Origin of the sequence: Lysinibacillus sp. Ag94, assembly GCF_023242215.1 — a bacterium.
In the GTDB taxonomy this organism is placed as follows: Bacteria; Bacillota; Bacilli; order Bacillales_A; family Planococcaceae; genus Lysinibacillus.
In genome coordinates this window covers 2,642,475-2,700,145 of record NZ_CP096780.1, presented here as the reverse complement: position 1 = coordinate 2,700,145, position 57,671 = coordinate 2,642,475, and the positions used below count along the sequence as shown (strand labels likewise).

Sequence of the window (57,671 nt, the reverse complement as noted above, 5' to 3'; positions counted from 1 at the left end):
TCTAAAGTATGATAATCTTCAATAACACTATAACAATCTAAAGTAAAGGAGGGCATGACGATGTTAATTTTACCAGTATCATATCAAAGTACAACTGCATACATTGTCCATGTCTTCTAACATTTTTATTTTGCGTTGCAAATAAATGGCATGGTAACTCCTTGCCTTTTATGAAGAGACACATGCTCTTTTTTTGGGGGTATGTGTCTTTTTTGTTGCAAAAAAGGGTTGTAGTGATCATAAAAAAGGAGTGCATGTGTATGCGAAACAAAGGACAAAAAATGATTTTCATCAAGAAATTTATGGAGAGTGGGTAGCAAAGTTTTAACAGCACTTGAGAAAGAAGGTTATAACGTATGTTTGATGTTTTAAGTAAATTAAGCTGGTTTTTCAAGAAATACTGGAAGCAATATACAATAGCCGTTACGCTATTAATGATTGCGAGTGGCTTAGAAGTTGTTCCACCATATTTACTAGGGTCAATTATTGATATATTGACTGCTGGTGAAATGACACCAGCTCTTTTAACGAAGTATATTTTGATTTTCCTGTGTATCATTGTTGGGGGTTATGCCCTTAATTTTGTGTGGCAATTCAGATTATTTGAAGGGGCTATTAACTTAGAGAAAATTTTACGCCGCAACCTTATGCAGCATTTTTTGCGTATGACACCAACTTTTTATGAAAAAAATCGTACTGGGGATTTAATGGCCCGTGCGACGAATGATTTAAACGCTGTGTCGCTAACTGCTGGATTCGGGATTATGACATTGATTGATTCCACAATTTACATGGGCTTTATTATTTTCGCCATGGGTTTTATGATTTCGTGGAAACTTACTTTTTTTGCAATGCTGCCAGTACCAATCATGGCTATCCTTATTCAATATTTAGGGAAGATTGTGCATGAACGCTATATGAAGGCGCAGGATGTTTTTGGAGAGCTGAATGATAGTGTTCTAGAGTCGGTGGCAGGAGTGAGAGTTGTACGGGCATACGTACAAGAAAAAAAGGATGAAACAAATTTTGCAGAGATGAGCGAGATTGTGTATGAAAAAAATATGCATACTGCAAAAATTAACGCCTTGTTTGGACCGATTACAAAGGTCGGTACTGGGATTAGTTATGTTATAGCGCTTGGCTACGGTGCTCATTTAGTAGCGACTGAGGCTATGACAGTTGGGCAGCTTGTAACGTTTAATGTTTACTTGGGGCTAGCAGTTTGGCCAATATTTGCAATTGGGGAACTTATCAATGTGATGCAGCAAGGTAACGCTTCACTTGATCGTGTACAGGAAACGTTAAACTACGAGATGGATGTTCAAAATATTGCAAATCCTCAAATGATTTCAACACCAAATGCGATTGGCTTTGATGATTTAACATTCCAATATCCAATGAGCCAGGTGAAAAATCTTCAGCAAATTTCGCTGTCGTTGAAAAAGGGGCAAACACTTGGCATTGTAGGTAAAACAGGAGCGGGTAAAACGACCTTCCTACGACAATTATTACGCGAGTATCCAATCGGTGAAGGACAGCTATCGATTGATGGAGTCGATATTACCGCACAAACGAAGGAGCAGTTACTCGACTGGATTGGTTATGTTCCACAGGATCATGTTCTATTCTCACGTACTATTCGTGAAAATATTTTATTTGGGAAAGAGGATGCTACACAGTCTGAATTGCAGCAGGCGGTTCGTGCAGCATACTTTGAAAGGGATTTAGAAAGTTTACCAATGGGCTTAGAGACCCTTGTTGGTGAAAAGGGTGTATCTCTGTCAGGTGGTCAAAAGCAACGTGTTTCCATTGCGCGTGCTCTTATTAAAGACCCTGAAATTTTAATGCTTGATGACTCGCTTTCTGCTGTAGACGCCAAAACAGAGGCAAAAATTATTGAGAATATACAGCGAGAACGTCAAGACAAAACGACCATTATTACAACACATCGTTTATCAGGAATTCAGCACGCCGATTTAATCATCGTGCTAGATGAAGGTCAAATTGTAGAGCAGGGAACACATGAGCAACTTCTTTCACTACAAGGATGGTATAAAGAGCAATTTGACCGTCAGCAGCTAGAAGGAGGTGCCTCATGAGTACGAGTCAACGTTTAACACGCTATGCCATGTATTTTAAAAAACCGATACTACTTGGATTATTTTTCTTGACAATCGCCGTTTTTACGGAGCTTGTTGGGCCGTTTATTGCGAAGCATATTATTGATAATTATATGACAATTGGCCGTATTGAATTTAAACCAATTACTTGGTTATTAGTTGTCTATTTACTTTTAGCAATAGCTACAGCTGTTTTACGCTATTTTATGTATATCTATTTACAAATGGGTGCTAACCGTGTTGTACAAAAATTACGTAAAGATGTATTTGGGCATATTCAAACATTGCCAATTCAGTACTTCGATAATTTACCAGCAGGGAAAATTGTTGCCCGTGTCACGAATGATACGGAGGCTGTTCGTAATTTATACGTTCAAGTACTTTCAAACTTCGTTACAAGTTTAATTTCTATTGTGGGTGTTTATATCGCACTCTTCATTTTAAATTGGAAAATGGCATTCCTAGCACTGGCTATGGTACCAGTCGTTTATTTATGGATGATTTTATACCGTAAAGTTGCTTCGAAATATAATGATGTTATTAGAACGAAAATTGCCGATATTAACGCAATGATTAATGAGTCTATTCAAGGGATGACGATTATTCAAGCATTCCGTCGTGAGCAGCAAATGACGAAGGAATTTGATGACATGAATAATGAGCATTATGCATATGAGCGCAAGCTGCTTTTCCTCGATTCTGCAACTTCCTTCAACCTTGTTAATACATTAAGACTTCTTATGTTTACAATCTTTATTTTTTACTTTGGTACACAGTCATTTACAGCAACGGAAGTTATTTCTGCGGGGACATTATATGCCTTTGTTGATTATTTAACGCGATTATTTAATCCGATAACGAATATTGTCAATCAATTTTCTCAGCTTGAACGCTCACTTGTTGCAGGAAAGCGTGTCTTTGAGGTGTTAGATATTAACGGGGAACCAGTATCTGAAAAAAGTTTACCTAGATATAAAGGGAATGTGGTGTTCGAAGATGTTTCCTTTGCTTATAAAAATGATGAATACGTATTGAAAAACCTGTCATTTGAAGCACACCAAGGTGAAACCATTGCCTTAGTAGGTCATACAGGATCTGGGAAAAGTTCTATTATGAACTTATTGTTCCGTTTCTATGACCCTTCTAAAGGGAAAATTACGATTGATGGAATTGATATCACTTCGGTTCCTCGCCAAACAATGCGTGAACATATGGGCATTGTTCTACAGGATCCATATTTATTTACAGGCACTATTGCTTCGAACGTTAGCCTGAATAATCCTAAAATTTCACGTGAAAAAATAGAAACGTCATTAAAAGCTGTTGGTGGTGAGCGTGTTTTAGCGAACTTGCCTAATGGCTATGATGAGCCTGTTATTGAGAAGGGGAGCACACTGTCATCTGGACAGCGTCAGTTAATTTCCTTTGCGCGTGCGCTTGCCTTTGACCCGGCTATTTTAATTTTAGATGAGGCTACTTCTAATATAGATACGGAAACAGAGGAGATTATTCAGCATGCGATGGATGTGCTAAAAAAAGGACGTACAACATTCATTATCGCTCACCGACTTTCTACTATTAAAAATGCGGATCGTATTCTTGTCTTAGATCGAGGCAAGATTGTTGAGCGTGGTACACATGATGAATTATTAGCGCAGGGCGGCATTTACGAAAAAATGTATCAAATGCAGGCGAATTCATTGCAATAATTTATGGAATACATGAAGCCCCACTCTATGAAAAATAAAGTGGGGCTTTCTATTTAAGGTTTTACATTTTTAAAGACATTGACAACAAAGAATAGCACTGAAATTGCCACTGCGATACTGCCACCAGATACAAAGAGTTCAAATAACCAGTTTGGTACATCTATATAAACCATCATCATACCGACTAAAAGGAACGGTAATCCGATATTGTAAAACCAAAATTGTGCTTTGGCTAAACCTGTCTCAGCGGCATCTTTATATACAGAATAAATTATGCCGATTAAACCAGTTGTTAGCCAACCTACAACACCAATATGTGCATGTGTCGTCTTCCAGTCGAGTTGATTTGTATAATGCATAAACAGTCCAAAGGCCATAACAATCACTAAATATAAAACTGAAATCTTTATCCATTTAGCACCCATTTAATAAACAACTCCTTTCCCGAAATGATTTAGCTAGCTATTACAGTTTATTCCTGTCGAATTAAAAAGATGACATTTTGTAAAATAAAAAAGTGTTTTATTGTATAATGCTAATTTTTTCCGTAGAATAAAAGCATGAAAAGTAGAAATTTGCCAATTGGAGGGTCTATGAAAAAGAAGATTAATTTTTTAATAATGATTTTATTGGTCTGTTACTCGACCATCATCTTTGTTGAGAAGGCAGGTGCTAGTGAGCAAATGATGACAACAAAAGTGAATAGTATTATAGCGAAGAGTTGGAAGAACAACGAGTACAGCATTACTGTACGAGATATAGAAACAGGTAATGTGCTCTACAATAATAATGGTGAAAAAATGATACGTCCTGCCTCTACGCATAAGCTTTTAGTTAGTGCCGCTGCATTGGATTTATTAGGACCAGATTATCGCTTTGCGACGAAGACGTATATCGATGGATCAATTGAAAATGGTGTACTTTACGGTAATATTTATTTACAGGGCGGGGGAGATCCAACGCTTCTACCTAGTCATTTAGAGTCATTCGCCAATGGTCTGAAAAAAATGGGTATCTCTAAAGTTACGGGTTCTTTAATAGGGGATGATACTTGGTTTGATGCAGATCGCTTACCGAAGGGTATTGTACCTCAAGAGGAGAATCAACCTTATGCTTCACGTATTTCAGCATTAACGATTTCGCCAAATGATCAATATGATATAGCAAATGTGCAGGTGAAAGTGACAGGCTCAAAGGTTGGCACTACAGCTAATGTTCAGCTCGTTCCGTTTGCAAGTACTATCCCGGTCGTTAACAAAACGAAAATTGTTAAAAAGGGCGAGAAAAGTACTGTGAAAATTACAAGAGAATATGGTACAGATCAAATTATTGTAACGGGTAACTTACCAGCAGGTTCACAGAAAAGTACATATGTAACTGTCTTTAATCCAACCCTCTATACACTCGATGTATTTCGGGAAAAATTAGTAGCAAAAGGTATCCAAACAATGCCTCTTGAAACTGGGAAGGTACCTGAAAATGCACAGCAAGTAGGTATTTCGTATTCAAAGCCATTAACTGAGATTAACTTTAAATATTTAAAGTTAAGCATTAATGGCATGGGTGATATGTTGACAAAACAACTTGGACGAGAGTTACTCGGGGAAGGAAGCTGGTCGGCTGGCATCCAAGCAATTCGTACATATGGTAGTAATAACGGGCTTACTATGGATCAATGGTATTTTGTAGACGGTTCAGGTTTAAGTCATCAAAATCGAGTTAATAGTATGCAAGAAAGTCTATTATTATATAAAGTTCGATGTAAATCCTGGTATAACTCATATTTAGATGCATTACCGCATGCAGGAAAAAAGGGCAGCCTTGTTGGTGCGACTTTAGAGAATCGTATGAAGGGCTATAGTGTATCTGCTAAAACAGGCTATATTTCTGGAACATATTCTTTGAGTGGTTATGTAAAAGGAAAAAGTGGTAAGTGGTATATCTTTAGTATTTTGACACAGGCGAATAAAACTTCAGCCATCCCAACTATTGATGAAATTGTTAAACAGATTGCAAATGAAATGTAAGCTTAATGGCTTAAATGAGCTTGCTAATTCGCTTTTGTAATGATGAAAAAAGCTATAAACAAAAAGCTATTTTTAAGCTGAACTAATTTTTGTATTAGTTCAGCTTTTATTTATGATTAAAGCTAAGTTGGAATGCTTAAAATAAGTAGTTCAATATTTATGATTTGCATTGTTCTAGAAAAAGATTAACCATAAATCACACCTCACTCTTTTTTGTTATAATTAACAAAAAAAGGTGGGGTTATATGAAATTAACTATTTTAGTAGATAATAATACTTTAATTGATCGCTATTTTTTAGGGGAACCTGGGCTTTCTTTTTTTATTGAAGAAGATGATAAACGTATCCTTTTTGATACCGGATATTCTGATGTCTTTATAAAGAATGCAGAGAAAATGAGAATTGATGTAAGAAATCTAGATTATGTTGTTTTGTCGCATGGGCATGTGGATCATACATGGGGACTGACGCATTTAATTAGACTACATATGGAAGCAAAAAATGAAGAAATACTATACAATTCGCCTAAGATTATTGGCCACCCATTGGTTTTTAACACTAAACTATTTGACCCTGTAGGAGAGATAGGGAGTATCTTATCTCATGAAAAGTTAAGTAGACACTTTCCGATCCGATTAACGAAAGAACCATTATGGCTAACAGATCGACTAGTATTTCTAGGGGAAATTAAAAGAATATTTGATTTTGAAGGAAAAGATTCTATAGGGCAAGTTGTGACAGATCAAGTGCGTGTTAATGACTTCGTTTTGGATGACACAGCGATCGTTTATAAATCTTCAGAAGGGTTAGTTATTATCGTTGGATGTGCACATGCTGGAATATGTAACATTATCGAATATGCCAAAGAGGTATGTCAGGAAGAGAGAGTAGTTGATATTATTGGCGGATTTCATCTCTTACATCCGACGAAAGAGCAGTTAGATAATACAGTTCATTATATTAAAGAGCTTAAACCTACTAAGCTTCATGCTTGCCATTGTACAGATTTTCACGCTAAAATAGCTCTTTCGACAGTTGCTTATTTAGAAGAAGTTGGAGTAGGATTACAACTTTCATATCTATAAGTTCAATTTTGGACAATTAAAGTAAATATCCTATGGGCCAGCTGGATAGTATTTATTCCTTGATAAACAATCTGCCCCGATTGTTTCAACACTCTTAAACTAAGCTGTTTCATTAGTTGAATTACGGATAAAAAAATAAACCATAGTGGAATCAAATAAAGTTTTTTGTCATAAAGTTAGCTGACACTAAATAAATGAGGGGGTATTTATAAATAAAAAGATTAGGATGTCGTACATTTAGTAAATACTAGTGTACGTCTTTTTTTCGTCCAATATGCATATAATTAGACTATATTAACTTTTTTCCAACTTAAAACGTCAAAAAGAGGGGTAAATTTTTTTGCAAGAGAGGACTTATGTATGGAAAAAAATATGAAACGCTCTAAGGAAAAAAAGAGCAAGAAGAAAATTTGGCTATGGATAGTAGGTAGTTTATTAACAATTTTTTTAATTTTTATAGGTACTGCTTATTATACAATTCAAAAAACGATGAATAAAATAAATACACCATTACTTGAAACGACAGGTGATGAAAATAAAGAACAAAAAATAGTTACGAAAAAAGATCCGTTTTCTGTGTTAATGCTCGGAGTAGATGAACGTAAAAATGATAGCGGTCGTTCTGACACGATGATAGTCATTACCGTGAATCCTGAAAAGCATACGATGAAGATGCTCAGTATACCTCGAGATACTCGTACAGAAATTATTGGACATAATTCCGTCGATAAAATTAACCATGCCTATGCATTTGGAGGCGTTCCAATGGCGATGAAAACGGTGGAGAACTTTTTAGATATACCAATTAATTATTATGTGTTTATTAATATGGAAGGCTTCCTGCAAATTATCGACACGATTGGTGGGGTAACAATTGATAACGACATGGATTTAACTTATAACTCCTACCATTATCCGAAGGGTGAGATCACTTTAGATGGTGATAAGGCACTGATTTTTTCACGTATTCGTTATGAAGATCCCCGTGGTGATTTTGGTCGTCAAATTCGACAACGTCAAATTATTGAAGCAGTTCTGAAAAAAGCCTCTTCGACATCTTCTATTTTATTAAAGGCTACAGATATGCTTGATGTAGTAGGAGACAATGTCCGTATGAATTTTACGATGAAGGACTTAATCCAGTTACAAAGTATTTATAAAAAAATGGATGGTAAAATTGATCAGTTATCATTTAAAGAGGGAAATGGTAAAAGAATTGATAATATATGGTATTTTATGCCTGAAGAGACAGAGCTAGAAAAAATAAAATCGGAATTAAAAGCCAGTTTGCAATAAAACTTAGGTGTGACAATTTGAGTATGATAGCTGTAAATCTATTGACAATGAAGGGAGGGAGACCAATGAATGGAAGGACCCAGGTGCTTAGGTATACAGCTCTAAATAATTGCATGCAAAGCTATGTGCCTAAGCGTAAGGTTCAAAAAAGTCGAGTCAGTTCAGCCATGCGACATTTACAACTATTGTGTTTAAAAATTTTTATGTGAAAAATAAAAAAATCATTCAGGTAGGGTGCATGCCTAGTTGAATGGTTTTTTTATTTTTTTCAGCAGGGTCAAACACGCTAAAAATGAGGAACGACATCGTGTATGCCCACATGTAGGCTAAAGCACAGAGCTGATTTCGGGTGTATTATGCCGCGGCATAAGTGTTTGAACTTGGTGTTTGAAAAATCAGAAAATTGCTGTATAATTTTATTAGAAATGGTTGAGGGAGTGATTGTGTTGATTATAGGCACAATTTTATTAGTAGTTGCAGTACGTGCAGGTATTGGTTTAGCAGTCGACTTAATTAATAGCAGCATCACTCTACTACACAAAGTAACCATTCATACTCGAAAAACAAAAGAATAGGATACACCTAGGCAAAGTTATAAAGTAACTTTGTCTATTTTTGTGGTTCATAATCAATTTAGGGAAGGTATTTGTTAAAACGTAGGAGGCTAGTTTAGGACCGACCGAATTGGTTTTTTGGGGACCTAGATTTTAGGTTGCCTGAATCAGTTTTCTATTTGACCTAAGCGTCATAGATGAGACCCTGGAGCTGAAGAGAAATAGATCTCCCGATGTCCCTGAAAGGCCTCTAGCTGGAACAGAACATCAACCTCATGTTTTGCTGATGAGTCATTTTGGTGAACTTGGAACAATTTATGTGATTAATTCGTCAAAATACTGTAAAAAATGTTATACTATAAATAAAACAGTATCGGGGAATGAGCATGCAAGAAGAGAAATCAAGTTTCAAAAAAGAATTACTATCTTATCTTAAAATTATTGTGATTACAGCTATAGTTGTTTTAGGCTGTAAGCAATTCTTATTTGCACCGATTAAAGTGCAAGGGGCTTCTATGTACCCAACTTATCATGATAAAGATATTATTATGGTAAGTAAAATGAGCAAAATTGAACGCTTTGATCAAATTGTTTTTCAATCACCAACAGAAGATGAACTCTATATTAAACGAGTGATTGGCCTGCCAGGTGATACAGTTGAAATGAAAGACGATGTTTTGTATGTAAATGGCAAAGCTTATAAAGAAGATTATGTGAATCGTCAAACAGATGATCCTAATCAATTACGTATTACAGAGAATTTCACATTAGAGCAATTATTAAATGAAAAAAAGGTTCCTGAGGGTATGTATTTTGTACTGGGGGACAACCGTTTGAAAAGTTCTGATAGCCGCCACTATGGCTTAATTTCTAAAGATGCCATCTATGGTGAAGCTAAATTAACCATATATCCGTTTAGTCGTTTCCATATTGGTCCAAAATAAATAATTGGGATTTTTAGTGAAAAAAGAGGCAGCGCTTGTGGAGGGCACTGAAAAAGTCTATATCTTCTCACATCGCGAGGTATTCAACGATTTAATCGTTGAATACCTCGCTTTTTTCATTTGGCACTGTGACTCTACTGTTGTTTTCCGAAGCATTCCGCTCGCTTTCCGCGGGCGAGCGCCGAGCCTCCTCCTACGCTTCGCTTCGTGCGGGGTCTCGTCTGTCTCGCTTTCCCGCAGGAGTCGAGCGATGCTTCTCCAAACAACGCAATGTATCACACTATTATTTTAGTCACGCTTTCCTTTATAATAAAAGAACTAATGTGCAGGTGGTGCCCCCGATGATTTCAAATCAATGAACTTGTTGATTTTTCATCATTTTAGAGGAGTTAAAAACAAAATATTGTTTAGACAATGGACGAAATGCCATTCCTCCAATTTGTATGTTTAAGTACATCTTCTTTCTTCGGGTATAAGACACATATCGCGTTGAGTGATGAACGAATTATTACAGCAGCTGTCATTACAACAGGTGAAAAAAGCGATGGAAAATATCTTCAAGAGTTAATTGAAAAAAGCACAAAAGCAGGTATGAAAATTAATACGGTTATTGGAGACGCAGCTTACTCTGAAAAGGCAAATATCGAATATACAAAAGAAGAGAAAATCGCGCTTGTGGCAAAGTTGAATCCTATTCTTACACAAGGACCACGAAAAGAAGAAGACAAGTTTGAGTTTAATAAAGACGCTGGAATGTTTGTTTGTAAGGCCGGTCATCTCGCGACAAGAAAAGCACGTACGGGTAAAAAAGGAACGAGTAAGAGTCAAAGTCAGACCTATTATTTTGACATTGAAAAATGCAAAGTATGTCCAATGAGAGAGGGTTGTTATAAAGAAGGTGCAAAAAGTAAAACATATTCTGTCACAATTAAGTCGGATACACATGCCGAACAAGAGGCATTTCAAAATCCGGAAGCATTTAAGCAATTAGCCGCAAATCGCTACAAAGTAGAAGCGAAGAATAGCGACTGCGGGTCTATTTGGCATGGAAATTCAAGGTGCTACAACGATATTCGCTGTCAATTTGAAACGGATATTAAAGCTACTAAACGAAAATAAATAAAGAATAGAGACAGAAATAAGGCACTTCCTGTTCAAAATTGAACAAGAAGTGCCTTATTTTTATCTGAGAAAGGTTCGCTTTTATGAAAACGTAAGTTTTTCAGTGCCCTCCGCTTGTGTTGCCTCTTTTTCCACTTTTTTAGTTGGCTGATAACTCTTTACAAATTTTATAAGTGGGGTAATAGACACAAACTTTTGAATTTTCAACTGTTTCTCTTATGGGGATTTGCTGTTTGCTGAGACTAGGAGAAATGATTGCTTGTTTATCGATTGAGAGCTCTTCTGTTACTGGTTCTACACCATAAAACAACAATAAAAAATAGCATACTAAACCTACTATACGCAAACAATCACCTCGCAATGTTCTGTTATATTAGTATGTATGGTCAAACTTAAAAAAATATAAGTAAAATCTAAAATTTCTCTCTTTTGATATGATTTTTTATTCGGTAAGCGTTTGTATTTCAATGATTGAAAGGTATAGTAAACCAATTTTATGAAATAAATGTTGTCATGCAAAATTCAATATGCTAATATAGCTAACGTAAATATTTGATCTGTATAACCTCAATGATATGGATTGAGGGTCTCTACCAGGAACCATAAAATCCTGACTACAAAAATTTTGCTTTATTTTTGTAGTCAGGATTTTTTTCTTTTAACTTCTTTCAGCAAAAGTAAGTGGTGAGATGAATGCGGTTTTAAGTCACTTTTCAGCGGTGTCCAAACATCTCGCTACGCTTTCGGTACAAAAAACATCCGCTGAAAGAAGTTAATGCCTCCGGCGGATGTCACAGAATCGGCATTGTGCATGCACAATGCCGATTCCGGACGCAATTATGCCGAGGCATAATTGATACCTCTCTACAAAAATGAAAGTGTAACAGAAGGGTGATTATTATGAATTGGAGAGTATATATTCTTGCCGTTACTACCTTTGCAGTAGGATTGGTGGAATTAATTGTAGGTGGTATATTACCAACAATTGCAGAGGATTTAAATGTGTCCTTAGCAACTGCGGGACAATTAATTACCATATTTGCTCTTGTCTATGCAATATCTGCTCCTGTCCTTTTATCATTAACCGCAAAAGTGGAAAGGAAGCGCCTTTATCTTATTTCTTTATTTATTTTTACTTTAGGTAATCTGATGACGTATTTTAGTACGACATTCTCGATCGTCATGATTGCTAGAATTTTCACGGCGATGAGTACCGCATTGGTCATCGTTTTATCCTTAACGATTACAACAAAAATTGTTGAACCAAAACATCGTGCAAAAGCTTTAGGGCTTGTTTTCGTAGGTGTCAGTTCGGCACTTGTCATCGGTGTCCCAATGGGGATATTTGTAGCTGAAGCATTTGGATGGCGAGCTGTGTTTTTAGGAATTGCGCTTCTTTCAACTGTATCCATGATTCTTATTGCGTTACTGCTTGAAAAAATGCCTGTTGTAGAAGTTGTTCCATTAAAGGCTCAAATTAAATCATTAGCGAATTTAAAAATCTTAAGTGCACAATTAACAACACTATTTATGCTGGCTGGTCATTATATGCTTTACGCATATTTAACTCCATTTTTAGTAGAAGCATTTGATATGAGTGCCTCATGGATTAGTATCTGTTATCTAATCTTCGGAATAGCGTCTGTCAGTGGGAATGCTCTCGGTGGTTGGCTAGGCGACAAAATGGGTACTGGTAAAGCCATTCTATTGATTGTATCTACCTTCGCCGTTGTATTATTTAGTATTCCTTACACGATTGTTGCGTTACCACTCTTTTTAGTCGTAACAATTTTATGGGGTGCACTTAGCTGGGCTCTTACACCGCCATTACAAAATTATTTAATACAGACTGATCCAAAAACATCTGATATTCAACAAAGTTTAAATACGGCTGCATTACAAATCGGTATATCCATAGGTTCAGCTGTTGGTGGGGCTATGTTTACTGTTACAGGATCTGCTATGCATTTATCTAGCTTCGGTGTCATTTTAGTTTTATGTGCGCTAGGCTGTGCTATTTTCTCTCTAAAAAGAGCGCCAGTTTCACATGAGGCTGAGCTAGGGCTGAAATCGGCCCACAACAATTAGAGTGGCTCATCGAACGCCCCGGGAAAGCGCTCAGTCGTAACAGAAATCACATTATAGTAATGGCTGGAATTTGGCCTATCATAAAGCATTCTGCGAAAACGTATATCATGTGAAAAGTTGATTGGAGTGGAGGCTTGGCGATAATCCTTGGGGTCAGAATAAAGAGGAACAAAGGCTAAAACTATCACGTCCTGTGATAACGCCTTCGTGACCAACATCATGTTGTGGACGCCCCGGGAAAGCGCCCAGTCAAAACGGAAATCAACCACGTTATGGTAACGAACTTTTAGAGTAAATTTTTTGGTTTAAATATCCAGAAAATACTACTGTAAAAGAAGGACAATTATATAGAGAGATAGAATGTAAGTTTAGAGGAGGTTGGTAAATACATGCAGATAGATTTAACGGAATTTAAAGAATCAAATGTGAAAGTGTTCGCAACGATTGACCAGACGCTTTACCGAAATGTGGGTGCTATTATTTTATATGAAGAGGATTCACATACTTTATCTGTACGAAAATTGAAACGAAAAATCGCTAATCAATATATACCAACAGTCGAACTCGAAAACTTTCTGTTCGACTCTCAAGCAGATGCTATAAAATTTACTCATAAGCTTACTAGAATGAGTGCACTCGATTATTTATTAATTTCGAATAAAAAAAGCTAAATGATATAAGGTTAATTGGGATTGTCCATAATTTAAAGAGGAGTTAGAACTATCGTTAATTTGACAATCCAGAAATATACAAAGGGCCTATTTTGAATGCCCTTTGTATATTTTGATACATAAATAATTTTACTAACTAATAAAAGTGATAGACTTATCTTAGCTTTTTTAAGTAAAAATAGTTAATCATTATGAACACCCCATGCTCTACATTTCTTGAAGTGTTTTCCCCTATGTAATTCATCAAATGATGTCCCTTAAGAACTAATTGTTTAAAATTTAAATTTCCTTTTAACTGAATTAATACAGCGTAGTTATTGCTAGAGTGCTGATTAATTCGCCAAAGTTATTATTAGCTGATGAACCAATTGGGGATAGCCAATCAGGTACGGGCGTAATGCAACTAAGGAGGTGTTAGATTGTGCGAAAAAAACACATTTTTATTATTTTGTTCATCCTCGCAATACTGCTGCTTGTAACAAGGATTACGTATAAAATGGAGATGAATAACATGAGTAATTACCCAATACCTGGAGAGATGGTAGAAATCAATCAACATAATATTCATGTTTATAAAACGGATGAATCATCAAAAAGTAATTTCAGAATCATATTGCTACCTGGCAGTGGAACGACTTCTCCTTATGCTGATTTCTATCCTCTATATAGTAGATTAAAGGACCAATATGAAATCATTTTATATGAACGTCCTGGCTATGGCTGGAGCGATAAAACAGCTGACGATCGCAATATTGATACAATGGTAGATGAATTACGGGAAACGCTTCAAAGAGTAAATGAGGCTCCTCCTTATGTGCTAGTGGCCCATTCTATGGGGTCCTTAGAAACAATACGTTATGCACAGCGTTACCCGCAAGAAATAAAAGCACTTGTTTTTATTGATGGCATTAGTCCAACATACGCAAAGAACTTTAAATATACATTTACTAAAAAAATTAGTTGGAATACGATAAAGAGTATCGGTGAAATAGGACTAATTAATGCAATATCTAAAACAGGAGTCCTAGATAAGGTTTTCATTGATATTGATAATTTACCAAAGGACTTACAAGATATAAAAAAATTCATGGCCATAAAAAATATGAACAATTCTACAATGGAGAACGAAATACAAGAGATGAGCTCTAATGGAGAAATAATATTACAAAATAGGACCATAGGAGATATTCCATTACTTTTGTTTAGTGCAACAAATAATGGCTATAAAAATTGGTTACAAACACAAACAGAATTATTGGGGTTATCTACAAATACGAAGCAAGTAGTTTATGAAAACACTAAGCACTACATTCATCATGAAAAAGCTGAACCTATGGCACATGAAATTCAAAAATTCTTAGAACAACTCGATTAAAATGTATTCAGGTTTCTTCAATTGTTTTAATCAAACTCATCTTCTAAAAAAATTATATTAATAATATCTAGAGAAAACAGTTTGTAATCGCAAGCTGTTTTTTTTATATGCGCCTAGCATGAACGTAATCTAAAGGGTACCAGTCAGCTACAAAGATAGAAGTAGTGTTAGCCAAGTGCAAGGCACCTCCTACTCGATAAGGAAATTGTAGAGTTTTAAGTTGTGGATAATCAAGGGCAGAGTTTTCTCTAAGCTAAGACATTATATCCTCGAGGTCACTTTAATCTCTCGAGTGCTTTTGTTCGAGGCTTTATCAGCGATACTAGCTCTTTTATCAGCGATGATCGAGGTTTTATCAGCGATACTAGCTCTTTTATCAGCGATGATCGAGGTTTTATCAGCGATACTAGCTCTTTTATCAGCGATGATCGAGGTTTTATCAGCGATACTAACTCTTTTATCAGCGATTTTTGTTTGTTCTTTGCCCTTCAACTTTTGATGTAATAAAGATCTTTGTAGTACGAGTACTGCTGCTCGAAAATTGATGAAATTTACATAAATATAATAAAGAATCCGTTTTATATGTTTACCTATCAAATAAATATTTAATTTCTATATCGATTATTATCATACTGGAATAGGACAAGGAATAGATTGTTGTAGTTAAAGTATTTTAGGGGCTCGAGTAGATAGAGAGTCTGATGATTCAACACTATTTTTAGGATATATAAGTTTCTCTCTGCCTAAGATAGATAATTCAAAGGGGTCTACTGTTGGGAATCTAACGTATTAACTAATAACAGTATTTTCTCCTGAATCCAGTCAGTGAGAAGGAATTCGGGATAGGACGCTGTTGTGAGTTACTTAATAATTTCAATTGGAGGGGGAATCGAATGTCAGACTATCATCAACAATCATCAGCTGAAGTTATGAAAAATTTGAACGTGACAGATCAAGGATTGAGTGATTATGACGTTCAAAAGAGGCAAGAAGTGTACGGCTATAATGTATTGAAGGAAGGAAAAAAAACAAGTGCATTCGCCGTTTTCTTTGGGCAGTTTAAAGATTTATTAGTCATTATTTTAATCATCGCTGCTTTCGTTTCATTTCTATTAGGGGAAGTAGGAAGCACGATTGTGATTATGGTTGTCGTTATATTGAACGCGATCCTAGGAACTGTACAGCATATTAAGGCAGAACAGTCTTTGGATAATTTAAAAGCCTTAACCTCTCCGATTGCCAAAGTAATGCGAAATAATCAACTCATAGAGATTTCTTCAGAAGATATAGTCGTTGGGGATCTTCTATATTTGGAGGCCGGCGATTATATAAATGCTGATGGAAGATTATTAGAAAGTCATAATTTGCATATCAATGAAAGCTCGCTGACAGGTGAATCAATCGCTGTAGCGAAAAGTATCGATCCTATTAAGGAAGGCAATGTAACAGTTGCTGATAAAAGGAATATGGTGTATTCTGGAAGTTTTGTGACAACAGGTCGAGGTATTGTCATGGTTACAGCTATTGGGATGCAAACGGAAATCGGCAAAATTGCAAATTTACTCGATACTGCAAAAGAAAAGAAAACACCTTTACAAGTAAGTTTGGATCATTTCGGAGAAAAATTAGCTTTAGGGATTACGTTAATCTGTTTAGCGATTTTCGTGATTGACCTTGTTAGAGGGCGTGCGCTAGTAGAATCGTTTATGTTTGCTGTTTCACTTGCCGTCGCAGCAATTCCAGAAGCATTAAGCTCCATTGTTACCATTGTGCTAGCTTTTGGGACACAAAAAATGGCAAAGGAAAATGCCATTATTCGAAAGCTTTATGCTGTGGAAAGTCTTGGAAGTGTATCTGTCATTTGTTCAGATAAAACAGGGACATTAACTGAAAATAAAATGGTTGTACAAGAGGTATATGTGGATGAAAAAGTTATTCCACATGATCAGCTACACACTGGAAATGCAGTTGAGAAAGATCTTATGTTAAAGGCAATATTATGTAATGATGCTGTAGGAAGGGACGATAAGGAATTCGGTGATCCTACTGAAATTGCACTCGTAAAACTAGGAAAGCAATATGGTTTTGACGAAATCCAGATAAGAGATCATTATCCAAGGGTGACCGAAATACCTTTTGATTCAGATAGAAAGCTCATGAGTACTGTAAATACTATCAATCAGCAATCTATCATGATTACAAAAGGAGCATTAGACGTCCTTCTCCCTAAAATTATAAAAATAAAAACTTCAAAAGGTATAGTTACTATTACAAATCAACAACGTCAAAAAATCGAAGCGGTAAATCGTGATTTTTCTATGAATGGGTTAAGGGTGCTAGCAGTCGCCTACAAAGAGGTAAAGGAAAATCAAGCAATTGATGCAAGAGCTGAAAAAGACTTAATATTTGTTGGTTTAGTCGCGATGATGGATCCGCCAAGACAAGAATCTAAAGGTGCAGTTGAAAAGTGTATAAAGGCTGGTATCAAACCGGTGATGATTACAGGGGATCATAAAATTACAGCAACCGCTATTGCCAATCAAATCGGGATTTTAAATGATCCCTCTGAAGCGATTGAAGGGCATGAAATAGAAGGCCTAACAGATCAGCAGCTTCAAGAAAAGGTTAATGATTTTTCTGTTTATGCCCGAGTAACACCAGCTCAAAAAATTCGTATCGTTAAAGCGTGGCAGGAAAAAGGACATGTCGTCGCCATGACAGGAGATGGTGTTAATGATGGCCCGGCTCTAAAACAGGCCGACATTGGTGTGGCAATGGGCGTTACCGGTACAGAGGTTGCTAAGGATGCCTCTTCTATGATACTAACAGATGATAATTTTTCAACGATTGTTAAGGCTATTGCAAACGGTAGGAGTATCTATACGAATATTAAAAACGCTATTTTGTTCTTATTATCTGGGAATGCAGGTGCCATTTTTGTTGTTTTATATGCAACAATATTAGGTTTGCCAGTTCCTTTTGCGGCTGTGCATCTATTATTTATTAACTTACTAACAGATAGTTTACCGGCGATTGCAATCGGTCTAGAGCCGAATAATAAAAAAACAATGAAGGACAAGCCCCGAAATATTCATACACCGTTATTAAACAAAGCATTTACTACTCAAGTGGTACTCGAAGGATTACTAATTGCCATTTCTACAACTATTGCCTTTGAAATCGGATTGTCAACGGGAGATACTTTAACGGCGAGCACTATGGCATTTACGACATTATGTTTGTCACGATTAGTGCATGGCTTCAACTCCAGAGCTAAAGAATCGATCTTCGCCATTGGACTATTTTCTAATAAATATACTTGGCTTGCATTCTTTATCGGTTTTTTAAGCTTACACGCAGTATTGTTTATTCCAATGCTTACAAGTGTGTTTGAGGTTGCCACATTAAGCACCGCACAATTAGGCTTTATTTATAGTTTGTCTGTGCTACCGTTCCTTGTGAACCAGTGGTACAAGCTGTTGTTCGTGAGAAGTCGATAACAAGGTAAAAACACAGAAGCTCTCGTTGTCAAATGAGAGCTTCTTACATTACAGTCTTAGTAGGAGCTAGAAGCCAGCCTTTGTCATTACTGAGTCGCACTAGCTTTGCACCAAGTATGGCATACCTCATATGAAGTTCTCCATATTTTGCAGTATGCTTCTTCTTAACGGATATTTCTAAAGCCTGGCTAACTGAAATAAGTGAAGAAGCTATATTCATCGATAAAATGGCACTAATTTCTGTATCATTAATGGCTTTTTTTCCTCGGATATTGCCCATTTTCAATTGTCTGTAGTCGATTGAAGTAGTAGGAGCAAGTACCCCGTTTTCCTTTAATAACACTGTTAGATGTTTATTTTCCTCTTTTAAACATTGCACAAAATCCACGATAATAACCTTTAATTTTTTATCAATGGCATGCTTGAAAAATGCATGATTTGAAGCTATATAGCCATTATTAACGCCGATCTGTGTCCATATTTTAAAAATTTCCCTATAGCGTAGCGATGCTAGATTTTCATTTACCAATTCCATAGTTACACTTCCTAACTCATGTTCTCGTTCATTTACTTGAGATTAGGATGTGTTAATAAATGAAATTCTAATCACTTTTTACAATAAAAGGGTTAATCGCTATGAGTCGCTTCGCTTGTGCTCCAGGGGCTCATCTGTGACACTGTGTAGTTCATGCGAAAACGTTTAGCAAAGGACACGCTGCTTAAACCCAAGAGAAAACTGATCGAATCAGTGCCAACTCGGAGTGAAAATCAACCTTTGTCATTGTTACACATTATTTGTAGATAAGCTGAAAGGTTTATTCCTTTAATTTCTTACTTTTAAAGCTATTAATAGTTGTTTTTAATGCAGCGAAATTTCCAATAGCTGCGTAACCATAAAAAAAGCCCATAAATATTCCTGCAATAAGATTATGTCTATGGCTTATGAAAATAGAAATAATCAAGCCAATAGCAAGGGCGATCGCGGGAACATATTTAGGCTGAACATGCATAAACACCTTAATGAGCTGTGTAATCAGTAACACAGCTGGAACGGCTATTATAGCATCCCAAAAATTCGTATGGATCACTGGAAATAATTCCATTTTCTACACCTCTTTTAGTAATAACGAAGCTATGACTTAAAATTAGATTTTCCTTTTTATTTATTTTTATGCCATGAAAGGTGTAGTGCTTATGAGTCATACACTATTGCTTAATAATATGAGCCATAAGGATTCATATATGGGTTCATATATGGATTTTGATATGACGGATATGGGTTCATAAATTGTGAAGGTCTATACTTATTTTTATGTTTATGATGAGGATCTTTTTGCTCCTTTTGATCTTTTTGCTTTTCAGAGGTTGATTTTACACGGTTACAGTCTTTCGGTGGACCGATATATGTTGATGGTACAATAGGCGCAATTGTTTTCTTCCACTGATTTTCATCTAAACAATAAGTGTGAGCCATAACATTGGAAGGTGTAAATTTCAAAATATCTGAACCTAAAATAACATCAGGAGTTGGAGCATCAAAAATAGCCAATAAATGCGTGTCATTCTCAGTAGCTATTTCATAATGCCACCATCCTTGTGGTACATTGGCAACTTGGCCAGGCTCGATAGGATAGTTTTTAAACTCTTTTGTAAAAGGATTAAATATAGAAACAATGGCAGCACCAGAAATACAATAAATAAGTTCTGCTGCATTTTGATGATAGTGAGGCTCTATCACCTTATTTCTACTTAGAAAAATATCAAGCAAAGATATATTTTCTAACGTATTTAGTTGTTCTACACCTAAAATATTAATAAAATTCCGATCATCTTTTTTGAAAAGAGTATTGTCATTTACATCTGAAGTGAACTCGGTTGATGACGAAGTATAGTCAATATTCGAGCTAATAATTACATCCTTTCTAATTAATTTTCAAATCCATATCTTAAGCACAGAATATGTACAAAGCTATTTTAGGCTTACACGAACGCCCATTGTCTTCATTTAACAAAATGTCTTCTGTGCGAAAGCGAAGCGACAGCAACAAATGTTTTAACTGTGCGAAAGCGAAGCGACAGCAACAAATGTTTTTTCTATGCTCTAAATACCCCTTAGCTGAAATTTCCTCTTCTAATCAGGAACATACGTGCGTATAATAAAAGTGCGAATATTTGTTCTATTTTAAAAAACAGCTCTGTTGTGCTCACTGCATATAAGGGGCTAGTGAAAAGGAGCAACTAAGATGAAAGAACAGTTAATAAAAGTAATGCAGCGTCAACAAGTAGTTAGCATGATGTATGTAGCCAAGTCGCGTGTTATTACGAAAAGGCGTGTAAAAATCATAAAGATTGTTGGTGATTCCTTTACAGCATTTTGCTTTACGAGGCAGGCAAAACGTACGTTTATTATTAACAATGTTCTAGCAATAATGCCCGTTACACATCGAAAGCGTGAGATGATATGAATTACGACAACCTACCGCATAAGGACATTGACATGAAATGCTTTTACGCAAGCTGTTTGCCATGCTAGAAGATTTAGATATCTTGAAAGACTCATTACAGTTATTAGGAATTTTGAGCAACCCGGTAGTGTCGTACTCGCAGCCTCGTCAGTGATGAAGGAAAAGTTTAAAATCAAGACGGGAAACCGTAATGATTTTAAGTGTTTCTTAATTTTCTCTTTTGTCCATCGAAGACAATAGCAAACAGATAAAAAACGGATTAGCTTTATAAAGTAGCTACTAACGTAGAAAAAACCGATCCTCGGTATGTTAGGGGATCGGTTTTAATTTTTTTTTGTAATTTTCAACAATCACGCGCGTTTGGTTTAATTGTTAAAAACCTTCATTCATTTATCATAGAAGGTAAACGAGCCAGATGCTTACGACAATAAACCAAATGTTGATTGACAACAGGAACACTCGCTCACATATCCCAAAGATAAATCGCAACGGCTTGAACATCGTTACAATAACAGCCCCAAGTGAGATAGAAGAAACCATGGTTATGATGTAAAAAAATAGATTTAGATTTTCAAAGTCCTCCAGTAATTTCAAATGACTTCCTCCACGATTAATGACCATATAGGAAAAAGTGAACGCAAGAATAGCAAATAAGTAATGGAGTTTTCCTCGAACCGAAAGTTTTTCTCCTTCTAGGTCAGTTGGAAAGAATAACATAAGGATACGGGAGATGACCATTAGAATGATTAAAATCGGAATGGACGAGGATATGGAGAAGCGATCTTTTACATTTAACAACACGATAGCAAGTGACAATCCCCCTAAGTTGCTGAACCAAGCGTAAATTAAAAATAAATTTTTTGTAGCACCTACACCGTAATCACTTACAGCATGTCGAATAGGATGATAGCCTGTTTTCTTAAAGTGAAGTATGAGAAAAAAAATGAAATAACTCAAAAAGAACAATACGGCCATAATCGATAGAATTTTCTCGATGGACAATTTCAGACCTCCCAAAGTTCATTCTGATTCAGTTCCCTAACAGTTCCTTCCCCGTTTGTTGAATATCGACAATTTAATTTTAAATGACTTTATTATTTTATGATTTAAACGGTTTTATTATCACGAAACTTGTTTTTTTATGAGAATCCATTTTTGTAAACGGAGATATCTAATACCTAAAAGAATGATTAGCTTCCACCAATAGTTTTTGCCTTCCAGAATAGCAGTTATATCAAATAATGCATTGACTGTGAAGTAATTAAGTACATTAAGGCTTTCGTAACCGTACTTAACAATTGGAATAAGAAAAAGGCAATAGGGATACCAGCCCCAAAAGCAAGGGCGTTTTTCGTTAAGTTGCAATAGCTTGAGAAAAAGAACGAAATACCGCTGATATTAATTTTATTTGTTTTATAATGTTTCACGTCTACTTGACAGTGGTAAGTCTAGTGCCATTGAGTACCTGGTATTTTATTGTTTCCAAAAATTTAATCTTGTTAAAATGCAAACATTTGTTCTAGAATGTATACAAACAAATGTTCTTACATATGATAGGTAAAGGGAAAATTAATGTGCCAATAAAAAATATCAATAATACACAGCTATTATTGATGAAATTTCGAGAGATAGTGGGAGGAAGCTAAAATGATAGGGCAACTGATTAAAGCTATGCAGCGCAAACAATTTGTGAACATGATGTATGTAGCAAAAGATGGTTCCGTATCAAAAAGGCGTGTAAAAGTCATTAAAATTGTTAGTAATTCGTTTCAAGCATTTTGTTTTACAAGACATGCAAAACGTACTTTTTTGATCAGTAATGTTCTAGTCGTTATTCCTTTTGTTAGTAAGGGGCGTGAAGTTGTATGAATTATGAGGGTATGCCCAATAGACCTATTATGTGTATCGATATGAAATGCTTTTACGCAAGTATCGTAGCGATGTTACATGGGTTAGATGTTTTAAAAACTCCAGTTGCAGTAGTAGCAAATTTTGACCAACCAGGTAGCGTAGTGCTTGCTGCCTCCCCCTTAATGAAAGAAAAATTTAATATCAAAACTGGTAGTCGTCGTTATGAAATACCTAAACATCCTGACATTAGATTGTTTGAGCCTAAAATGAGTTTCTTTATTCAAATGTCGATGACGATTACAAAATTGATCTCTAATTACGTACCAGTTGATGCTATACATGTGTATAGTGTGGACGAAAGTTTTGTTGATTTAACCGGCACTGAAAAGCTTTGGGGGTCACCTGAAGAAACAGCTAGGGAAATACAAAGGGCTATTCTTGACCAATTTAGTATACCTAGTGCAGTAGGTATGGGACCAAATATGTTAATAGCTAAATTAGCTTTAGACCTTGAAGCAAAGAAAACAGGCTTTGCTAAATGGACGTATGAAGATATTCCAAAGAAATTATGGCCTGTACGACCTCTATCTGAAATGTGGGGCATAGGAAAACGAATGGAAGCAAATCTAAATGCTATGGGCATACAAACAGTTGGTGGTTTGGCTAATACAGATCTAAAAGAATTAGAAAAGCGTTTTGGTGTAATGGGCAATCAACTCTATTACCATGCATGGGGAATAGATCTATCCAAATTAGGGGAGCCGTTAATAACAAATGGCACTTTAAGTTTTGGGAAGGGTCAAATGCTGATGAGGGATTATCACACACGAAAAGAAATCTCTGTAGTGCTCCTAGAAATGTGCGAAGACGTAATGAAACGCACACGTGATGCAGGGTTTGTTGGCCGTACAATCAGCTTAGGTCTTTCTTATAGTCGAAACGCCATGACCAAAGGGTTCCATCGGTCTAAAACAATTGCAGTGCCAACAAGTGAAACCCTTGTAATGTATAAAACTTGCCTTGAATTACTGGATGAACACTTTGCAGGTGAACCAGCTCGACAGTTATCTGTCCGAATAGCCAACTTAGAGAGAGAGCATAGTATCCAATTAGATTTATTTGACGAACGCAAACCACAACGTCAAGTCATAGGACCTACTATGGATGCCATACGCAATCGGTTTGGAGCAACATCAATATTAAGAGCAGTGTCTTTCACAAAAGCTGGTACAGCTATTAATCGAGATCGCCTAGTTGGTGGTCATTTGGCATAGGAGTGATTTATGAATGATACAGGACAGAGGTAATATTAAATGGGCATCGATGATGTTGCCAGAGCATTTAGAGCTTCTTAGAGAATATAAACAGGAGCGTACAGAACAGCCAAGAGAATTGACTGAGTGGGAACTGGAAGAACTGCAAAAATCAATCGATCAAGCTTTTAATCAGCAATTGGAGATAAAATTAGAAGTGTGGAAGGACTACAAAATTACACAATGGACTGGAATAATTAAATCGATGAATACTAATGAGCTCATACTTGAAACACTACTTAAAACGAGAAGTATTCCAATCCAAAGTATTCAATCAGCCCAACTGGATGCTGATTACTATGATTAAAGCCGACGAAAGACAATTACTTCATAAGTATCTTTTATTAGAACTAGCGGTTAAATCATTGCAGGTTGACTATTGTAAATTAGAGCAGTTTAAAATGAAAACGGTATTTCTTCCAATGATGGATTCATTGCTAAAGGATCTAAGACAAGAATATTTTAACCTCAAACGAGAACTGGCACAAAAACGTATACGAGTTGTAGGTTGGCAACCAGTAGATGAATACTTTAGTGACGTGCAAGTTGCCACTGCAGGTAATGATGTAGTACTCCGCTATGCAAATCAAGCTCTTAAATCACAAGTGGAAAAGCTGTTGATTAATCATATTACAAATGACAGGTATTAGGCCTGTTTTTTTATATGTTTTCCCAAATCTAAAGTTGAGTCGACAAATTGAGAAAAGATTGAAATTGATTTAATAAATTTATTTTATTTCTTGTTCTATATGACAAGTAATAAAATAGGTCATTTTTGTTTGTTCCTTGACTAATAGAAAAAGGTACTTTTGCAATAGAGAGACAAAAGTACCTAAACGCTATATTTAGGGTTTTAAAACCACTTTAATACAGTCTTCCTGTTTTGTATCGAATATTTTATAACCATGTTTTGCTTTTTCAAGAGGGAGGACGTGTGTAATGATATCACCTGCATTCACTTTACCATCAGCGATTAAGTTATAGACATGAGGCATGATATGAACAACTGGGGCTTGTCCAGTCCGAATCACTACATTACGCTGGAAAATATCCCCGAGCGGGAAGGCGTTGTATCGACCACCATATACACCGGTAATTTGAATAGTTCCTCCTTTACGTACAGCTTGACTTGCTGTGACTATGGCTCCCATAGCACCACTTTGAAGTTTTACACCACTTGCAAGAAATTCGAGAGGCGTCATTTTTCCGCTCATCCCGACACAATCAATGACAACGTCTGCACCGCCCTTAGTAATCTCTTTCAGATATTCACCACAATTTTCATGGTCTTCAAAATTAACGATTTCGACGTTATTTGTCTTCTTTGCATGTTTAAGACGATACCCGATATAGTCAACTGCGATCACTCTTTCTGCTCCTTTCAACCAAGCAAATTTTTGTGCTAATAGTCCAACAGGTCCGCAGCCAAGAATAACAACAGTATCTCCTTTCTTTACACCGGCATTATCTACACTCCAAAAAGCAGTAGAGGCAGCATCGGCAAGGAGAACTAGACTTTCATCGGGAACTTCAGATTTCTCTGGAATTTTGAAAGGGATAAAATTGCCATATGGAACTCGCATATACTCTGCCTGTCCTCCCGGAAAACCGCCTGTTGTGTCTGAATAACCAAAGTAGGCACCCATTTCGCCATTATCGTTTGCATTATCGCACTGACTTTCCAAATCATGATTGCAAAACCAGCATTCCCCGCATGCAATATTAAAAGGAATGACAACTCGGTCACCCTTTTTAACCTTCGTCACCCCCTTGCCAACTTCTTCTACAATGCCCATCGGTTCATGGCCAATGACATAATCCTGTCCAAGATTTGGAATCATTCCATGGATCAAATGCAAGTCTGACCCGCAAATGGCAGTTGTAGTTAAACGAACAATAATATCATCGGCTTTTTTTATTTTAGGGTCTTGTACTTCTTTAACCTCAACATTTTTTATACCTTGAAAAGTGACAGCTTTCATAAAAAAAATCCCTCTTTTTTGTTTATTTTTTCGGTGGAGTAGGGAACATTCCTTTGCGATTCATGCTTTTAGGAAATAAATCCAACTGTGCAATACTAATCGCATTTTCTGCAGATTTAATATCCAATTCTTTTTGACCTTCTAAATCATAAGGTTTTAACCATTCTTTTTTTAACATTAGTTCAGAAATTTCGAAATATAAATCAACCATGACATCCAGCTGAGTTCTCATGATTTTCTGAAGAGCAGGGGAAGCTGTTTCTGTTAAGGCAATTGAAAGATTTCTAATACCCGTCTTTGTTGTAAGTAAAAACTCAAGAGCAAGCCCCGAATCAGTTAGTTCAGGCATTCCAATTGAATTTATAGGATCTAAATAGTCCTCCATATAATTGTCCTCCTAATATTCTAATTGTGATTTAGAGTAGAGCTTAACCATTGCAGTGAGTGCTGGAGTAGATAATTTTACATTTTTGTCCAATAATGCTCTTAAATCATCATCAAAGACCACACCTTGACTCAGCTTCGATTTAAGTAAACTAGTTGTCATAAAGTTAATGACTTCATGAAATTCCATTGTTTCATGAAGTGCTAATTTTTTCTCAAACACGCAATTCGCACCTCCAGAATTTTCTTTAAAAAGTCTACCCTGTAGCAAGTCTATTTATACAAATTCGCCTTAGGTTTTTAGATTAAATTGTATTTCTAAAACTATATTGATAGCTAGAAAATCTTGTATTAAAGAGGGGGAATTTTGTAAGTTGTTTGAATACAAGGAGAATGAAGATGGTTGGCTATAACTGAAAGGCTGACATTAGATTTTTTGACGGGACTGCAATAGGGAACAGAGGATAAGAATGATTTGAGGTAGCATAGAGTTAACAGCTGCCGCATTAATGTACAAATTCAATGATGTAGAAAAGGCTTTTTATATCAATACTCTACTTGCCTTGGTAGGTCCAGTGATTCTCATTGTTAAAACAAGCGTCATTAACCTTATTATTTTTAATATGAGATTTGGATAAAACTAAGTGCTTTCAAAAAAGGACCTTCAGCCCAATAACGGTCAGGTCCATATTTTTATGCTGTTTCATTGGTTTTTTCAATATCTTCTACTTTGATAAACTTTAAGACAACAAACAGGAGAATGAATCCGAATACACCTGCCGTAATATAGCTGACATTGAGATAGTTTTTCATGACAAGTGACATAATAGGAGGGCCGGCTGCAACGCCTATAAATCGTGCCGAGCTGTAAAAAGAGGATACTGTTCCTCTTAACTCTTTTCCAATATTGTCAGTAATAATTGTATCAAGCGCAGGCAATAGTGCACCGATAGCAATCCCCGCTATACTCGTTACGACTAATAAAAGAATTAGTTTTTTGCTTGTAAACCCAACGAAGACAATACTGACAGACATTGCAATCAAGGAGGCAATAATTATTTTTTTAATCCTTCCCAGGTTTCCTTTAATTTTTCGACCGGATATAAATGAAGCTATACAAAGTAATAAAAGCGGGATGGCCAAAACAAACCCTTTTTTAATACCTTTTATATCATGAACTTTTTCGAGGTTTTCTGACAAGAAAAATAGCATACCAAATAATATAAGCATCACAAGGACCCCATTAAGGAATACGGTATACAACCATTTTCCTTCCTCCTTGAAAACTTTTTTTGTATTACGTAAAAACTCTTTGAACTTCAATGGTTCATCATCATCTTTAGGAGCTTTAACGAAGAAAAAAATAAGTACAATCGAAATCAGACTAAGCGCTGAAATGGAAAAGAAGGGCAGAAACCATAAAAAAGCGGCAAATATTGAACCTAAAATGGGACTTAACACTTTCCCAAACGTGTTAGATGTTTCAATTATCCCTAATGTAGAGCTTATTTTTTCGTCATCCTCCTGATAAAGATCACCTACAAGAGGCAATACGATTGGCATGGCACCAGCCGCCCCTATTCCTTGGACAATCCTTCCAGCAATAATCATTGCGTACGGGTCATCCATTTTCCATGAAGCAAATCCGGCAATCAGACCACCGATTAATGCTAAAATTAAGCTCGGTAATATTACTATTTTTCTGCCAAAGCGGTCCGATAAATAGCCAGCTACTGGGATGAGAAAAATCGCTGCGACTGAATAGCTTGTTATAATCATGCTTGACTGAAATGATGTTATCCCGACCTTATCTTCCAATTTCGGGAGCACGGGAATAAGCATCGAATTGCCAAGTGTCATGATGAGCGGAATAGAAGTCAAACTTACAATACACCAGACACTTACATTAACCTTCTCTTTGTCCATTACCACACCTCGACTAATATTCTTTTAAAGGTATGGTTTCCGTTCGTGTGCATTTTATGTGCTGTTGCCTGAGTTTATTGGAATAACGCTTGGTAAGCCTGCTTGCCAAAGTAGATCCCGAAACCAATCATTGATAAGGCTGAGATAAAAGAGACCGTTTTCAAAAGCTTTGTGGATAATAATTTTCGCGCAACACTGGATAAAAAGGCATAAATAAAATCCACTACAATAATGCCAAATAAAATGGCGATACTTACCAAAATGATTTTATACCCTGTAGAGCTATCAACCGTTTTTGCAAGTATGGAGCCGTATATTCCTAGCCAGAAAAGGATAGTTAGCGGATTCAAAAAAGACATGAAAAAACCGGCCATCATGGATTGTCTCAGTCGTGTTCTTTTACCGGTTTTCGAATCCATCTCAATTTTATGTAGCGACAGTAAATTTTCGATCCCGGTGTACAAAAGAACAAAACAGCCGAAAGACCAAAGTATTGTTTTCAACCAGATGGAATTGATAAATTGTCCAATTCCAAAATATACGATAAACATATATATAATATCAGTCAATATGGCACCCAGACTAAAAAACCATGCATGAAAAAAGCCATTTTTTAAACCTGTATTTAATAGGACAGTCTTAACAGGTCCAATTGTTGCAGCCATTGATAGTCCTAAAAAGATATAGGTAAATATAGAATCCATAAAATAGCCTCCAATTATCAAATGTACTTGCATTTTATTCGAAGGCAATGACTTTTAGGACAATTAAAAAGGACGATTCTAATAGGATTTTAAGATTTGTTTCTCTGTTTTAGAGGTAATTTTTTAACATAATTATTTCAGTGTCGGCTTTTTTTCATGTTTAATTAGGATAAATAATACTTGTCTAAATATATAGTTGGAGAATGATAACCGAAAAATAGAGAACATGCGGAAGTAATATGTCCTTAATGCGATGCTAAACTAATTATAAGGGGAAACTTTTTTTATACTTAACAAAGAATATTATGCCATTTGAGTTGAAAGTTATTTTATATATTTGTCATCTCGAATGCTTACTATAAGTGGAAATAAAAAAGGTTGCATTCTTCTTAGTAAAAATTAGTATACATAGGAACATTCTAAATTAGCCAACCTAAATTTAAGTCAAAATTTTAGGAGGTTACCATGGCTAATTCAAGACACTCAAAACCGGATGATAGATCCAATAATGTTGAACGAATCCGCGATATCATTAAAAACACTGAAGAAAAACTTCATGAAGCGGAAATTAGTTTGGAGTTTGCAGATCCTATGCAAAGTGAAATGATTAAAGAAAAAAATAAGCGACGTCAAAAGTCAATTGAAGGATTAAAAGAAGAAATGAAAGATGAAATGGCAGCTCGTAAAAAAGGTGAAGTGTAGAATTGGAGGCTTAGGAAGAGGAACAAACGTATCTCCATTCTTTTTAATGATAAAAAAGTGATTGCCTAAAAAGGCAGATGGTTTAGAGTTCTGTAATGGACCTCTACATAGCCATCTGCTTTTATTATGAGGTTGTAATAAAGGTATAGCTGTTGATGACGGTGGGGGCAGCATGTTCCCAAGCAGTTTATAGTGTGGAAGAGAGCTACTATGAGAACTTACAAAATAGAGGAATACTTTATTTCTAAATAAAAATATTATGTAAACTATGGGAGGAACTTGAAAATTTGAAGTGGAATAATTCAATTGGAACATCCAAAAAAGTATAAATTATTACATATATCGTTGGTATTTTTCTTTAAATAGCCGATTGATCTTTAAGAGAGTACCAATGAGGAAATACAATCTTTCCAATATAGTAAACTAAATGAATCTGTATATATCGTTACAGCTAAAGATGTCAAGGATAAACTATATAAGTATTCTTTAAAAAATAATTCATTAAAACAAATTGATATTCCGATTGATGTTATAGAGCAGATATTTATTACTCCTAAAGGTAGTTTTTGTCAGCAACACAAGTACAAAATATTTAAGAAAATTAATATAAGGGAATTTTCGAAAATTACGAACAACAAAGTGTTAGGGATAGATAGAAAAGAGTTAATAGAACCTGAAATTATTAATAGGAGATCCAGGGGCGGATTTAGAGAGACTGGAAGAAAAATCTCCAATTACGCATGTGAATAAGATTAAATCGCTTTTATTGGTCATTCATGGTTACGATGATCCGAGGGTAAGTATTAATGAATCAATAGAGTTAGTTAAAAAATTGAAAGTTTCTAATACGAAGGTAACGAACTTTGTTTTACGAAACGAAGGTCATGGATTTTCTAATAAGAGGAATCAACTTAATGCCCACGAGAACATTTATTTATTTGATGAAATTATTAAATCTACTTGCTCTATTTTATAAGAAAGAGCATAATGTGAAAAATAAAATAGTGAATTTTTGTTGAAGAAGCTAAAGCATAATTAAACAAGATGCTTATTATCTGTTTTCACTTTTGAGTGAAAACCAGAATCCTTTAGAAGCTTTTGTATTGTTTGGTCTAATCTAGGCTACGGTATATAAACCCTTCATTATTTGGGTATACTTTTATTACATAGAAAAGTAGGAGTTTGTATATTTGCAAAGTTGAAATTATAATTATAGAATTTGCAGGTATACTTTAGTTATAGGAGGCTTTCGAATGAATTTAATTATTTCTAAAAGATTAAAAGAACTTAGAAGAATAAAAGGGCTAAGTCAAAAAGAATTAGCTAAGGATATTTGTACGCAAGCTGTAATTAGTAATATAGAAAAAGGTGGTGTTATACCATCAAGTATTACTTTATTCAAAATAGCCAAAAGATTAAACGTCGACATAAATTACTTTTTTGATAATACGGTTACACATGAGGGGAAAAATCAAAACAACTTAGAAGAAATAAAACAATTAATTAGAAGTTTAATTAGAAAGAAAGATTATATATCAGTTAAATATATAACGGAAAATGAATTATCAAAAAATGATGTAAAAACGGAAGAGGATTTACAATTTTTTCATTGGCATAGAGCTATTTGTGAATATTATATTAATTCTAAGCCCGAGGAATCTTTAAATATTCTATATTCCATCTGCGATTTTGATTCTATTATTGAGCGAGATGAAATAACTAATCAAGAACTAGGGATTTTAAATAGTACCGCAATTATATATTTTGAGATAAAGGATTTTGAAAAATCGTTAAAAATATATGAAGCTTGTATTAATAAAATTCACGAGCCAAATAAACATATAGATAATCAAACTAAAATTAGATTTTTATATGGAATGGCGCGAACTCAAGCCGCTTTAAATAAAATAGAAGAATCAATATTAAACAGTAGACTAGCGATTCAAACTTGTATAGAAACTGAGAGTCTCTATTTATTAGGAGAATTAAATTTTTTAATTGGAAAAAATCTGGTGTGCATAGATAAAAAGAATGAAGCATATCACTATCTACAATTTTCTAAATCAATTTTCCAATTACAAAATAGATATGATTATATAAATGTTATAGAAAAGCTTGAATTAAAATTACAATAATAATAAACTTTTTCCGAAATATTACAAAATGTATGAAAAAGGAGGTGTCTCATGAAGGAAATAATAATATCATTATTTTTTTGTGTGCTTTTATTGTCTGCTTATAGCGAAGGGTCAAAACAAAAAAATGTGTTTTGAAGGAGTAGGTATTAATCATATTCAATTAGAAACTATCAATATTTTTTCTAATGATGACGATCTTCTGAGCGAAAATGGAAATGGAAGAGCGTAAATTAACGCTATCATTAATTACAAAGCTCTGATTATTATTGGGCTCTTGACGAATATCTAAGAAAGAGAAAGAAACGAAGTTGAGATTACAGTGGACTTTTTAACCCAATAATGGGTTCACTTATGGTCATTACACACATTTCCCTAATTTATCACTATTTGAAATTTTCCCTGAAATTTTGTCGGTGGTACTACATATTTTTTAAATATTCAACAGCTTCCTGAATTCTTTACGAGAATCGAAATTTTCTACACCTACTTTACGAAATGAGCCCATAGCGTTTACTGAAAGATTCGGATTCGTTTTTTACCGATTAATCCAATATCTAAAACAGCATTTTCAAAAATTTCCCTTGGCAATTTCCCTTTTTTATTTTCCTCAATAAAATGACGTTTACATTCATCCGTATGTGTGATTGCTTTCCCACTGATTGCTTGGTTAATGCGTATAAAAGTCATGCTTTTTCTTTATTTAAATTTGACCTAGATCTAATTTATATTAGCAATCAGAGCATATTCAAACCGTTTGTAGCTTATTATTTTCAATACGCAAACAAAGCGGTAAGCCTGTAACAATAAAGATTCTCATTCTATTCTTGTTTTATAATACCATATGGTGCTTATAGAAGATTTCACCCTCTGTTTTTTTTATTTTTTCATTGATTTGATTTTCTTTTTATATACTGCTAAACAAGGAGATACCTTTGTTAGAAATAAGCAATGAAATTGATCACTTATCTAAGGAGGCAATTCTTTGAAAAATAAACGATCTGGAGTGTTAGCTGCTACATTAGCGCTTTCGATGATCTTACCGACTGGAGTAATGGCGTTTTCTAGCAGTCAGACTAAGGTTGTATTTAGTCAAGAAGTAGCTAGTCAAGAACTGAAGGAAATTGCGAAGGAGAAGGCTGCGCTACTAACGAATTTCTATGAGACAACTAGCGTGCAGTATGCGCTAATTGATAATGGCAAACTTATTTTGTTGGGTCAAACAGGCAAAAACGATATGAATGGGAATCAGCCGCTGACCAAAGATACCCTATACGGGATTGGTTCAGTCAGTAAAATGTATGCAGCGGCGGCTGTGATGAAATTGGTCGACGAGGGAAAAGTCGATTTGGATGCTCCTGTCGTCCACTATGTTCCTGATTTCAAGATGAAAGACGAGCGTTACAAACGCATTACGCCACGTATGCTGTTGAACCACTCCTCCGGCTTACAAGGTAGTGAGTATAGTAATACATTTTTATTTAAAGATAATGATACCTTTGCCCACGATAACTTGTTAAGGCAATTGTCCAACCAGCAATTGAAGGCGGATCCTGGCGCATTCTCGGTATATTGCAACGATGGCTTTACGCTAGCCGAGATTATGGTGGAAAGAGTCAGTGGTATGAGCTTTACCGAATTTATACATCAACGGTTTACAGAACCATTAAAGCTAAATCATACGATAACGCCACAGGACAAATGGGAAGACGATAAGCGGGCAGGACTCTATTTTCCAACGTACCAAGGGCAACTTCCTACAGGATCGGTGAATGTGATTGGTACAGGAGGGATCTCTTCCACAGCAGAAGATATGGTGCGATTCTCAAAATTATTTATGAGACAGGGAAACGGTATCCTCTCTGATAAGGCAGTCAAGGCGATGGAGCAAGAGGAATATAAAAAAGGAATGTGGCCGGGGGATGGAGATAATAGTATCAACTATGGTCTTGGCTGGGATAGTGTGAAACTATATCCGTTTAGTGAATATGGGATAACAGGCTTGGCTAAAGGTGGATCCACGGGACTACAACATGCTTCACTGGTCGTACTTCCTGAACAGAAGATGGCAGTTGCTGTATTATCATCTGGCGGTAGCAGTACTACAAATCAACTGATGGCGACTGAATTACTGCTCGCTGCGTTGAAAGGAAAGGGCACAATTAAGGATATTAAGCCGAACAAATCCTTTGGTAAGCCGGTCAAGGCCAACATGCCTCAAGATGTAGCGAAGAAAGCGGGTTTTTACGGCAATAGTTTCAGTCATTTCAAAATAAAAATTACGAAAAATGGAGAACTGTTTTTACCATCTACCTCAGAAGAAAAATATGTATATACTGCGAATGGAAGCTTTATTAATGAGTCAGGTACCTCCAAGCTCAACTTCGTCACTGAGAAAAATAGACGAACATATTTGAAGGAGAGCACATTTATATCAATGCCTGGTTTAGGGCAAAAAGTAGTTACTCACTATTTAGCCGAAAAACTAGAAGATAACGTGCTATCGAAGGAAACCACTGCAGCATGGGCGAAGAGGGAAGGCGTCAAGTTCTATCTCGTAAACGAGAAATATAGTTCTGTTCAATATCTCGTACCAATCATACTTACAACACAAATTAATCGCAATGAAGGTCTAGAGGGCTATTGGGATGGCAGAAAAATTACAGGCCCAAATACGGCTGCGCATCAGCTACAGATCCCTGTGATGACAGGTCGTGATACGACGGAAACTCGTTTCTATACAGAAGGCGGTAATGAATACATGGAAATGTCTGGCTTGTTATACGTAAGTGAAACCAACGTAAAACCGCTTGATGCAAGCCAATCATCCAAAGTTACACTACAAGCAAATGGGCATGCGAGATGGTATACAATCCCGCAAGTAGCAGCGGGGAAAACGATGACCGTGGCGTTGCCATCGAAGAGTTCGTTCGCGGTTTATGATGAGAAGGGAGTAAGTGTCAACTTTACCGTTGTGAGTGGCGATAATAAAGTAAAATTGCCGAAGAACGGAACGGTTGTATTTGCTGGCGCGCCGAACTCGGAATTTGCAATTACGTTGAACTAACTACAATTTATGATTTACTTCAACAAAACCAGTAAGACACCGAAAAGATGTTTTACTGGTTTTGTTTGTAATTAAGCGTTATAGGATTTCTACCTTCTCGCCTGAATTAAGGTAAACCAATCATCCCCATTAAATTTACCAGAAACTCTATATATAGGCTGATAGAACCCCTTCGAGTCATACATATGCGAAAGCTTAATTGTTTCTACTTCAAGCCTGTCACCTTTTTTTATAACAAGTTGTTCTTCAGTTATCAGTGCATTTCTTTTTATTTGGGGAAATTCCCCTTGCTTTATTCGCTATACTTCTATAGGTGATAGTATGTTTACTTCCCGTATAAATTGCTTTTTTTGGGAGATTATATGTTAACGAATACACACTGCCATCTTGTTTAAGACCAAGTGTTAAATCTCCAGCCCAATAATCTATGCTTAAATCATCACTATTTGGAAGACTCCATTCAAATTGACCATTTTCCAATACAGTAAATTTAGCATCTTTGGGTTGTATAGCGAGTTCGTCTACAATTGCCTTTTCAATCATTGATTCTTGCGCTGTAAGGGAAGCTTGCTCTGGCGTATAATTGTCATCTGTAAACGACCAAAGTCCCTCTGAATCGATATACAGCGTGTATTGGGATCCTGACTTGTCTTCAAATAATATCTCACGATCACCATCAAAAACTTGAACATCCAACTCTCTTAATCCTAATTTCTGTTGTAACAGGGCTTCAACTCCAGCATTATTCATGATAATTTTTTTATGTACTGGGGCCACTGCCGGCTTTAGCCAGTAGACTAGCGGTTCAAACTCAAATTAAGAGCCTCTATTTATTAGGAGAATACACTTTTTAATTGAAATCTGGTATGCATAGACAAAAAGAATAAAGCATATCACTATCCGCAATTTTCTAAATCAATTTTTAATCACTTAATATACATTTTTGTATTAATATTACAAAAAAGGCTTGAATTAAAATTATAATAATAATAAAATGTTTATATGATATTACAAAAATTATAAAAAGAGGTGGGTTATGAAAAAAATAATAATATCATTATTTTTTTGTGTGCCTTTATGGGCATCTTATAGCGGAGGATCAATACAAAATATGTGTTGTGAAGAAGTAAGTATTAATCATATTCAATCAGAAAATAACAAGCTTTATTCTAATAATGACGATCTTCCGAGCGAACATGAAAATGGAAGATCGTAAATTAACGATATCATTAAATCCACTAATCAATTATTGGACTCTTATGAATATCAAAGTTTTATAGGTACGAAGGTTGAGATTACTGAGGACTTCTTAACCAATATACGGGTTCATTTATGGTCATTACACACATTACTTTTCCCCAAGTTTTTCATGTGAATTTTGTCAGTAGTATTACAGATTCTGATTTTTCAACAGGCCTTCCCTAATTTTCTTTATGTGCATTTTGTACACTTTCTACACCTGTTTTACAAAAAGGAACTCGCGAGCGTTTACCGGAAGATTCAATTCGTTTTTTACCGATTAATCCAATATTTAAACCTGAATTCCCTATAATTTTCCTTTGTAATTTCCCTTTTTCATTTACCTCAATAAAGTGACGTTTAAATTCATCCGTATGTGTGATCGCTTTTCATTAACTGTTTGCACATTAGGATAATGGGTATAAAAGTCATGCTTTTTCTTTATTTGAATTTGACTTTGATCAAAAAAGGGGAGGAACTCGTATTCAGTTTCTTTTAGATTGAATTATATTTGCTACCGAAAAAAGGGTTAATGAGAATTTCCGCTTGAGCATCCCCTGAAGAGTGAATTCTGTAGAAGAATTTTATATTAGCGATCAGAGATATTCAAACGGTTTGACCTTATTATTTTCAATACGCAAACAAAGCGGTAAGCCTGTAACAATAAAGACTATTCTATTCTTGAAGGTTTCTACTGTAAATTTTATTCTCTGTTTACTTTGTTTTTTCTTTGATTTTGCTTTGTTTATATATACTGCTAAACAAGGACAACAAGGAGATACCTTTTGTTCGAAATAAGCAATGAAATCGATCACTTATCTAAGGAGGCAATTCTTTTATGAAAAATAAACTATCTTGTGTGTTAGCTGCTACATTAGCGTTAACGATGAGCCTACCAACAGGGGCGATGGCGTTTTCTAGCAGTCAGAATACGGTTGTAGTAGCTAACCAAGAAGTAGCTAGTCAAGAACTGAAGAAGATTGCGGCAGAGAAGGCTGCGCTACTCACGCAGTCGTATAAGACGACTAGCGTGCAGTATGCGCTAATTGATAATGGCAAACTTATTTTGTCGGGGCAGACAGGTAAGAACGATATGAATGGGAAACAGCCACTGACCAAAGATACTCTATACGGGATTGGTTCAACTAGTAAAATGTATGCAGCGGCGGCTGTCATGAAATTGGTCGACGAAGGAAAAGTCGATTTGGATGCTCCTGTCGTCCACTATGTTCCTGATTTCAAAATGAAAGACGCACGTTACAAACGCATTACGCCACGTATGCTGTTGAACCACTCCTCCGGCTTACAAGGTACCTCAACAAGTAATGTATTTTTATTTAAAGATAATGATACCTATGCCCATGATAACCTATTGCGGGAATTGGCCAACCAGCAATTGAAGGCGGATCCTGGCGCATTCTCGGTATACTGCAACGATGGGTTTACGCTGGCCGAGATTTTGGTGGAAAGAGTCAGTGGTATGAGCTTTACCGATTTTTTACATCAACATTTTACAGAGCCCTTAAAACTAAATCATACGAAAACGCCACAGGATAAATTGGATGACGATAAGTTAGCTGGACTTTATTTCCCGACGTACCAAGAGCAGCTACCCATTGAATTTGTGAATGATATTGGTTCGGGAGGGATCTATTCCACGGCAGAAGATGTGGTGCGTTTCTCCCAATTATTTATGGGACAGGGAAAAGGAATCCTCTCTCATAAAGCAGTAAAGGCAATGGAGCAAGAGGAATATAGAAAAGGGATGTGGCCAGGGGATGGAGACAATAGTTTCAACTATGGTCTTGGCTGGGATAGTGTGAAACTATATCCATTCAGTGAATATGGGATAAAGGCTTTGTCTAAGGGCGGCGACACGACACTGCAACATGCTTCACTGGTCGTACTTCCTGAACAGAAGATGGCAGCGGCTGTATTGTCATCCGGAGGCAGTAGCACTACAAATCAAATAATGGCCAATGAATTACTGCTCGCTGCGCTTAAAGAGAAGGGCACAATTAAGGATATCAAGCCGAACAAATCCTTTGGCAAGCCAGTCAAGGCCAAGATGCCTCAAGACATAGCAAAGAAAGTGGGTTTTTATGGCGATAGTTTCAGTCATTTCAAAATAGAAATTACGAAGAATGGAGAACTAATCTTACCATCAAATCCAGAAGAAAAATTTGTATATACTGCGGATGGAAGCTTTATTAATGAGGATGGTACTGCCAAGCTCAACTTCGTCACAGAGAAGAATGGACGAACTTATTTGAGGGAGAGCATATATAAATCATTGCCAGGGTTAGGGCATAATGCGGTGACACATTATTTAGCAGAGAAACTAGAAGACAACATGTTATCGAAGGAAACCACTGCCGCATGGGCGAAGCGGGAAGGCGTTAAGTTCTATCTCGTAAACGAAAAATATAGTTCTGCTGAATATCTCGTACAAATGCTGCTTACCACACAAATTAATCGCAATGAAGGGCTAGAGGGCTATTGGGACGGCAGAAAAATTACAGGTCCGAACACGGCGGTGCATCAGCTTCAAATCCCCGTGATGAATGGCCGTGATATGACGGAAGTTCGTTTTTATACAGAAGGCGACAATGAGTATATGGAGATGGCTGGATTGTTATACGTAAGTGGATCCAATTTCAAGTTGCTTGATACAGGCAGAACATCCAAAGTTAAGTTGCAAGCAAATGGGCATGCGAAATGGTTTTCAATCCCGCAAGCGGCAGCAGGGAAAACGATGACCGTGGCGTTGCCATCGAAGAGTTCGTTCGCGGTGTATGATGAGAAGGGAAGATGTATTAATTTTACTGTTGTGAACGGCAATAACAAAGTAAAACTGCCGAAGAACGGAACGGTTGTATTTGCTGGCGCGCCGAACGCGGAATTTGCAATTACGTTGAACTAATTACAATTTAAGTTATACTTCAACAAAACCCGTACAACATCGAAATGATATGCTCCCTATTAGGTAGACAGATTAAAAAATAAAATCTGTTTATCTAAGGGGAGTATTTTTTATGATCCTAAAGACACATTGAGGCGTATTAAAATTTTTGAACCTAAAGGGGAATCCCAACAATCATGGAAAATGATTGCTGGGACATCTATTCCTTTACTTATGTGGAAGATAGTCTTGACCGTTAACGGTTATTTTCGAAGCAGAGATGAGAACTTCTTTATTTGCTTTAAAATAAGGTTCTAAAATATCGTAAAATTTTTTCCACTTATCCCCAACTTTTGCTTGGTCTTCTATTTTATCTAGCTTTAAGATTTCCTCATAAATCTGTTTTAATTGCTTGCTATCCGCTTCACTAATTTTGAACTCAAAGTCAGCGTCAACCATAAATTTTTCAAATGTTTGAGGCATTGTAAATAAATCGAGGATGTAATGGAATTCCTTCCATAATTTATCGTACAATTCAGGGTTGTCATCTTTTTCAGCTTTTTGGGCATCTTCATAAAGAGTTTTTAGTTTTGCTAAAGATGCAGCAGGGATATCAAACTCAAAGTCAGCCATGAATTCTTCAAATGTTAGAGGCGGAGAAAGTTTATCTAAATATGGTTTGAGGATTTCATGAAATTTCTCCATTTTTTTGTTAGCTTTTTCCTCTTGACCATCTTTTTCAAGCTTTACCCATTCCTCATAAATAGCTTTAAGCTGTATTTTATCGTTTTCTGCAATTACTATATTATTTTCACCAAATTTATAATCCCCTAGATATTCTTCAAATGTTTGGGGCTGCCAATTAGCTAAAATATACGGTTTAGTAATTTTACGCATCTCTTCAAAAATTTTACCGGCTTCCTCATATTTCTTTTCAGCCTTTTCTAGCTCTTTACTTTCCATAGCTTTTGAAGCTTCTTTTTCTAGCTTTCTCATTTCATTATACATTTTCTCTAATTTTGTTAAATCATCTTTTGATACACCTTTAGGTAATTCCTTTTTATAAACTTCGAATGTGTAGAAGTCTAAATAATCCTCTACGACGCTGCCTTCAACTGTAATTTCCTGTCCTTCTACTAAGTTCATCTTTATTAGCTGTTCTTTAGAAAATTTATAGAAACTAATATAGTATTTTTTTCCATCCCTACCTTTTAAGTCAACTCCGTCTTCACTGATGTTTTTGATCGTTCCTGTTATATGTTGTTCAATTTGAATAGTGACACCATTTGTTGGTTCTATTGAAGTAGCACCTGCTTGAAGGGGCGTCAGAACAGCCATTCCTATCGTTAAAGCAGAAGCAACCACCCAAGATTTTTTAAACGGTTTTTTCATGAACATGTCTCCTTTTTTTTATTCTGGAAATTTTAGTTTCCAATATTTGGACGAATTTCAAAACAAAAAGGTTCTCTTTTTTGAAAAAAATAAAAATTTAAAATATTCCGTTTAAATACTTAGGAATTTGAACAAACAATCTGAGGAGTTTAATGTAAGTAAAGCCTTCTAAATATTTTTATTGACACACTAATTCACCCATGCTAAATTATGTTCAATAATTAAATTCAGTGACGAGAAAATGTAAGATAAGAACCCTGTTGTACAGAGAGTCGGCGTTTGGTGGAAGTCGAAGAACAGATTTTATCCGAAAATCATCTCCGAGAAGCGAAGCCGAAAATCTAGTAAGCTTTGACGGATTTCCACCGTTACAAGGAACACGTATGATAGTACGTTGACAGAGAGCCGAATTGTTTCATTTAAAGAAACTTGAGGAATATGGGTGGTAACGCGAGTATAAACTCGTCCCTATTTAGGGACGAGTTTTTTTTATGCCAAAAAGGAGAGACAGAACATGAAAAAATCGACACTTATTTTGCTGGAATGATGTTTTTAGGGGATAGATTTAATAGATTCACTATCTTCCATTTTAAGAATGTGTTTTTGCTTAATGGAGGTTTAAAGGTTATGAAAAATATAATCGTCATCGCAAGTTCGTTAATTGTGGCATTTGCCTTTAACTTTTTTTGGTCCCTTATGGGATTTTAAGTACCATCACGAGTTGGTGGCTACAGACATGAGACAAAACACATTATTAAAGATGATCGTTACTCGTGATGAAACAATTCAAATTATAAAATTGTACATAACCATAATGATAACTCTTTTATTAATATTTTTGAAACAGTTGAGGTTGACATTGAATTTGCTAAAAATTTGGAGGTTTTAAGGTGAGTAAAAAAAATGTGTTATTTTCAGGATTTATGCTCTTTTCTTTGTTTTTCGGTGCAGGAAATTTAATATTTCCACCATATCTTGGGATGGAGTCCGGCAGCTACTATGTTATTGCGATAGCAGGGTTTATTTTAACTGCAGTCTTCTTGCCCTTTTTGACAATTATATCTGTCTCACTATCCGATAATGGACTATTATCAATTGGGCAACGTGTTCACCCTGTCTTTGGTCTTGTTTTTGCAATTGTTATTTATATGTCAATTGGTGCCTTTTATGGTATCCCACGAGCGTCGAGTGTTGCGTACGAGTTAGGCTTTATGCAAGTATATAGTGCCGAAGGCCGTCTACCTTTATTTTTGTTTTCAGTCGTATATTTCGGCGTAACCTATTTACTTAGTATAAATCCTAAAAAGATTATTGATCTCGTGGGACAGTTCCTTACACCGGCATTGCTCACTATATTAGCGATATTATTTATTCGTGCCTTTTCGACATTTAATTATAAGGATGCACCAGCCGTTGAAAAGTTCAAATCAGCTCCTTTTCTTGAAGGTTTTTTGGAAGGTTATTTCACAATGGATGCTGTCGCAGCCCTTGCATTTGGAATTGTCATCATCAATGGGTTAAAAGATAAAGGGGCAACTGATAAAAAAGATTTGATTCGAGGAACAGTCAGTGCTGGTCTCATTGCAGCTGTAGGTTTAATCGTCGTTTATCTATCACTTAGTTGGATTGGACGTGTACTACCACATGACGAACCACTTGAAAATGGGGCAGAAATATTAGTCTTAGCCTCTCAACAGTTATTTGGATACGGAGGTAATGTATTATTTGGATCAATTGTTATCCTTGCCTGCTTAACTACTTGTGTTGGCCTGACCAATGCCTGCGCCAGCTTTTTTAATAAGATTTTCCCAAAGTTGTCTTATAAAAAATTCGTAATCATTTTCATAGTTATCGGTATGCTATTTACAAACTTTGGCCTAGACCTGATACTACAAATTGCTACACCATTACTTGTTTTCATTTACCCAATATCAATTGTGCTTGTTATCCTATCATTATTCCAACACTTCTTAGGAGAGAGCAAAAAAATGTATGTACTTGCCGTTTCAGTCGCAACATTATTTGCTTTGTATGGAGTGCTAGATACTTTTAATATCCATATTAAAATACTGAACTCCTACTTAATGTTACTACCTTTGTATGAAAATGGTCTTGGCTGGACTGTACCCACACTTTTGGCGGCAGTGACTGGATATGTCATTGATATTAAACAAAAAGAGGTTGTATATCGGTCTAATTAGTTTTATGCACTTCAAAACTTTGTTTAAATGGAGGAAATACAATTCGTAATACCTACCTGTTAGAGATTACGCCATCAATACAGGGGGATGGTAGAACATCTTTCAATTAACTAAGGATAAGAACATGGAAGGTATCGTTGGTAAACGAGGCAATTCCACTTATAAGACTAATCATAGATCGCATAGTTGGTTAAAATACAAACACTTTAAAGGTTATAAAGAATATCCATTTGCGATAGTGGTAGGGACTCAAGTAAGTAAAGGTAAATATAGACATATTGCAAATGTTGAGTTTGGTTTCAAACCTGAAGAAAAAGCAGCATTTCGTCAAATTGCTAAACAGATTGTTACCAATGTAGACCAAGATATTATATGGTTTGAGCCTAGACTGTATTGCAAGGTTCAATATTTAGAGAAAACAAATTCTGGATCATTACGGATTGTATCGTATAAAGGTTTTAGTTTTGATAAAGCTCCTGAGTATCTTATTTCTTGAGATACAGGAAACAAAGGTCAAGGATATATATGAAGAATGTTTCGATGGAGTGTATGATAGTTAGACCTTAACTTTATTAACCAGAAAATACCTACCCTAAATTATAATCGGGTAGGTTTATTTTTATTTTAGGAGTCATCACGCCAGTTAGTAATAACAAGAAATTCCTCGACCATCTCATTCGGAGAAGTGATAGGAGGGTTCACCTCTCGAACAATCAGTGATAGTAAATCAGCCCATGAATTTAGGTGCCATCAGTAAAGGAGCGGACAGAAAAAATCACTCATGTCATAACGAGTGATTTTTGAGAATTCATATCTACATTTATTAAATGGTTAGGTTCATAACAATTTGCTCACCAATACGTCCCATTCTTCTTTCCCCGTTATCGACAAAGCCAGCTTTTAAATACAAATTTTGAGCCGGAATATTTTTATGATTAACGACTAAAACAACTTCATTATATTCTTTAAATTCCCTCTTCATAAATTCAGACAATGCTAACATCCCTTTTTTGGCGTACCCGTTTCCTTGTTGTTTATGGTCAATAGATAATGCAGTAAGCAGCATAGCATTTGGATTATTAGAGTATTCTTTTACTCTTTCTGTTGCGTACAGGACAAAAAATCCTACAGGTACATGGTCACTCAAAATAACAATCGGATATTGACCAACCATCTCTATAGAAATTTCTTTTGGAAGGGCAGTAAATTGCCTTTGTTCTTCCGGAAGCTCAAAGGCATTCAAAATAGCCACATACTCTTCTGAGAAATGTGCTAATTCAATGATGTTCGTTTTTTGCATAAAATTGCCTCCTTTTTTATCATTTTAATATCAGAACAAACGTTCGTCAAGAGACTTGATTTATAAATGGTATGTAATTTCTTTAGTTTGATGGTTAAATATAGTTAATCAACATTAAAAGAAAAAATAGGGGGCGTAAAAATGGTTTCACTTAAATATGACGTAGGGGAAAACGAGCTAACAATGTTAAAAGAAGTTTATCAATCAGTAGGGCGGATGAAACATGATGAACGTATTATAAAAAAAGTTTTCAATGCAAGTACACATCAAGTTTTCGCAGTAAAAGATCATAAAATTATAGGTTTTGCGAGAGCTCTTTCAGATGGAGTATTTAATGCTGCGATTTATGATGTTGTAGTACATAAAATTTATCAAAGAAGCGGGATAGCTAAAATTCTTTTAGAGGATGTTTCTTGTATTCAGCTAATTGCAACAACAGGAAATGAACCTTTTTACGAAAAGATCGGCTTTAAAAAATTGAAAACTGGTATGGCCATATATAAAAATCCACAACTAGCAGAGGAGTATTTGGAAAGCAATAATCCATGAGGAAGAGAATACAAAAAAAGCTGTAGCGTACGGTATCGCTACAGCTCAATTTGACTTGCTTAGGTTAGTCAGTAAAGCGATTATATCATACAATAGAGCAAACTAAAAATAACAACAGCTATATTTGATAAAGTATTTAACATAAGGAAAACTTTAAAGAAATCACTTGTTTTCAATTAAATACTTCGCTACCTTATTTGAAGTTAATCACCTAAACAAAGATGCCGAACCAAACGTGAATTCTTGTGTTTAATGAAAAAAATTATCCTTTGTCCTTGAATCTCCAGTAGCGTTACCTTTTATGATGAATTTAGTTACTAACTTTAAATGGTAACAATTAAAAATATGCTATTGGAGGAAAAGCACAGTGAAAAAAGAGAGTATATTAAACAGAGGATTGGCAAGTTTAATGCACCTGTTCTCGCTATTATTAACCTTTATTTTACCTATATTGGTATACTTAGTATCAAGGAATAGGAATAAATATTTTGCTGACCATGCAAAAGAGGGAATGAACCTTCATTTTACTTTCTTCCCAGTTTTTTTGTTATTAACTTTTATGTCTAAAAAATGGAGCGCAGTTTCAATCCTGTCTTTTGCCCTTATTATTCTTGAAACAATATTAATTTTAATTGCAGCAATTTATACTTTAAATGGAAAAAAGTTTTCTTATCCCGTTATACGATACTTTAAAGTCAATCATTAAGGAGAGAATAATTTGTCGGAGAATGGTATTTTTACGATAGGTCAACTTGTGCAAACGTCTGGTGTTAGTATTAGAACCCTTCGATATTATGACAGCATCGACCTATTGAAACCAAGTGATTATACAGAGGGTGGACATAGATTATATACTACAGAGGACCTATCTACTTTACAAAACATTAAGTCATTGCAGTTTCTAGGCTTGTCGCTAAAGGAAATTAAAGACATACTGCAAAAAAACACTGTTAAAGGTGAAATTATCTTAAAATCTTTAAACGCACAAAAACAGTTATTTGAAGCAAAAAAGCTTGAAATTATAAATACATTATCTGATATAAATCACATTATTGAAACAGTGAAAGATGAGGAAATCATTAATATCGAGATATTTTGTGCTATGCTTCAAAAATTAATGTTTGCTGAAAATACTGAAACATGGTTTAAAGAACACTTCTCAGATATAACTGATGAATTATTTAGTATAAATAAATCCGAAGAAATTGATCTAGATAAAAAATGGACTAAAGTTCTATCAAAAATTAAACATTTAACATTTATAGAAGCAATTCCTTCTTCAAAAGAATCTCAAGAAACTGTTAAAACACTTCTGCAACTTATGAATGAAACATTGAAAGGAAATTTAGATTTGGTTGAGAAAAAGCTACCATTCACAGAATCATTCAAATTTCCCAATCCTTTTACAGAAAAGGAGCAAATATTTTTAAAAGAAGCGATATGTATATACCGAAATAATTGTTCCAACACCCAGACAATGATAAAGAATTAAAATATGAAAATCCGGCAATAAAAAGCCAGTTGAAAAATTGCTAGTATGAAAAATTAACCCCCAATTACGCCAGTGATTGGGGGTTAATGGGAATTTGATCTAAGTCATGAAAAACTCAGGGGTTACGCCAAAAATTTGAAGGGGAAGATATCTTGTACCCCTTAAGTTTACGCTGTAGCTGGTATATTCTTTCGGATTCTTATGGTATTAGATAATCGATTCCTTGTGGAAGGCACGCTAGACAGTTGACTGGACATACCAGAGTGATAAGCTCCACTACAGTTTGTATCAATTTTTTATAGTATCGTTTTTGACTCAAAAAAATGTTACACGCCCTCTATTAGTTAAAAGGATACTTACTTAACCAGGATTTTGTCCGTGACTCTATGCTACATTTAAATTTTTAAGCTCCTATAAAGCCTCAAACTTTACACCACATTGACAATCATATTTAAAGTTTCTTGTACATACCTATACTTAAATTCTCAGTAAAAATTTTATTGATGAAAATTAAGGAAATTTTCATTTTTTTCTAAGAAAAAAGTCAACTTCTTTAGCTATACTTATAAAAAAAGGAAATTTATGAAACCGTTTGAATATTTAAAACGTATTGGTAGTGTGGAAGAATATTGAAGTGGGTGAGGACATGGCATATACCATTTACATAGTATTAACAAAGACAGGTACATTACTATCAAAAGCTATAGGCATGTATACTGGAAAAGAGATGAATCATGCGTCCATTGCTTTTGATGAGGAACTTTTTGAAATGTATAGCTTTGGACGTAGACAATTAAATAATCCTTTAAGTGGGGGCTTTTTGCAAGAGGATGCAGAAAGAGGGCTATTTGAAACAGCTGATTGTGTAATTTATCGTTGTAAAATATCTCAGTATCAATACTTAGAGATGATGAAAATCGTACGTTATATGTATTGGAATCGTGATCGCTATAAATATAATTTTATCGGGCTCTTTGGCGTTATGATGCAAAAGGAGGTACGAAGAGAGCGTGCTTATTTTTGCTCACAATTTGTAGCGACTCTTTTAAAGGTTGGTGGGCTGAAAGTTTATCAAAACCCAGCATTAATGACACCCCATTGTATCGCACAATTACCTTATTTAGAAAAAGTATATGCTGGGAAGCTTGCAGATTACTTACAAAGTGTGCGTTCAACAGCGATGTTATACGGTTAAGGCGAAATCTTGAATCATTCAACTTATTTTTATCCACGCTATAATAACGCCTCGGCGCATTTAGATATCCGTTGAGGCTTCATATTTAGCCATGTCTCTATGGATTGCCATAGGACTTAGTAACTTTTACTCAATATCCACCATCGATTAATAAAAAAATCTAGTAAGATTAGAGGTATTAAACTAGGTATTATTCTCTTTGGAGTGTGTTATATACTTTATAGTATAATTATAGGTAATATAGAAATACGTAGGGGGCGTTGATGATGAGCGAAGAAGTAAATGCATATGGTTGGGATGCGATTGATCAGGAATTATTAAAAGTTTACGGAGGACAGGAGCCGAAGCATTATGGAACTGTTATTCCATATTTATTAGGGGGAGAAGATCCACTTGAAGGAATCAGCGCCTATAAGAGTGAGACACCAGTTCCACACTGGCATTTTGTAACTTATGGATTTTCCGAGTTATATGAAAAAGAATCTGAAGATGCGAAATACAGCGGATATGGGTTTGAGTTAACATTTCGTCTTGCTCGAAATGAAGATGAGGAGGAGCCACCAGCGTGGGCGCTAAATTTGCTGCAAAACATGGGAAGATATGTTTTTGACAGTGGCAATGTTTTCAGAGCAGGCGATTATTTGGATGCTAATGGGCCAATCTGCGAAGGTGCTGATACGCTTTTAACGGCGCTTGCATATACGTTAGATCCCGAGTTACCTGCTATTGATACACCAAATGGACAAGTGGAGTTTATTCAAATGGTAGGGATTACAGGCGATGAGCTTGAGGCGATGCAAACTTGGAATACGATTGGTGTACTAAAGGCAGGTCTAGAATATATCCCGAGCTATGTTACTGACTTATCTCGTGCATCTCTTTTACAGATTTCATCCATTGCTGAAGCGGTAGAAAAAGGAATGGCGGAAGAAGGCTCAAACACTGGCTATTTATTTGTGGACCAACTAGCTTGGGAGCAGGGGAAAACAGGGTTGTTCAGCAAACCGCTTAATAAGTTGACGCTAGGGGCAAAGCAAGCAGGAATAATCGGTAAACTATTACGCGGACGGATTTTAAAAGGGAAAAGGCTAACCTTAGTTGGTCGAGAAATCCGAGTTGTTTTTGAGCCAGGAGAAAAATGTGGCTATAGAGTAGAGGAAGCGGATGTTACCATAACTTTAAATGAAAAGGCAGTTATGGAACTCCATCAAAACTTGATGCCACAAGAAAAAGAATTTGAATTATCTTCAATACCGGAACTTTCACTCTTAATTGAAAAAACATATATTAAAGATCAGCAAGGAAACATTGTGGAAACAATCGGATGATAGAATATAATCTCCCGCTAAAACGAACAAAATATCCAAATGATATGAGTTTGGGTTCGTATAAAAGTGGGAGGTTTTTTATTATTTTGGGACGAAACGAGGATGCTGGCGATATATCGGTTTACTCGAATCAAAGGATGATTACCGTAAGGAGAGTGGACAAGATACCGTTTGCATTAAAAACAGTGATATGGCCGAAGAGCCTTTAGAGAAAATATCATACCGCAAGGATTTCTTTCCCGTTTATTGGGTAAATGACATGAGTATTGGATACCAGCATTTTTATGTAAAAGCTACGCATTTGCCTACAGGGAAGATTCCTACCTCCCTGTATTTTGGTGACAATAGAGGAGATTGGGCGTCACGTGGCGTTCCCGTTGTTAATGTCATGGAAAGGTTACCACCTGACTTAACCGTTTGCTTGAGAAACTGTTCTGTTATCGCAAACTATATCGTAGTATTCTTTATTTAATCCAAAAACTCCGAGCGGATTAGTTCGCCTGTTCGATAGGATAAATACTTAGCACTGTATAAAGGACGTTATTTACAATGTTCAACCTTATAGTTCTAGCTTTTCTGCTATAATGAATGACTGATAGGGGTGATAAAAATACATATCGTCATAATTGAAGGCGTACCATATGATTGGTTGAAGCAATTACAGGAAATTCATGCACATGTATTTGATGGGGCAAATCTACCACTAGAAAAACTTGAAAGTAAAGAAGGACTTATTTGTTTATTAGCAGTAGAAAATAAAGATATCCTAGGCTTTAAACTGGGCTATACACATCCTGATGGCGTTTTTTACAGTTGGTTAGGCGGTGTCCATGAAAAGAAACGGGGTCAAGGGATTGCCAGTCAATTGATGGGGCGACAGCATGAACATATACAGGCACTTGGATTTAAAAAAGTTCGTACATATGGTAGAAGTGAGCGAAAAGCAATGCTCATCACAAATCTTAAACATGGATTTGATATTATTTCCACTTTTGTGGATAAGAAAAATCGACATAAAATCGTGTTTGAAAAAACATTGGAATAGGAGTTTTATTATGAAGGCATACTTAGCAAATGGATTATTTTCTTTAGGAGATCGTTTAGTCAACGAGCAACTCGCTGCGGCAATTAGAGAGGAAGTACCAGGTATTGAATTATATGTACCACAGGAAAATGATGCGATAAATGATAAAGCGGCATATGCTGATAGTTTGGCGATTGCGCAAGCGGATTTAGAGATGCTGCAAAAAAGCGATGTATTAGTGGCCGTTTTAGATGGGGTTGAGATTGATTCAGGTGTAGCAGCAGAGATTGGAGCATTTGCGATGTTGAATCGACCAATCGTAGGCGTCTTTACAGATGTTCGTCAACAAGGCCGGGATAATATGATGAAAATAGAAGCACTTATACACGACGGGGTTGAAAATCAATTTGTTTATCGCAATTTATTTGTGATTGGCTTAATTAAGCGCACGGGAGTGATTACGACTTCCATTGCTGAAGCTGTTAAAGCCGTTGAAAAATATAAAAAATAGGAGGGCTATTGTATGTTACTATCAACTACAGATATTATAGCAGGAAAAGAAATTGTAGAAACTATAGGTTTAGTAAAAGGTAATTCGGTACAATCGAGAAATATTGGCCGCGATATGATGGCTGGACTTCGCAATATTGTCGGAGGAGAGATGAAGGAGTATGCAGAAATGCTCACTCGCTCTCGAGAAATAGCCACACAAGCTATGGAAGAAGAAGCAAGAAGACTAGGGGCAAATGGGATTGTTGCGATAAGATTTTCAACATCATCGGTCATGGACGGCACATCAGAAGTATTAGCGTATGGAACTGCAGTAAGAGTAAAGGAATAATCCGCTAAAGATTCTGTCTAGGTTACACATTTTCGCATAAATACTCATTTTGCTGAAGTTTCGTTTTATCTCAAAAAATTCTATGTGACATGGTTGATTGGCTTTCGCGCAGAGCAAAGCTATCCGAGGCCGCTGATGCCGAGTCGCTCAGTCTCAGCGGTAGCAACAACAAAATGCTCAGTCGGAACGGAAATCAACCTTTCACTTTGCTGAAGAGCAAACATGACATTGGTATTTCATTGACATAATAATGAAGGACTTCAATCACCGAGATTGAGGTCCTTTTTATCTGCTTATACGGAATTAATTGTAAAAATAAAGTGAATTATAACAAAAGTATAGAATGTCATGCCAATTATACCAATAAAATAGAAATTCCGTAGTTAAAAGGACTAATAGTGTCCAACTCTTTTTGTATAATAGAAAAGTAACTTTGAAGAGAGAGTGGGATATATGGTAGATTCACAACAACACAAAGGCTATCGCGTCATTTCGATGTTTGACAGACTAATGGATGGTCAAGGAATTAACAAAAAACAAGAAGCAATTACACATAATGTTGGTGAAAAAACCATACAACGGGATTTGAATGAAATTCGAGCGTACCTAGAAAAAGCTAAATTGGATTGCCATTTAGAATATGTGCGGACGGAAAAGGTGTACAGGCTGACAAATAAAGGAGAAAGTATTTTATCAAAGGAGCAAGTTTTAGCGATTGTTAAAATTCTCATCGAATCAAGGGCACTGCTAAAATCAGAAATGAGTGATATTATAGATAAGCTTATTTCGATTGTTGCGGCTGATAAGCAGGAGTTTATTCACAATATTATTTTAAACGAAAAGCATTTGTACGTAGATTTAAATCATAAAAAGTCTTTACTGCCTTTAATCTGGGTTCTATCAGAGGCGGTTCAAAAAAAGAAGATCATTAAAATTGATTATTTACGTGAAGGTGAAACAATTCCTACAGAAAGGATTTTAAAACCACTTGCCGTTATTTTCTCGGAATACTACTTTTATTTAATTGCTTATGATAATAAGCATGAAAAGGATTTGCCCATTGTTTATAGAGTCGACCGAATTCAACATTTTTGTGAGCTTGATAAAAAATTCCAAATACCATATGCCGAACGTTTTCAAGAAGGAGAATTTCGCAAACGTATTCAGTTTATGCATGCAGGCGAGCTAATGCGTATGAAATTTATCTTTAAAGGACCGTCCCCACAAGCTGTGTTAGATCGTTTGCCAACAGCAAAAATATTATCTAAAAAAGATGGGCAATATTTATTTGAAGCAGAAGTTTTTGGACATGGTATTAAAATGTGGTTGCTGAGCCAAGGGGCAGACATTGAAGTGTTAGAGCCAATTGAGCTTAGAGAAGAGATGATTGAAACGATTCAATCGATGCAACAAAATTATCGCTATATATAAAAACAAAAAAAGGTAAAAATCCGTGTAGATACTAATCGAAGCGGATTTTTACCTTATAAGAGTGAAAAATACCTTGCGAATTCCGAAAATTCGCACATAAGTATTCTTTTCCACGCTATAATTGAACATATACTGTAAATGGACAAAGGGTGGCAATCAAATGACATATAATCATAAAGAAAAAGATATATTGTATCCAGATGGTACATTAATGTATCGTGGCGGCGTGAAGAAAAATGACTTTGGACATGACATATATGATGGAAAAGGTACGCTATTTGACCAAGAAGGGGAGCTGTTATTCGAGGGGGAATTCACCAATCATATGAAGCAAGGTAATGGCATTATGTATTTAAAAGGTCAAATGATTTATCAGGGCGAATTTATTCAAAATAAAAAACAAGGTAATGGTATTTTATATAAGGATGGTCAAGTATATTACGAGGGACATTTTCGTAATGATTTAATGGATGGTTACGGGATTTTGTATTATGAGGAAGATGCTATTGCTCCATTTAAAGAGCTTCGTACCAAGTATCCGCATTTAAATCAGCCGCAATATGAAGGAGATTTTGTCCATGGCATGAAGAAGGGCAAGGGAAAACAATACTATCCAAGTGGTTTTTTACAATATGAAGGTGATTTTATCTGGAACCATATGCAAGGTGCCGGAAAGCTTTACTTCACACCAGAATCGCCAAGTGCTGAGGAACTTGCAAATGGTGTAACAACGCTTCAATATGAAGGTTATTTCTTTGAGGATATGAAACATGGGAAAGGTAAGAACAATTCTCGTCAAGGTGTGCTAGTATCGGAGGGGCAGTTTAAAGAGGATGCTATGACGGGACATGGTACTCTTTACTATACTAATGGACAGGCATCCTATATCGGAGAACTTGTAAATGGAAAAAAGCACGGTCGAGGAGATTATTTCAATGAAGAGGGGAAAATTATTTATAGCGGTGAATTTATTAATGGTGAACGTTTACGAATAACACCAGAAATAGAGCGAGAAATTGAAAAATTACAGAAGCAGCTGGATGGACTTGTAGGACTTCCAAATGCCAAAAAGGAATTACATAATCTTATTAACTTCATTAAAATTCAAAGCTTGCGTGTCGACCATGGTTTAACAAGCTTCCCAATCACCTATCATCTAGTGTTCTCTGGAAATCCAGGTACAGGAAAAACAACAGTGGCACGTATTATAGGCCAAATATATAAACATCTTGGTGTACTCTCAAGCGGGCATTTTGTGGAAACAGATCGTGCAGGTTTAGTAGCAGGATATGTTGGTCAGACGGCTTTGAAGGTCCAAGAAGTAGTAAATAAAGCAAAGGGCGGCGTGCTTTTTATAGATGAAGCCTATTCACTAGTTAATGATAAACAGGACGCTTTTGGTAAAGAAGCGATTGATAGTCTATTAAAGTCGATGGAGGATTTACGCGATGATTTAGTTGTGATCGTTGCTGGTTATACAGAGCTTATGGAGGAATTTTTACTTGCCAATCCAGGTTTTAAATCACGCTTCAATCATTTTGTGCAGTTTGATAATTTTAGCACGGATGAGCTTTATGATATTTTTGCCATGCTATGTAAAAATAATGATTACGAGTATGGTGACGTATTTGCACATCATATGAAGGAACAATTGCATCAAATTCCAGTCGAATCTATTCCAAACTTTTCGAACGGTCGCTATATCCGAAACCTATTTGAAAAGCTCGTGACTATTCAGTCAAACCGCTTAATTCAACAGAAAACTATCACAAAAGAAGAATTAATGGAGTTTACAGAGAAAGATATTTTACAAGGCATTGCAGAAAATCTATTTGATAATACATTTTAACTTCTTTCAGCAAATGTCCGCAGAGGAACTCAGTCTAAGAAAACGTCAAGCCCTTTGGCAATTTATCTGTGCGAAAGCGAAGCACGACAGCAACAACACATGACTGAAGTGACCAACTTCGTGCTGCAGCGCTTCGCTTTCGCGCAAAAAACATATGCTGCTGTCGCTTCGCTTTCGCGCAAAAAACATATGCAGGTCAAACCACAAAGCCGATTCTGGACGCAATTATGCCGAGGCATAATTAATAAGTGGCATTAAGGTCAAGTAATTAAAAAACTTGGCATTAGCTGTGATTAAATAAAGAAAAGTGATTTGAAATAGGAATGTAACCAAAAACAGTGGTGAAATGTCAACCGAAAAAAACATCATAATTGGAAATTTCTAAGCACACTACGAGGGAGATTAAAGATGAAAAAACTTTTAGCAATTATAATAGTAAGTGCCTGTATTTTACCAAGGGTAATGCCTATAAATATAACGATTAACAATAACATTAAAGTTCATAAAGGTAAATAAATCGAATAATTGACAAAAAATGAAATTGATAGTAATCTAACGTAAAACATACGCTAACGTATCTTACTGGAGAGATGACATGCAATTAACAAGAGAAGATTGGATAAAAGCAGGATTACAACAATTAGCTGATGAAGGAATACATAAAGTTCGCATCGAAGCACTTGCTCGACTGCTAAAAATAAGTAAAGGTAGCTTTTATCACTATTTTCGTGACCATCAAGAGCTGTTAGATTCTATGGTCGACTATTGGGAAATACATGCGACAAAGCTGATTGTTCAAAGTATGGAGCAACAGGATGCCTCGTTGGAACAGCTATTACGAATTAGTTTTAATCGAGATAAAAAAATGGAGATTGGTATTTATACTTGGGCAAAATATGATCCTGTTGTTGCAGAACGCTTAGTGAATATTGAGGAACAAAGAATCTCGTGTGTTGCGAAATTATATCAAAAAAAGGGCATCGACAAAGCTGAATCGATTGATAGAGCGAGACTTGCCTATTTAACGTATGTAGGATGGATGACAAGATTTGAAGAAAATCCTAATTTTGATATTGATAAAATGGTAATACTTTTAACTTCTTTCAGCGGTTCGCCAAATATTTCGCTGAAATAGGGGAACTCAGTTTAAGAACGTCACGTCCCTTGGCATTTATCTGTTGCTACGGTGACACTACGCTTTCGCACAAAAAACATCCTGCCGAAGCAAAATTGATTATTCGATATTAAATGTCCCTAATAAGGTTTTAAAACCTGAAGGGACAAAATTTTTACTATAAACATACGTATGTGTATGTTTTGTTTGAATTAAAACAGTGGGGGGCGAAAAAATGACATTACTTTTAATATTAGTAGCTGAAGGGCTTCTGTGGTTTATCAGTTCGTTGCATATTTATTGGGCTTTTGGAGGTCGTTGGGGTTCTGCCGCTGCTATCCCTGTAAAAGAAGGAGAGTATAGACCTGCTTTTGCTCCTAAAAAATGGGGAACATTATTCGTAGCTATTCTTATTCTACTGGCTAGTGCCATTATTGTTGTTCAAGGAGGTTATTTGCTGGGGTTCCAAGCAAATAGTTTATCTAAAATCGGAAGTATTGTTTGTGCTTTCGTTTTCATTATTAGGGCAATTGGTGATTTTAAGTATGTTGGATTTTTAAAAAAAATAAAACACTCACAGTTTGCTAAATACGATACTTGGCTTTACAGTCCATTATGTCTGTTTTTTGGATTTGTTTATATTATTCTATTGTTATAGCAGCTAGCTTTTAAGCCTTCATTTAATGTTACTTTTATAGGTGAATCTAGGGCTCATCATCAAAAGTTGTGGAAGACATTTGTTAAAACATATGAAATGTATATAGGCTGATCTTTATGCCGGCTGGGCGACTCCTTGGGGATTGGCGAAAGCATCACATCCTATGAAAACGCCGGTGCTGTCGCTTCTCTTTTACACAGATAATGCGCCCAGTCGGAACGGAAATCAAAGTTATGGTGATGAGGCGAATTTAGTATCATATTGATATATTTGGTTTTTTTGTAAATATATTCAATATATGTCTATGTACAACTCATTCGTACCCTGAACAATTTAGTTGCACCCTTAGGATTGGTAAAATATTTAAATAACTGAAGTTGGATTTGTTTTAAAAAATTTCTCAAAAAAGCGCGAGCACTCAACTATTTTAAAAATTGAGTTCTCACGCGCTTAAATTTATTGACCAGTTATATCCCAGCTTCTTTAAAGTTGTTTAATCCTTTCAGGTATAAACATTAGTTTGCAATTTGTGTTTTCTTAAACACTGACATCAATGCCACAACAGCTAATGAAGCAATTCCTAGGCAGAATAATAAAAATCCAAGTGGAATCAAGAAGAAAGGTTCTACTAAAGTGCCGTCTGCAGCTACTTTACTACCAATGATAGCTTTTGCAATTAAGCAGATTACCCCTAAAAGAATTGGTATAGATGTAATTACGTATTTCATTTTCATAATAATCCCTCCATTAATTAATTCAATCATTTTTTATATTCCAAGATATCACCCGGTTGACAGTCTAATACTTCACATATTTTTTCTAATGTTGAAAATTTAATTGCTTTTGCTTTCCCATTTTTTAAAATTGAGACGTTTGCCATTGTGATACCCAGTTTTTCTGATAGTTCTGTAACACTCATTTTTCTTTTAGCTAGCATTACATCAAGATTAACTATGATGCCCATGTTACACCTCAAATCGTTAATTCGTTATCTTGTTTAATTTTACTAGCTTTACCCATTAAATAAGAAAGTAAAGAAGTAAATACAGAAATAACTACTGCAAAAAATAGGATTAGCAAAAGAACCATTAAAAGATTTGTATTGTAGTGCCCACTAATAAATACATAAAGTAGTGCAATAAGATATAAAACTCCTTCTGTCATTGCTAAAACACTTACACGCTTTAACCTTCTTGCATTTTTTACTGTAAAATCGTTTCCTATATTTATGTCTGAACAGATTCTCCAGCCTATACATAAAGCATAAAAGTAAGGTAGTCCAGTTATCCAAATAAAAGCAATGAACGGTTTATATAACTCATTTAAGGGGTAAGAATCTAACAATATATTCTTCCCTGTTTCTGGTGCGACATAGACACAGAACAATAAACCAAATATCCAGCAGAAAAAAATAATTATTTTTAACCACTTTGCTAATTCCTTTTGTTTCATGATTCACCGCCTTCTCAACATTGACCTTTAATTTTATCCATCAATTATTTTGATTTTTGAAAATTGAGAGAAACCAATAAACAATATTAAAACAATTCTATCAAGACTCTTACCTACATTAATATCTGAACAGATCCTAATGGCATAAAGCATAAAAGTAATTGTATACTTGTTACCTTTTGTTAATGACTCACTAACTTCTCAACTTTCTAAAATCATAATAACCAAAGGCACATCCTTAGTCAATATTTTTTTATCGTAAAACGATAAAGTTTTATTGCTTTACTATAAATCGTCATTTCCTGATTTGTTAAATTGTTATTTAGCCATTTTTTATTATAAAGCACTTATTTATGCGAAGAGAGCAGCTAGTAAAATAAATTCGCTACCCGAAAAACCTTGTCATGATTATATTAAAATCACCTTAGAGCTGGTATGTAATAATTTTCCTATTGCCAAAATAAAAACCGAGTTCTAATGGCTGTGAGTATAAACTTTTCGTAACCTTCTCTGTAATACAAAAAAGATTCTTTTCGTTATTCCTTTCGGGCTATCGAACAAATACATCAAATCAATGCTATATTCATTACATTTCTATCATTAAAAAGTTCTTATTTTCTTTAATATTATGCCAAGGCACATTCCAGATGAAATATTTTATAATGTAGGGCGTATATGTAAGAT

54 protein-coding genes, 2 pseudogenes, 1 riboswitch and 1 other annotated feature are annotated in these 57,671 nt (G+C 35.5%); of the genes and pseudogenes, 38 read left to right on the top strand and 18 right to left on the bottom strand.

Annotation, left to right across the window (positions count from 1 at the left end; genetic code table 11):
• Nucleotides 1-356: 356 nt before the first annotated feature.
• Nucleotides 357-2,099 (top strand): ABC transporter ATP-binding protein, encoded by a 1,743-nt coding sequence (locus tag MY533_RS12445; RefSeq protein WP_248716203.1) that lies wholly within the window; start codon nucleotides 357-359, stop codon nucleotides 2,097-2,099.
• Nucleotides 2,096-3,829 (top strand): ABC transporter ATP-binding protein, encoded by a 1,734-nt coding sequence (locus MY533_RS12440; RefSeq protein WP_248716202.1) that lies wholly within the window; start codon nucleotides 2,096-2,098, stop codon nucleotides 3,827-3,829. The genes MY533_RS12445 and MY533_RS12440 overlap by 4 nt, the downstream gene beginning before the upstream one ends.
• 53 nt (nucleotides 3,830-3,882) lie before the next feature.
• Here the strand turns inward: MY533_RS12440 and MY533_RS12435 are convergent, their stop codons facing one another.
• Complete coding sequence (locus MY533_RS12435) at nucleotides 3,883-4,254, bottom strand: hypothetical protein (protein WP_248716201.1); 372 nt, start codon at nucleotides 4,252-4,254, stop codon at nucleotides 3,883-3,885.
• Nucleotides 4,255-4,422: 168 nt separating this feature from the next.
• Between MY533_RS12435 and dacB the strand changes: the two genes are divergently transcribed.
• The 9 genes and pseudogenes from dacB (at nucleotide 4,423) to MY533_RS12395 (ending at nucleotide 14,991) form a co-directional block, all read left to right on the top strand.
• Nucleotides 4,423-5,856 carry a D-alanyl-D-alanine carboxypeptidase/D-alanyl-D-alanine endopeptidase gene (dacB, locus tag MY533_RS12430; protein WP_248716200.1) on the top strand — a complete coding sequence of 478 codons (1,434 nt, stop codon included), beginning with the start codon at nucleotides 4,423-4,425 and terminating at the stop codon, nucleotides 5,854-5,856.
• A 245-nt stretch (nucleotides 5,857-6,101) separates the two neighbouring features.
• Nucleotides 6,102-6,941 (top strand): MBL fold metallo-hydrolase, encoded by an 840-nt coding sequence (locus MY533_RS12425; RefSeq protein WP_248716199.1) that lies wholly within the window; start codon nucleotides 6,102-6,104, stop codon nucleotides 6,939-6,941.
• Between the two features lie 360 nt (nucleotides 6,942-7,301).
• Nucleotides 7,302-8,237: an LCP family glycopolymer transferase gene (locus tag MY533_RS12420; protein WP_248716198.1), complete on the top strand. Its 936-nt coding sequence runs from the start codon at nucleotides 7,302-7,304 to the stop codon at nucleotides 8,235-8,237.
• Nucleotides 8,238-8,683: 446 nt separating this feature from the next.
• A complete protein-coding gene (locus MY533_RS22145; RefSeq protein ID WP_256469411.1) occupies nucleotides 8,684-8,812 on the top strand; it encodes a hypothetical protein in 129 nt (42 codons plus the stop codon).
• 365 nt (nucleotides 8,813-9,177) lie between these two features.
• Entirely contained in the window at nucleotides 9,178-9,735 is a 558-nt protein-coding gene (gene lepB, locus MY533_RS12415) for a signal peptidase I (RefSeq protein ID WP_132361048.1), read from the top strand.
• Between the two features lie 456 nt (nucleotides 9,736-10,191).
• Nucleotides 10,192-10,858, top strand: a pseudogene (locus MY533_RS12410) (transposase); the annotation flags it as partial.
• Between the two features lie 536 nt (nucleotides 10,859-11,394).
• A riboswitch (purine riboswitch) is annotated at nucleotides 11,395-11,494 on the top strand.
• Between the two features lie 263 nt (nucleotides 11,495-11,757).
• A complete protein-coding gene (locus MY533_RS12405) occupies nucleotides 11,758-12,945 on the top strand; it encodes an MFS transporter (protein WP_132361046.1) in 1,188 nt (395 codons plus the stop codon).
• A 389-nt stretch (nucleotides 12,946-13,334) separates the two neighbouring features.
• The gene (locus tag MY533_RS12400; RefSeq protein ID WP_248716197.1) at nucleotides 13,335-13,616 is read left to right on the top strand and encodes a hypothetical protein; all 282 of its coding nucleotides are present in this window, start codon (nucleotides 13,335-13,337) and stop codon (nucleotides 13,614-13,616) included.
• Between the two features lie 421 nt (nucleotides 13,617-14,037).
• On the top strand, nucleotides 14,038-14,991 hold the full coding sequence (locus MY533_RS12395; RefSeq protein ID WP_248716196.1) for an alpha/beta hydrolase: 954 nt from the start codon (nucleotides 14,038-14,040) through the stop codon (nucleotides 14,989-14,991).
• Between the two features lie 261 nt (nucleotides 14,992-15,252).
• Here the strand turns inward: MY533_RS12395 and MY533_RS12390 are convergent, their stop codons facing one another.
• Nucleotides 15,253-15,588, bottom strand: a complete 336-nt coding sequence (locus MY533_RS12390) for a hypothetical protein (protein WP_248716195.1) — start codon at nucleotides 15,586-15,588, stop codon at nucleotides 15,253-15,255.
• 296 nt (nucleotides 15,589-15,884) lie between these two features.
• On the opposite strand from MY533_RS12390, the gene MY533_RS12385 reads away from it, so the two are divergent.
• Nucleotides 15,885-18,491, top strand: coding sequence for a cation-translocating P-type ATPase (locus MY533_RS12385; RefSeq protein ID WP_132361042.1), 2,607 nt, complete (start codon nucleotides 15,885-15,887; stop codon nucleotides 18,489-18,491).
• 43 nt (nucleotides 18,492-18,534) lie between these two features.
• On the opposite strand, the gene MY533_RS12380 is transcribed toward MY533_RS12385, so the two are convergent.
• The 3 genes from MY533_RS12380 to MY533_RS12370 all read right to left on the bottom strand — a co-directional run bounded on the left by MY533_RS12380 (nucleotide 18,535) and on the right by MY533_RS12370 (nucleotide 20,400).
• Entirely contained in the window at nucleotides 18,535-19,026 is a 492-nt protein-coding gene (locus tag MY533_RS12380; RefSeq protein ID WP_248716194.1) for a DUF3231 family protein, read from the bottom strand.
• A gap of 280 nt (nucleotides 19,027-19,306) precedes the next feature.
• Nucleotides 19,307-19,594 carry a hypothetical protein gene (locus tag MY533_RS12375; RefSeq protein WP_248716193.1) on the bottom strand — a complete coding sequence of 96 codons (288 nt, stop codon included), beginning with the start codon at nucleotides 19,592-19,594 and terminating at the stop codon, nucleotides 19,307-19,309.
• A 110-nt stretch (nucleotides 19,595-19,704) separates the two neighbouring features.
• Nucleotides 19,705-20,400 (bottom strand): cupin domain-containing protein, encoded by a 696-nt coding sequence (locus tag MY533_RS12370; RefSeq protein ID WP_248719207.1) that lies wholly within the window; start codon nucleotides 20,398-20,400, stop codon nucleotides 19,705-19,707.
• Between the two features lie 334 nt (nucleotides 20,401-20,734).
• Here MY533_RS12370 and MY533_RS12365 point away from each other — a divergent pair, with 334 nt between their 5' ends.
• On the top strand, nucleotides 20,735-20,956 hold the full coding sequence (locus MY533_RS12365; RefSeq protein WP_248716192.1) for a transcriptional regulator: 222 nt from the start codon (nucleotides 20,735-20,737) through the stop codon (nucleotides 20,954-20,956).
• 393 nt (nucleotides 20,957-21,349) lie between these two features.
• On the opposite strand, the gene MY533_RS12360 is transcribed toward MY533_RS12365, so the two are convergent.
• Nucleotides 21,350-21,958 (bottom strand): DUF998 domain-containing protein, encoded by a 609-nt coding sequence (locus MY533_RS12360; protein WP_248716191.1) that lies wholly within the window; start codon nucleotides 21,956-21,958, stop codon nucleotides 21,350-21,352.
• A gap of 645 nt (nucleotides 21,959-22,603) precedes the next feature.
• On the opposite strand from MY533_RS12360, the gene MY533_RS12355 reads away from it, so the two are divergent.
• From MY533_RS12355 to MY533_RS12340, 4 genes are read left to right on the top strand one after another with little or no spacing between them, the layout of a single operon-like run.
• Nucleotides 22,604-22,825, top strand: a complete 222-nt coding sequence (locus MY533_RS12355) for a transcriptional regulator (protein WP_248716190.1) — start codon at nucleotides 22,604-22,606, stop codon at nucleotides 22,823-22,825.
• A complete protein-coding gene (locus MY533_RS12350; protein ID WP_248716189.1) occupies nucleotides 22,822-24,081 on the top strand; it encodes a Y-family DNA polymerase in 1,260 nt (419 codons plus the stop codon). Before MY533_RS12355 ends, MY533_RS12350 begins: the two co-directional genes overlap by 4 nt.
• Before the next feature lie 13 nt (nucleotides 24,082-24,094).
• Nucleotides 24,095-24,427: a YolD-like family protein gene (locus MY533_RS12345; RefSeq protein ID WP_248716188.1), complete on the top strand. Its 333-nt coding sequence runs from the start codon at nucleotides 24,095-24,097 to the stop codon at nucleotides 24,425-24,427.
• Nucleotides 24,420-24,770 carry a YhjD family protein gene (locus tag MY533_RS12340; RefSeq protein WP_248716187.1) on the top strand — a complete coding sequence of 117 codons (351 nt, stop codon included), beginning with the start codon at nucleotides 24,420-24,422 and terminating at the stop codon, nucleotides 24,768-24,770. The genes MY533_RS12345 and MY533_RS12340 overlap by 8 nt, the downstream gene beginning before the upstream one ends.
• Nucleotides 24,771-24,965: 195 nt before the next feature.
• On the opposite strand, the gene MY533_RS12335 is transcribed toward MY533_RS12340, so the two are convergent.
• From MY533_RS12335 to MY533_RS12325, 3 genes are read right to left on the bottom strand one after another with little or no spacing between them, the layout of a single operon-like run.
• Entirely contained in the window at nucleotides 24,966-26,102 is a 1,137-nt protein-coding gene (locus tag MY533_RS12335) for a zinc-dependent alcohol dehydrogenase (protein WP_248716186.1), read from the bottom strand.
• Nucleotides 26,103-26,124: 22 nt separating this feature from the next.
• Nucleotides 26,125-26,487 carry a spore coat protein gene (locus MY533_RS12330; protein ID WP_132361019.1) on the bottom strand — a complete coding sequence of 121 codons (363 nt, stop codon included), beginning with the start codon at nucleotides 26,485-26,487 and terminating at the stop codon, nucleotides 26,125-26,127.
• Between the two features lie 12 nt (nucleotides 26,488-26,499).
• Entirely contained in the window at nucleotides 26,500-26,709 is a 210-nt protein-coding gene (locus MY533_RS12325) for a spore coat protein (RefSeq protein ID WP_132361018.1), read from the bottom strand.
• Between the two features lie 262 nt (nucleotides 26,710-26,971).
• Between MY533_RS12325 and MY533_RS12320 the strand changes: the two are divergent.
• Nucleotides 26,972-27,088 (top strand): annotated as a pseudogene (locus tag MY533_RS12320) (DUF2619 domain-containing protein); the annotation flags it as partial.
• 91 nt (nucleotides 27,089-27,179) lie between these two features.
• On the opposite strand, the gene MY533_RS12315 reads toward MY533_RS12320, so the two are convergent.
• Nucleotides 27,180-28,412: an MFS transporter gene (locus MY533_RS12315; protein ID WP_248716185.1), complete on the bottom strand. Its 1,233-nt coding sequence runs from the start codon at nucleotides 28,410-28,412 to the stop codon at nucleotides 27,180-27,182.
• Between the two features lie 74 nt (nucleotides 28,413-28,486).
• Nucleotides 28,487-29,116, bottom strand: coding sequence for a LysE family translocator (locus MY533_RS12310; protein ID WP_248716184.1), 630 nt, complete (start codon nucleotides 29,114-29,116; stop codon nucleotides 28,487-28,489).
• Between the two features lie 465 nt (nucleotides 29,117-29,581).
• On the opposite strand from MY533_RS12310, the gene tlp reads away from it, so the two are divergent.
• The 3 genes from tlp (at nucleotide 29,582) to MY533_RS12300 (ending at nucleotide 31,953) form a co-directional block, all read left to right on the top strand.
• Nucleotides 29,582-29,818 (top strand): small acid-soluble spore protein Tlp, encoded by a 237-nt coding sequence (tlp, locus tag MY533_RS12305; RefSeq protein ID WP_248716183.1) that lies wholly within the window; start codon nucleotides 29,582-29,584, stop codon nucleotides 29,816-29,818.
• Nucleotides 29,819-30,491: 673 nt separating this feature from the next.
• Nucleotides 30,492-30,794 carry an alpha/beta hydrolase family protein gene (locus tag MY533_RS22325; RefSeq protein WP_371873351.1) on the top strand — a complete coding sequence of 101 codons (303 nt, stop codon included), beginning with the start codon at nucleotides 30,492-30,494 and terminating at the stop codon, nucleotides 30,792-30,794.
• 277 nt (nucleotides 30,795-31,071) lie between these two features.
• Entirely contained in the window at nucleotides 31,072-31,953 is an 882-nt protein-coding gene (locus MY533_RS12300; protein ID WP_248716182.1) for a helix-turn-helix domain-containing protein, read from the top strand.
• A gap of 513 nt (nucleotides 31,954-32,466) precedes the next feature.
• Here MY533_RS12300 and MY533_RS12295 read toward each other — a convergent pair.
• Nucleotides 32,467-32,643, bottom strand: coding sequence for a hypothetical protein (locus MY533_RS12295; RefSeq protein WP_248716181.1), 177 nt, complete (start codon nucleotides 32,641-32,643; stop codon nucleotides 32,467-32,469).
• 295 nt (nucleotides 32,644-32,938) lie between these two features.
• Between MY533_RS12295 and MY533_RS12290 the strand changes: the two genes are divergently transcribed.
• Complete coding sequence (locus MY533_RS12290) at nucleotides 32,939-35,020, top strand: serine hydrolase domain-containing protein (protein WP_248716180.1); 2,082 nt, start codon at nucleotides 32,939-32,941, stop codon at nucleotides 35,018-35,020.
• A 246-nt stretch (nucleotides 35,021-35,266) separates the two neighbouring features.
• On the opposite strand, the gene MY533_RS12285 is transcribed toward MY533_RS12290, so the two are convergent.
• Complete coding sequence (locus MY533_RS12285) at nucleotides 35,267-35,716, bottom strand: hypothetical protein (protein WP_248716179.1); 450 nt, start codon at nucleotides 35,714-35,716, stop codon at nucleotides 35,267-35,269.
• A gap of 340 nt (nucleotides 35,717-36,056) precedes the next feature.
• On the opposite strand from MY533_RS12285, the gene MY533_RS12280 reads away from it, so the two are divergent.
• Both MY533_RS12280 and MY533_RS12275 read left to right on the top strand, forming a co-directional pair.
• The gene (locus MY533_RS12280) at nucleotides 36,057-36,236 is read left to right on the top strand and encodes a hypothetical protein (RefSeq protein ID WP_248716178.1); all 180 of its coding nucleotides are present in this window, start codon (nucleotides 36,057-36,059) and stop codon (nucleotides 36,234-36,236) included.
• A gap of 861 nt (nucleotides 36,237-37,097) precedes the next feature.
• Nucleotides 37,098-39,182 carry a serine hydrolase domain-containing protein gene (locus MY533_RS12275; RefSeq protein ID WP_248716177.1) on the top strand — a complete coding sequence of 695 codons (2,085 nt, stop codon included), beginning with the start codon at nucleotides 37,098-37,100 and terminating at the stop codon, nucleotides 39,180-39,182.
• 207 nt (nucleotides 39,183-39,389) lie between these two features.
• Here the strand turns inward: MY533_RS12275 and MY533_RS12270 are convergent, their stop codons facing one another.
• Nucleotides 39,390-40,553, bottom strand: a complete 1,164-nt coding sequence (locus MY533_RS12270) for a hypothetical protein (protein WP_248716176.1) — start codon at nucleotides 40,551-40,553, stop codon at nucleotides 39,390-39,392.
• Between the two features lie 221 nt (nucleotides 40,554-40,774).
• Nucleotides 40,775-41,026: a binding site (T-box leader), on the top strand.
• A 417-nt stretch (nucleotides 41,027-41,443) separates the two neighbouring features.
• On the opposite strand from MY533_RS12270, the gene brnQ reads away from it, so the two are divergent.
• Both brnQ and MY533_RS12260 read left to right on the top strand, forming a co-directional pair.
• Nucleotides 41,444-42,754, top strand: coding sequence for a branched-chain amino acid transport system II carrier protein (gene brnQ, locus MY533_RS12265; RefSeq protein ID WP_248716175.1), 1,311 nt, complete (start codon nucleotides 41,444-41,446; stop codon nucleotides 42,752-42,754).
• 124 nt (nucleotides 42,755-42,878) lie between these two features.
• The gene (locus tag MY533_RS12260; RefSeq protein WP_248716174.1) at nucleotides 42,879-43,250 is read left to right on the top strand and encodes an ATP dependent DNA ligase; all 372 of its coding nucleotides are present in this window, start codon (nucleotides 42,879-42,881) and stop codon (nucleotides 43,248-43,250) included.
• Nucleotides 43,251-43,577: 327 nt separating this feature from the next.
• On the opposite strand, the gene MY533_RS12255 is transcribed toward MY533_RS12260, so the two are convergent.
• Nucleotides 43,578-44,054, bottom strand: a complete 477-nt coding sequence (locus tag MY533_RS12255) for a GNAT family N-acetyltransferase (protein WP_132361014.1) — start codon at nucleotides 44,052-44,054, stop codon at nucleotides 43,578-43,580.
• Nucleotides 44,055-44,195: 141 nt separating this feature from the next.
• Between MY533_RS12255 and MY533_RS12250 the strand changes: the two genes are divergently transcribed.
• The 12 genes from MY533_RS12250 to MY533_RS12195 all read left to right on the top strand — a co-directional run bounded on the left by MY533_RS12250 (nucleotide 44,196) and on the right by MY533_RS12195 (nucleotide 55,535).
• Nucleotides 44,196-44,603, top strand: coding sequence for a GNAT family N-acetyltransferase (locus MY533_RS12250; protein WP_248716173.1), 408 nt, complete (start codon nucleotides 44,196-44,198; stop codon nucleotides 44,601-44,603).
• Between the two features lie 367 nt (nucleotides 44,604-44,970).
• Nucleotides 44,971-45,309 carry a magnetosome magnetite crystal formation protein family gene (locus tag MY533_RS12245; protein WP_248716172.1) on the top strand — a complete coding sequence of 113 codons (339 nt, stop codon included), beginning with the start codon at nucleotides 44,971-44,973 and terminating at the stop codon, nucleotides 45,307-45,309.
• A 12-nt stretch (nucleotides 45,310-45,321) separates the two neighbouring features.
• A complete protein-coding gene (locus tag MY533_RS12240) occupies nucleotides 45,322-46,095 on the top strand; it encodes a MerR family transcriptional regulator (protein ID WP_248716171.1) in 774 nt (257 codons plus the stop codon).
• 646 nt (nucleotides 46,096-46,741) lie between these two features.
• Nucleotides 46,742-47,290: a hypothetical protein gene (locus MY533_RS12235; protein WP_248716170.1), complete on the top strand. Its 549-nt coding sequence runs from the start codon at nucleotides 46,742-46,744 to the stop codon at nucleotides 47,288-47,290.
• A 266-nt stretch (nucleotides 47,291-47,556) separates the two neighbouring features.
• A complete protein-coding gene (locus MY533_RS12230) occupies nucleotides 47,557-48,618 on the top strand; it encodes a suppressor of fused domain protein (protein ID WP_248719206.1) in 1,062 nt (353 codons plus the stop codon).
• A gap of 601 nt (nucleotides 48,619-49,219) precedes the next feature.
• The gene (locus MY533_RS12225) at nucleotides 49,220-49,663 is read left to right on the top strand and encodes a GNAT family N-acetyltransferase (RefSeq protein WP_248716169.1); all 444 of its coding nucleotides are present in this window, start codon (nucleotides 49,220-49,222) and stop codon (nucleotides 49,661-49,663) included.
• Nucleotides 49,664-49,673: 10 nt separating this feature from the next.
• Entirely contained in the window at nucleotides 49,674-50,153 is a 480-nt protein-coding gene (locus MY533_RS12220) for a nucleoside 2-deoxyribosyltransferase (RefSeq protein ID WP_248716168.1), read from the top strand.
• A gap of 12 nt (nucleotides 50,154-50,165) precedes the next feature.
• Nucleotides 50,166-50,483 (top strand): YbjQ family protein, encoded by a 318-nt coding sequence (locus MY533_RS12215; RefSeq protein ID WP_142509504.1) that lies wholly within the window; start codon nucleotides 50,166-50,168, stop codon nucleotides 50,481-50,483.
• 453 nt (nucleotides 50,484-50,936) lie between these two features.
• Nucleotides 50,937-51,914, top strand: a complete 978-nt coding sequence (locus MY533_RS12210) for a helix-turn-helix transcriptional regulator (RefSeq protein WP_248716167.1) — start codon at nucleotides 50,937-50,939, stop codon at nucleotides 51,912-51,914.
• 160 nt (nucleotides 51,915-52,074) lie between these two features.
• Entirely contained in the window at nucleotides 52,075-53,763 is a 1,689-nt protein-coding gene (locus MY533_RS12205; RefSeq protein WP_248716166.1) for an AAA family ATPase, read from the top strand.
• A gap of 595 nt (nucleotides 53,764-54,358) precedes the next feature.
• Nucleotides 54,359-54,898: a TetR/AcrR family transcriptional regulator gene (locus MY533_RS12200; protein WP_248716165.1), complete on the top strand. Its 540-nt coding sequence runs from the start codon at nucleotides 54,359-54,361 to the stop codon at nucleotides 54,896-54,898.
• A 214-nt stretch (nucleotides 54,899-55,112) separates the two neighbouring features.
• Nucleotides 55,113-55,535: a DUF3995 domain-containing protein gene (locus MY533_RS12195; RefSeq protein WP_248716164.1), complete on the top strand. Its 423-nt coding sequence runs from the start codon at nucleotides 55,113-55,115 to the stop codon at nucleotides 55,533-55,535.
• Between the two features lie 515 nt (nucleotides 55,536-56,050).
• On the opposite strand, the gene MY533_RS12190 is transcribed toward MY533_RS12195, so the two are convergent.
• The 3 genes from MY533_RS12190 to MY533_RS12180 are packed head-to-tail and all read right to left on the bottom strand — an operon-like array spanning nucleotide 56,051 to nucleotide 56,987.
• The gene (locus tag MY533_RS12190) at nucleotides 56,051-56,269 is read right to left on the bottom strand and encodes a DUF3955 domain-containing protein (protein ID WP_248716163.1); all 219 of its coding nucleotides are present in this window, start codon (nucleotides 56,267-56,269) and stop codon (nucleotides 56,051-56,053) included.
• Between the two features lie 26 nt (nucleotides 56,270-56,295).
• Nucleotides 56,296-56,499 carry a helix-turn-helix domain-containing protein gene (locus tag MY533_RS12185; protein ID WP_049667274.1) on the bottom strand — a complete coding sequence of 68 codons (204 nt, stop codon included), beginning with the start codon at nucleotides 56,497-56,499 and terminating at the stop codon, nucleotides 56,296-56,298.
• Nucleotides 56,500-56,507: 8 nt separating this feature from the next.
• Nucleotides 56,508-56,987, bottom strand: a complete 480-nt coding sequence (locus MY533_RS12180; protein WP_248716162.1) for a DUF2975 domain-containing protein — start codon at nucleotides 56,985-56,987, stop codon at nucleotides 56,508-56,510.
• Nucleotides 56,988-57,671: the final 684 nt, after the last annotated feature.

Excerpts from the sequence above, each read along its gene's own strand:
- MY533_RS12195 (WP_248716164.1), top strand. The coding sequence starts at position 55,113 with ATGACATTACTTTTAATATTAGTAGCTGAAGGGCTTCTGTGGTTTATC.
- MY533_RS12350 (WP_248716189.1), top strand. The coding sequence starts at position 22,822 with ATGAATTATGAGGGTATGCCCAATAGACCTATTATGTGTATCGATATG.
- MY533_RS12380 (WP_248716194.1), bottom strand. The coding sequence starts at position 19,026 with ATGGAATTGGTAAATGAAAATCTAGCATCGCTACGCTATAGGGAAATT.
- MY533_RS12355 (WP_248716190.1), top strand. The coding sequence starts at position 22,604 with ATGATAGGGCAACTGATTAAAGCTATGCAGCGCAAACAATTTGTGAAC.
- MY533_RS12330 (WP_132361019.1), bottom strand. The coding sequence starts at position 26,487 with ATGGAGGACTATTTAGATCCTATAAATTCAATTGGAATGCCTGAACTA.
- MY533_RS12440 (WP_248716202.1), top strand. The coding sequence starts at position 2,096 with ATGAGTACGAGTCAACGTTTAACACGCTATGCCATGTATTTTAAAAAA.
- MY533_RS12405 (WP_132361046.1), top strand. The coding sequence starts at position 11,758 with ATGAATTGGAGAGTATATATTCTTGCCGTTACTACCTTTGCAGTAGGA.
- MY533_RS12365 (WP_248716192.1), top strand. The coding sequence starts at position 20,735 with ATGAAAGAACAGTTAATAAAAGTAATGCAGCGTCAACAAGTAGTTAGC.
- MY533_RS12425 (WP_248716199.1), top strand. The coding sequence starts at position 6,102 with ATGAAATTAACTATTTTAGTAGATAATAATACTTTAATTGATCGCTAT.
- MY533_RS12275 (WP_248716177.1), top strand. The coding sequence starts at position 37,098 with ATGAAAAATAAACTATCTTGTGTGTTAGCTGCTACATTAGCGTTAACG.
- MY533_RS12260 (WP_248716174.1), top strand. The coding sequence starts at position 42,879 with ATGGAAGGTATCGTTGGTAAACGAGGCAATTCCACTTATAAGACTAAT.
- MY533_RS12295 (WP_248716181.1), bottom strand. The coding sequence starts at position 32,643 with ATGACTTTTATACGCATTAACCAAGCAATCAGTGGGAAAGCAATCACA.
- MY533_RS12280 (WP_248716178.1), top strand. The coding sequence starts at position 36,057 with ATGAAAAAAATAATAATATCATTATTTTTTTGTGTGCCTTTATGGGCA.
- MY533_RS12300 (WP_248716182.1), top strand. The coding sequence starts at position 31,072 with ATGAATTTAATTATTTCTAAAAGATTAAAAGAACTTAGAAGAATAAAA.
- dacB (WP_248716200.1), top strand. The coding sequence starts at position 4,423 with ATGAAAAAGAAGATTAATTTTTTAATAATGATTTTATTGGTCTGTTAC.
- MY533_RS12255 (WP_132361014.1), bottom strand. The coding sequence starts at position 44,054 with ATGCAAAAAACGAACATCATTGAATTAGCACATTTCTCAGAAGAGTAT.
- MY533_RS12230 (WP_248719206.1), top strand. The coding sequence starts at position 47,557 with ATGAGCGAAGAAGTAAATGCATATGGTTGGGATGCGATTGATCAGGAA.
- MY533_RS12420 (WP_248716198.1), top strand. The coding sequence starts at position 7,302 with ATGGAAAAAAATATGAAACGCTCTAAGGAAAAAAAGAGCAAGAAGAAA.
- MY533_RS12270 (WP_248716176.1), bottom strand. The coding sequence starts at position 40,553 with ATGAAAAAACCGTTTAAAAAATCTTGGGTGGTTGCTTCTGCTTTAACG.
- MY533_RS12335 (WP_248716186.1), bottom strand. The coding sequence starts at position 26,102 with ATGAAAGCTGTCACTTTTCAAGGTATAAAAAATGTTGAGGTTAAAGAA.
- MY533_RS12220 (WP_248716168.1), top strand. The coding sequence starts at position 49,674 with ATGAAGGCATACTTAGCAAATGGATTATTTTCTTTAGGAGATCGTTTA.
- MY533_RS12385 (WP_132361042.1), top strand. The coding sequence starts at position 15,885 with ATGTCAGACTATCATCAACAATCATCAGCTGAAGTTATGAAAAATTTG.
- MY533_RS12215 (WP_142509504.1), top strand. The coding sequence starts at position 50,166 with ATGTTACTATCAACTACAGATATTATAGCAGGAAAAGAAATTGTAGAA.
- MY533_RS12185 (WP_049667274.1), bottom strand. The coding sequence starts at position 56,499 with ATGGGCATCATAGTTAATCTTGATGTAATGCTAGCTAAAAGAAAAATG.
- MY533_RS12210 (WP_248716167.1), top strand. The coding sequence starts at position 50,937 with ATGGTAGATTCACAACAACACAAAGGCTATCGCGTCATTTCGATGTTT.
- MY533_RS12200 (WP_248716165.1), top strand. The coding sequence starts at position 54,359 with ATGCAATTAACAAGAGAAGATTGGATAAAAGCAGGATTACAACAATTA.
- MY533_RS12435 (WP_248716201.1), bottom strand. The coding sequence starts at position 4,254 with ATGGGTGCTAAATGGATAAAGATTTCAGTTTTATATTTAGTGATTGTT.
- MY533_RS12400 (WP_248716197.1), top strand. The coding sequence starts at position 13,335 with ATGCAGATAGATTTAACGGAATTTAAAGAATCAAATGTGAAAGTGTTC.
- MY533_RS12190 (WP_248716163.1), bottom strand. The coding sequence starts at position 56,269 with ATGAAAATGAAATACGTAATTACATCTATACCAATTCTTTTAGGGGTA.
- MY533_RS12375 (WP_248716193.1), bottom strand. The coding sequence starts at position 19,594 with ATGGAATTATTTCCAGTGATCCATACGAATTTTTGGGATGCTATAATA.
- MY533_RS12345 (WP_248716188.1), top strand. The coding sequence starts at position 24,095 with ATGATACAGGACAGAGGTAATATTAAATGGGCATCGATGATGTTGCCA.
- MY533_RS12205 (WP_248716166.1), top strand. The coding sequence starts at position 52,075 with ATGACATATAATCATAAAGAAAAAGATATATTGTATCCAGATGGTACA.
- tlp (WP_248716183.1), top strand. The coding sequence starts at position 29,582 with ATGGCTAATTCAAGACACTCAAAACCGGATGATAGATCCAATAATGTT.
- MY533_RS12310 (WP_248716184.1), bottom strand. The coding sequence starts at position 29,116 with ATGGATTCTATATTTACCTATATCTTTTTAGGACTATCAATGGCTGCA.
- MY533_RS12445 (WP_248716203.1), top strand. The coding sequence starts at position 357 with ATGTTTGATGTTTTAAGTAAATTAAGCTGGTTTTTCAAGAAATACTGG.
- MY533_RS12315 (WP_248716185.1), bottom strand. The coding sequence starts at position 28,412 with ATGGACAAAGAGAAGGTTAATGTAAGTGTCTGGTGTATTGTAAGTTTG.
- MY533_RS12180 (WP_248716162.1), bottom strand. The coding sequence starts at position 56,987 with ATGAAACAAAAGGAATTAGCAAAGTGGTTAAAAATAATTATTTTTTTC.
- lepB (WP_132361048.1), top strand. The coding sequence starts at position 9,178 with ATGCAAGAAGAGAAATCAAGTTTCAAAAAAGAATTACTATCTTATCTT.
- MY533_RS12340 (WP_248716187.1), top strand. The coding sequence starts at position 24,420 with ATGATTAAAGCCGACGAAAGACAATTACTTCATAAGTATCTTTTATTA.
- MY533_RS12235 (WP_248716170.1), top strand. The coding sequence starts at position 46,742 with ATGGCATATACCATTTACATAGTATTAACAAAGACAGGTACATTACTA.
- MY533_RS12250 (WP_248716173.1), top strand. The coding sequence starts at position 44,196 with ATGGTTTCACTTAAATATGACGTAGGGGAAAACGAGCTAACAATGTTA.